The sequence below is a fragment of the Veillonella caviae genome, from assembly GCF_003992125.1.
GTDB lineage: Bacteria > Bacillota > Negativicutes > Veillonellales > Veillonellaceae > Veillonella > Veillonella caviae.
Window position 1 is genome coordinate 57,672 of the sequence record NZ_RQUY01000004.1, and the last position, 57,671, is coordinate 115,342.

52 protein-coding genes and 1 tRNA gene (2 of these 53 cut by a window edge) are annotated in these 57,671 nt (G+C 37.9%); 8 read left to right on the top strand and 45 right to left on the bottom strand.

The annotated features are described in order from the left end of the window. The 8 genes from EO120_RS02490 to EO120_RS02525 form a co-directional block, all read right to left on the bottom strand. Positions 1-472 carry the 5' portion of a hypothetical protein gene (locus EO120_RS02490; RefSeq protein WP_127133932.1) on the bottom strand. It extends 245 nt beyond the left edge of the window, so the window shows 472 of its 717 coding nt (coding positions 1-472); it begins with the start codon at positions 470-472; the stop codon falls past the left edge of the window. 84 nt (positions 473-556) lie between these two features. Then, a tRNA-Ser gene (locus tag EO120_RS02495) sits at positions 557-647 on the bottom strand. 49 nt (positions 648-696) lie between these two features. Beyond that, positions 697-1,131: a Dps family protein gene (locus EO120_RS02500; RefSeq protein WP_127133933.1), complete on the bottom strand. Its 435-nt coding sequence runs from the start codon at positions 1,129-1,131 to the stop codon at positions 697-699. A 342-nt stretch (positions 1,132-1,473) separates the two neighbouring features. Then, positions 1,474-2,082 carry a serine O-acetyltransferase EpsC gene (gene epsC / locus EO120_RS02505; RefSeq protein ID WP_127133934.1) on the bottom strand — a complete coding sequence of 203 codons (609 nt, stop codon included), beginning with the start codon at positions 2,080-2,082 and terminating at the stop codon, positions 1,474-1,476. A 112-nt stretch (positions 2,083-2,194) separates the two neighbouring features. Next, a complete protein-coding gene (locus EO120_RS02510) occupies positions 2,195-3,109 on the bottom strand; it encodes a PLP-dependent cysteine synthase family protein (RefSeq protein ID WP_127133935.1) in 915 nt (304 codons plus the stop codon). Between the two features lie 416 nt (positions 3,110-3,525). Continuing rightward, entirely contained in the window at positions 3,526-4,263 is a 738-nt protein-coding gene (locus EO120_RS02515) for a hypothetical protein (protein ID WP_127133936.1), read from the bottom strand. A gap of 71 nt (positions 4,264-4,334) precedes the next feature. Beyond that, positions 4,335-4,832, bottom strand: coding sequence for a preQ(1) synthase (gene queF, locus EO120_RS02520; protein ID WP_127133937.1), 498 nt, complete (start codon positions 4,830-4,832; stop codon positions 4,335-4,337). Between the two features lie 129 nt (positions 4,833-4,961). After that, positions 4,962-6,584, bottom strand: a complete 1,623-nt coding sequence (locus tag EO120_RS02525; RefSeq protein WP_127133938.1) for a translocation/assembly module TamB domain-containing protein — start codon at positions 6,582-6,584, stop codon at positions 4,962-4,964. A 265-nt stretch (positions 6,585-6,849) separates the two neighbouring features. Here EO120_RS02525 and EO120_RS02530 point away from each other — a divergent pair, with 265 nt between their 5' ends. Then, positions 6,850-7,032: a hypothetical protein gene (locus tag EO120_RS02530; RefSeq protein ID WP_127133939.1), complete on the top strand. Its 183-nt coding sequence runs from the start codon at positions 6,850-6,852 to the stop codon at positions 7,030-7,032. A gap of 247 nt (positions 7,033-7,279) precedes the next feature. Here the strand turns inward: EO120_RS02530 and EO120_RS02535 are convergent, their stop codons facing one another. From EO120_RS02535 to EO120_RS02695, 33 genes are all read right to left on the bottom strand, one after another. Continuing rightward, positions 7,280-7,642 carry a P-II family nitrogen regulator gene (locus EO120_RS02535; RefSeq protein ID WP_127133940.1) on the bottom strand — a complete coding sequence of 121 codons (363 nt, stop codon included), beginning with the start codon at positions 7,640-7,642 and terminating at the stop codon, positions 7,280-7,282. A gap of 166 nt (positions 7,643-7,808) precedes the next feature. Continuing rightward, positions 7,809-9,083 carry an ammonium transporter gene (locus EO120_RS02540; protein WP_127133941.1) on the bottom strand — a complete coding sequence of 425 codons (1,275 nt, stop codon included), beginning with the start codon at positions 9,081-9,083 and terminating at the stop codon, positions 7,809-7,811. Positions 9,084-9,226: 143 nt separating this feature from the next. Further along, on the bottom strand, positions 9,227-9,835 hold the full coding sequence (hisH, locus tag EO120_RS02545) for an imidazole glycerol phosphate synthase subunit HisH (RefSeq protein ID WP_127133987.1): 609 nt from the start codon (positions 9,833-9,835) through the stop codon (positions 9,227-9,229). A gap of 164 nt (positions 9,836-9,999) precedes the next feature. Beyond that, positions 10,000-11,082 (bottom strand): histidinol-phosphate transaminase, encoded by a 1,083-nt coding sequence (hisC, locus tag EO120_RS02550; RefSeq protein ID WP_127133942.1) that lies wholly within the window; start codon positions 11,080-11,082, stop codon positions 10,000-10,002. A gap of 207 nt (positions 11,083-11,289) precedes the next feature. Beyond that, positions 11,290-11,616, bottom strand: coding sequence for a phosphoribosyl-ATP diphosphatase (hisE, locus tag EO120_RS02555; RefSeq protein WP_127133943.1), 327 nt, complete (start codon positions 11,614-11,616; stop codon positions 11,290-11,292). Between the two features lie 183 nt (positions 11,617-11,799). Then, positions 11,800-12,111: a phosphoribosyl-AMP cyclohydrolase gene (gene hisI / locus EO120_RS02560; protein WP_127133944.1), complete on the bottom strand. Its 312-nt coding sequence runs from the start codon at positions 12,109-12,111 to the stop codon at positions 11,800-11,802. Between the two features lie 133 nt (positions 12,112-12,244). After that, on the bottom strand, positions 12,245-13,003 hold the full coding sequence (gene hisF / locus EO120_RS02565) for an imidazole glycerol phosphate synthase subunit HisF (protein ID WP_127133945.1): 759 nt from the start codon (positions 13,001-13,003) through the stop codon (positions 12,245-12,247). Beyond that, positions 12,997-13,725 (bottom strand): 1-(5-phosphoribosyl)-5-[(5-phosphoribosylamino)methylideneamino]imidazole-4-carboxamide isomerase, encoded by a 729-nt coding sequence (gene hisA / locus EO120_RS02570; protein WP_127133946.1) that lies wholly within the window; start codon positions 13,723-13,725, stop codon positions 12,997-12,999. The genes hisF and hisA overlap by 7 nt, the downstream gene beginning before the upstream one ends. A 121-nt stretch (positions 13,726-13,846) precedes the next feature. Further along, positions 13,847-14,446, bottom strand: a complete 600-nt coding sequence (hisB, locus tag EO120_RS02575; RefSeq protein WP_127133988.1) for an imidazoleglycerol-phosphate dehydratase HisB — start codon at positions 14,444-14,446, stop codon at positions 13,847-13,849. Positions 14,447-14,551: 105 nt separating this feature from the next. After that, positions 14,552-15,829, bottom strand: a complete 1,278-nt coding sequence (gene hisD, locus EO120_RS02580) for a histidinol dehydrogenase (RefSeq protein WP_127133947.1) — start codon at positions 15,827-15,829, stop codon at positions 14,552-14,554. A 37-nt stretch (positions 15,830-15,866) separates the two neighbouring features. Next, positions 15,867-17,480 carry an ATP phosphoribosyltransferase gene (hisG, locus tag EO120_RS02585; protein ID WP_127133948.1) on the bottom strand — a complete coding sequence of 538 codons (1,614 nt, stop codon included), beginning with the start codon at positions 17,478-17,480 and terminating at the stop codon, positions 15,867-15,869. A gap of 251 nt (positions 17,481-17,731) precedes the next feature. Continuing rightward, positions 17,732-19,261, bottom strand: a complete 1,530-nt coding sequence (locus EO120_RS02590) for a capsule assembly Wzi family protein (RefSeq protein WP_127133949.1) — start codon at positions 19,259-19,261, stop codon at positions 17,732-17,734. Positions 19,262-19,270: 9 nt separating this feature from the next. Further along, positions 19,271-20,755: a lipopolysaccharide biosynthesis protein gene (locus tag EO120_RS02595; protein ID WP_127133950.1), complete on the bottom strand. Its 1,485-nt coding sequence runs from the start codon at positions 20,753-20,755 to the stop codon at positions 19,271-19,273. 129 nt (positions 20,756-20,884) lie between these two features. Continuing rightward, positions 20,885-21,892: a glycosyltransferase family 2 protein gene (locus EO120_RS02600; protein ID WP_164725714.1), complete on the bottom strand. Its 1,008-nt coding sequence runs from the start codon at positions 21,890-21,892 to the stop codon at positions 20,885-20,887. A gap of 32 nt (positions 21,893-21,924) precedes the next feature. Continuing rightward, a complete protein-coding gene (locus tag EO120_RS02605) occupies positions 21,925-23,310 on the bottom strand; it encodes a bifunctional cytidylyltransferase/SDR family oxidoreductase (protein ID WP_127133952.1) in 1,386 nt (461 codons plus the stop codon). A gap of 184 nt (positions 23,311-23,494) precedes the next feature. Continuing rightward, entirely contained in the window at positions 23,495-24,343 is an 849-nt protein-coding gene (locus EO120_RS02610) for a LicD family protein (RefSeq protein ID WP_127133953.1), read from the bottom strand. Between the two features lie 87 nt (positions 24,344-24,430). Then, the gene (locus EO120_RS02615) at positions 24,431-25,621 is read right to left on the bottom strand and encodes a CDP-glycerol glycerophosphotransferase family protein (protein ID WP_127133954.1); all 1,191 of its coding nucleotides are present in this window, start codon (positions 25,619-25,621) and stop codon (positions 24,431-24,433) included. Positions 25,622-25,628: 7 nt separating this feature from the next. Continuing rightward, on the bottom strand, positions 25,629-26,681 hold the full coding sequence (locus EO120_RS02620) for a pyridoxal phosphate-dependent aminotransferase (RefSeq protein WP_127133955.1): 1,053 nt from the start codon (positions 26,679-26,681) through the stop codon (positions 25,629-25,631). 19 nt (positions 26,682-26,700) lie between these two features. Then, the gene (locus tag EO120_RS02625; RefSeq protein ID WP_127133956.1) at positions 26,701-28,035 is read right to left on the bottom strand and encodes an adenylyltransferase/cytidyltransferase family protein; all 1,335 of its coding nucleotides are present in this window, start codon (positions 28,033-28,035) and stop codon (positions 26,701-26,703) included. Positions 28,036-28,129: 94 nt separating this feature from the next. Further along, positions 28,130-28,891, bottom strand: coding sequence for a DUF4422 domain-containing protein (locus EO120_RS02630; protein ID WP_127133957.1), 762 nt, complete (start codon positions 28,889-28,891; stop codon positions 28,130-28,132). Positions 28,892-29,054: 163 nt separating this feature from the next. Continuing rightward, complete coding sequence (locus EO120_RS02635; RefSeq protein ID WP_127133958.1) at positions 29,055-30,056, bottom strand: acyltransferase family protein; 1,002 nt, start codon at positions 30,054-30,056, stop codon at positions 29,055-29,057. Further along, a complete protein-coding gene (gene glf, locus EO120_RS02640; RefSeq protein ID WP_127133959.1) occupies positions 30,053-31,159 on the bottom strand; it encodes a UDP-galactopyranose mutase in 1,107 nt (368 codons plus the stop codon). The genes EO120_RS02635 and glf overlap by 4 nt, the downstream gene beginning before the upstream one ends. A gap of 70 nt (positions 31,160-31,229) precedes the next feature. Continuing rightward, positions 31,230-31,991, bottom strand: coding sequence for an O-antigen ligase family protein (locus EO120_RS02645; RefSeq protein ID WP_127133960.1), 762 nt, complete (start codon positions 31,989-31,991; stop codon positions 31,230-31,232). A 546-nt stretch (positions 31,992-32,537) separates the two neighbouring features. Next, complete coding sequence (locus EO120_RS02650; RefSeq protein WP_127133961.1) at positions 32,538-33,893, bottom strand: GumC family protein; 1,356 nt, start codon at positions 33,891-33,893, stop codon at positions 32,538-32,540. Between the two features lie 28 nt (positions 33,894-33,921). Continuing rightward, positions 33,922-34,812, bottom strand: a complete 891-nt coding sequence (locus EO120_RS02655; RefSeq protein ID WP_127133962.1) for a polysaccharide biosynthesis/export family protein — start codon at positions 34,810-34,812, stop codon at positions 33,922-33,924. A 72-nt stretch (positions 34,813-34,884) separates the two neighbouring features. Next, a complete protein-coding gene (wbaP, locus tag EO120_RS02660; protein WP_127133963.1) occupies positions 34,885-36,330 on the bottom strand; it encodes an undecaprenyl-phosphate galactose phosphotransferase WbaP in 1,446 nt (481 codons plus the stop codon). Positions 36,331-36,450: 120 nt separating this feature from the next. Then, positions 36,451-37,314 carry a histidinol-phosphatase HisJ gene (gene hisJ / locus EO120_RS02665; RefSeq protein WP_127133964.1) on the bottom strand — a complete coding sequence of 288 codons (864 nt, stop codon included), beginning with the start codon at positions 37,312-37,314 and terminating at the stop codon, positions 36,451-36,453. A gap of 112 nt (positions 37,315-37,426) precedes the next feature. Next, on the bottom strand, positions 37,427-37,924 hold the full coding sequence (locus EO120_RS02670; RefSeq protein WP_127133965.1) for a GNAT family N-acetyltransferase: 498 nt from the start codon (positions 37,922-37,924) through the stop codon (positions 37,427-37,429). Between the two features lie 360 nt (positions 37,925-38,284). Beyond that, positions 38,285-38,953: an energy-coupling factor transporter transmembrane component T family protein gene (locus tag EO120_RS02675; protein WP_127133966.1), complete on the bottom strand. Its 669-nt coding sequence runs from the start codon at positions 38,951-38,953 to the stop codon at positions 38,285-38,287. A 9-nt stretch (positions 38,954-38,962) separates the two neighbouring features. Then, complete coding sequence (locus EO120_RS02680; protein WP_127133967.1) at positions 38,963-39,772, bottom strand: energy-coupling factor ABC transporter ATP-binding protein; 810 nt, start codon at positions 39,770-39,772, stop codon at positions 38,963-38,965. Then, positions 39,765-41,276 carry a tryptophan transporter gene (locus EO120_RS02685; protein ID WP_127133968.1) on the bottom strand — a complete coding sequence of 504 codons (1,512 nt, stop codon included), beginning with the start codon at positions 41,274-41,276 and terminating at the stop codon, positions 39,765-39,767. Before EO120_RS02685 ends, EO120_RS02680 begins: the two co-directional genes overlap by 8 nt. Positions 41,277-41,475: 199 nt before the next feature. After that, entirely contained in the window at positions 41,476-42,366 is an 891-nt protein-coding gene (locus tag EO120_RS02690) for a BRO family protein (protein WP_241234857.1), read from the bottom strand. Positions 42,367-42,620: 254 nt separating this feature from the next. After that, complete coding sequence (locus EO120_RS02695; protein WP_127133969.1) at positions 42,621-43,163, bottom strand: flavin reductase family protein; 543 nt, start codon at positions 43,161-43,163, stop codon at positions 42,621-42,623. A gap of 399 nt (positions 43,164-43,562) precedes the next feature. Between EO120_RS02695 and EO120_RS02700 the strand changes: the two genes are divergently transcribed. The 7 genes from EO120_RS02700 to rbsB all read left to right on the top strand — a co-directional run bounded on the left by EO120_RS02700 (position 43,563) and on the right by rbsB (position 49,023). Then, entirely contained in the window at positions 43,563-43,838 is a 276-nt protein-coding gene (locus EO120_RS02700; RefSeq protein WP_127133970.1) for a type II toxin-antitoxin system Phd/YefM family antitoxin, read from the top strand. 4 nt (positions 43,839-43,842) lie between these two features. Continuing rightward, positions 43,843-44,163 (top strand): type II toxin-antitoxin system RelE/ParE family toxin, encoded by a 321-nt coding sequence (locus EO120_RS02705; protein ID WP_127133971.1) that lies wholly within the window; start codon positions 43,843-43,845, stop codon positions 44,161-44,163. A 112-nt stretch (positions 44,164-44,275) separates the two neighbouring features. Further along, positions 44,276-45,166: a ribokinase gene (rbsK, locus tag EO120_RS02710; RefSeq protein ID WP_127133972.1), complete on the top strand. Its 891-nt coding sequence runs from the start codon at positions 44,276-44,278 to the stop codon at positions 45,164-45,166. A 105-nt stretch (positions 45,167-45,271) separates the two neighbouring features. Continuing rightward, positions 45,272-45,685: a D-ribose pyranase gene (rbsD, locus tag EO120_RS02715; RefSeq protein WP_127133973.1), complete on the top strand. Its 414-nt coding sequence runs from the start codon at positions 45,272-45,274 to the stop codon at positions 45,683-45,685. Between the two features lie 12 nt (positions 45,686-45,697). Then, complete coding sequence (locus EO120_RS02720; RefSeq protein ID WP_127133974.1) at positions 45,698-47,179, top strand: sugar ABC transporter ATP-binding protein; 1,482 nt, start codon at positions 45,698-45,700, stop codon at positions 47,177-47,179. Continuing rightward, the gene (locus tag EO120_RS02725; RefSeq protein WP_127133975.1) at positions 47,179-48,114 is read left to right on the top strand and encodes an ABC transporter permease; all 936 of its coding nucleotides are present in this window, start codon (positions 47,179-47,181) and stop codon (positions 48,112-48,114) included. Before EO120_RS02720 ends, EO120_RS02725 begins: the two co-directional genes overlap by 1 nt. Before the next feature lie 9 nt (positions 48,115-48,123). After that, complete coding sequence (gene rbsB, locus EO120_RS02730) at positions 48,124-49,023, top strand: ribose ABC transporter substrate-binding protein RbsB (protein WP_127133976.1); 900 nt, start codon at positions 48,124-48,126, stop codon at positions 49,021-49,023. A gap of 144 nt (positions 49,024-49,167) precedes the next feature. On the opposite strand, the gene EO120_RS02735 is transcribed toward rbsB, so the two are convergent. From EO120_RS02735 to EO120_RS02750, 4 genes are all read right to left on the bottom strand, one after another. Further along, on the bottom strand, positions 49,168-50,388 hold the full coding sequence (locus EO120_RS02735) for a HipA domain-containing protein (protein ID WP_127133977.1): 1,221 nt from the start codon (positions 50,386-50,388) through the stop codon (positions 49,168-49,170). Positions 50,389-50,633: 245 nt separating this feature from the next. Next, positions 50,634-51,116 (bottom strand): GNAT family N-acetyltransferase, encoded by a 483-nt coding sequence (locus tag EO120_RS02740; protein ID WP_127133978.1) that lies wholly within the window; start codon positions 51,114-51,116, stop codon positions 50,634-50,636. Between the two features lie 232 nt (positions 51,117-51,348). Further along, positions 51,349-53,115, bottom strand: coding sequence for a hypothetical protein (locus tag EO120_RS02745; RefSeq protein WP_127133979.1), 1,767 nt, complete (start codon positions 53,113-53,115; stop codon positions 51,349-51,351). 17 nt (positions 53,116-53,132) lie between these two features. Next, positions 53,133-57,671, bottom strand: partial view of an SAV1803-related protein gene (locus EO120_RS02750; protein ID WP_127133980.1) — the 3' portion only. It continues 177 nt past the right edge of the window; the window shows 4,539 of its 4,716 coding nt (coding positions 178-4,716); its start codon lies beyond the right edge, outside the window — the gene reads right to left on this strand; the stop codon is at positions 53,133-53,135.

The window sequence follows — 57,671 nt, forward strand, 5'->3', positions numbered from 1 at the left end:
GTTTCGATGCCATTTTCTCTTCCTGTTGACGTCGTTTTTCTAATTTTTCTTTCTTCTCTTTCTCTACGCGATAATTCATTACATCACGCATATTTTCTTGATAAATGCGGAGCGCAAACGTTCGATCATTGTCATTCATTTGCTCTCGTTTATCTATGACTTTATCAATGAGCGGCATTAACTCATCCTTTGTGTAGGATGTAGTCCCATCAAAAACAAAACCCGTAGGCGCTTCAATAGCTTCATGTTTAATCAAAGTTTGTAATGCCGTATATGTCCAATCACTAGGTGTAATGAGGTTTGGATTACGAATTGTACCTGTACTACCCATATTCACCTCAGATACTACACCGGCTTCCACAGGAATAGCACTAGGAATCTCTGCGGCATGTGCCGATAACAATCCAATGGCACCTGCTAATAAGGCCCCTCCAATGAATGAAGCCATTAATCTATGTTGTAAACGATTCATCATAACCTCCACGAGTTAATCCCATATGGAATATATACGGGTAATAAAAAAACCACACATCCATCGGATATGCGGTCTTCAGCATGGCGGAGGATTAGGGATTCGAACCCTAGCGACGGTAACCCGCCCTAACGATTTAGCAAACCGTCCTCTTCAGCCTCTTGAGTAATCCTCCATGCTTACTGGGTAATCATATCATACCCAATAAGTCATTGTCAATCACATTATTTCAACATGGATTCAATAAACCAAATTTGTTTTACATAATACTCTACATGGTCTTCCATCATGTTAGAAAGAGCGAAATGATCTTCTTCACTAGCAGCGGAACGAATAGCAAGGGCTTGGTCTTTCATATATTTAAAATCATTCAACAAGATTTCAATAACTTGTGCTTGAGGAATATCTACTTGACCTAGTTCTTCTATTTTAGACAATGCAGCATATTCTTTTGAATTTACCAATGGAAATTGGCCTGCCATTTTCACAGCTTCTGCAACTGCATCAAAGTAATCAAATGCCACATCATAGACGGACTCAAGGTATTCATGAATAGATTTAAACTGTGGGCCTACTACATTAAAATGTAAATTGTGAAGTTTTACATTCCACACGGAAAGGTCTGCTAAATATTGATTAACTTGTGCTACATTTTTCATAATAATTTTCCTCCATCGTTAATTTTCAACTAGATTTATAAGGTCATATGTACCTTAAATAACTTATAAACTCTTAATTATCATCTTAATTTATAATCATTATTGATTATATCGATAGTATATCAATAATAATTATCTGTGTCAATAACTATATTTATATTTTTCGATTAGTTTAATATGCCTAATACATACTATAGTGCTATCATCATGTCCCCTCTATAAAGCTATTTGAAATCATAGAATCACTGTACAATACCGTTTCACAATCATAGAGTTTACGTAATGAACAGTAATAATACAAAAACAGCACACCTATATCGATTAATAGGCATGCTGTTTATCTTATATATAATACTCAATATAATCTTCTGGTAATTTCTTTTCCGCTTTAGTAGGCGCTTTAGAATTACGGCGAGGTTTACGAACGTACATGTTTTCTGGATCGGTTTCAAAAATGACCATATCCTCTGGAATATCGTGTTTAATTACGAGATTACAACCAATTTTTGTACGTGCACCGATAGTAATATCGCCAAGGATTTTTGTGCCCGTACCGATGAGAACTTCATTTTCAATAGTAGGATGGCGTTTCACCTTTTGCGATGACATACCGCCTAATGTAACTTGGTGAAACAAAGTTACATTATCTCCTACAATAGCAGTTTCGCCGATAACAACCCCCATGCCATGATCGATGAATAAACCTTTACCGATAGTAGCACCGGGATGAATTTCAATCCCCGTTACATGACGAGAATGCAAGGCTACACGGCGCGCCAACGTAGGCCACCCCGCTTTGTACAAGCGATGCGCAAAAAAATGCCAAAACAAGGCCGTCATATGTGGATACGTCCAAATGACCATCCATACACTAGTAGCGGCTGGGTCAGAATCCATGACGCGTTGAATATTATATTGAATTTTAGCCCATAACTCGCGTAAACTTCGCATACATGACTCTCCTACTATAGTTCTATCATAAACGAACGCATCTGAAACTGTATATTCCATCACAGTTTTTATTATCCGCTTCTGTATTACAATCTCGCTGTACCGATAGTATCTATTTTACATACTCTGTATTCTTAAAATCCATAAGAGATAGATATTTCTCCACCCCATCTGGTGCGATAACAACAATGGTTTTGTTCGGTTCTTCAGTACTGATGCGTTTTGCCGTACTAATGGCAGCCCCTGCACTAAGTCCGATGGAAATCCCACTTTGTCGCATAAACCTTTGCACTTCTGTAAAAGCAGCTTCATCGCTAACTGTATAGGCTGCATCCATCAAAGATTGATCAAAATTATGAGGAATAAATCCAGCCCCAATACCTTGAATGGTGTGAGGTCCACCCTTACCTTCGGTAATCACCGGAGAACCAGCCGGTTCTACTGCAATAGCGCGTATCTTCGAATTATGTTCACGCAATTTACGCACTACGCCTGTGAAAGTCCCGCCTGTACCGATACCAGCGACGAAAATATCTACCTCAGGTACTTGTTCTATGATTTCCTCGCCTGTAGTGCGATAGTGAATATCTGGATTCGCAGGATTTACAAATTGACCTAAGGTGAAAGCATTCGGATAGGTATCTAAAATTTCATTAGCTCTTGCAAGAGCCCCTTTCATGCCTGTTTCTTTAGGCGTTAAAATGAGCTGAGCCCCATAAGCCTTAATGAGTTCCCGCCGCTCCTTACTCATGCTTTCAGGCATGATAATCACAGTTTTAATGTTAAGCATAGCCCCTACCATGGCAAGAGCAATGCCAGTATTGCCACTAGTGGCTTCGACAATAATGCTGTCATCATGGATGCGACCTTGTTCCTTAGCAGCTGTCAACATTCCCAATACAGCTCGGTCTTTCACAGAACCACCAACATTATACTTTTCCAATTTTACATAAATTTTTGTATTCGGAATTTGATACACCGGTGTTTTGCCAATCAATTCAATAGCATTATTCGTGGTAAGACTCATGGTAAACCTTCTCTCACACATAGTAAAGAAATATAGTACGAATTTGATTATAATTGAAACAATCTAAACAATTATAATCACCCAATAGAGCCTACAGTAACATGTAAATACCTTATTAAAAAGAAAACGCCCTTGGATACTCCCAAGGGCGTAAGTCACGGTTTCAACTATCGTTACCTGACTATACACGGGGTATAATCATTTGTACACTCTATATACATATTCCTACTTTAACACCTAGGAATATATATGTCAACAAAAATAGAAGCCTTTAAAACCCGCAGTTTATAGGAATTATAAGGGTTTATAAGCGATATATAGTCCAACATACTAGGTTCTACCATAACAATTCCAAGTCGGTTTAAATAGCTCGTTCTCTTCTCAGTCGCTAACATATAGGAATACAAACTCTACCTTTAAAAATAGAAGAACAAACTAAATCCAAAGATAAGTCCTATGATGGATAAAATGACAGCAATATTAACCACAATACGACCGATTAGCACACCATCAGTACGGAGTTTGCTTTCATCATAGTGAAAGATAAGATGACCATAGAGATACCCCATAATGAGATAGGTACATATAAAACTACTCATTAATACAGGAACATCTGAATCGGTAGCACCCAAAAGGAGCGTTAATGCACCCCATTTAGGCACCAAGTACACCAATGCTAAATTGAGCAAGATTTCAATACTTTTACAGCTTAGCGCCCATACCACATAGGGCCAAGATGATCGCAAGGGAACCCGCAACATGTAAATAAAGGATACAAAGCAAGCGAGTACGGATTGAGAGTGAGATTGTACATACCGCTCTTCCCAACTAGGCGCTACTAATTCTTGCTTAATCTGTTCATACCGGAATATAAGGTTTCTTTTACCATGGGAAATATCCACTACGCCTGCCAAATCTAAAATACTGAAGGCTAGCACCAAAAGAATACCCGTGGATACGACAGGATTCTGCAATATAGCCAAATACTCAGTAATACTATATGCAGATATGTAAAACAGTTCTAAAAAATGCATCACCGCCATATCACACAATAATACAATGATGGACATAATGACAAAAGCAAACCAACGTTTGCCATTACTGCGTAAAGGGTGACTAATATGGACGCCCGCTATCACAGACCCCGGTTGCAAAGATATGCCTATACCAATGAGAAAGCAAATAAAAAACGAAACACTTTCGCTAATTATATAATTTTCCATTATTATCTATACGCTACGCGTTCTGGCTGCATATCATGGAAATGCAATCGTTCTTTCGCCGTTTGTTCCCAATCGGTACCAGGTTTACCATAATTGGCATACGGGTCGATAGACAAACCGCCACGCGGTGTAAATTTGCCCCACACTTCAATATATTTAGGATTCATCAACTTCACAAGATCCTTCATAATGATGTTAATACAGTCCTCATGAAAGTCCCCATGATTGCGGAAACTAAAGAGATATAATTTTAGAGATTTAGATTCTACCATTTTCTTATCTGGTACATAAGAAATATAAATAGTGGCAAAGTCTGGTTGCCCCGTCATAGGACAAAGGCTAGTAAACTCTGGACAATTAAACTTAACAAAATAATCATTATCAGGATGTTTATTATCAAACGCCTCTAATACTTGTGGCGCATAATCAGTAGGATAATCTGTTGTTTGGCCTAACATCGTTACGCCTTGTAATTCTTGTTCGGATCTGCCGGATGCCATGAGAGACCTTCTTTCTATAGGTAATACATAAAGTAATATATAAGGTAATATATAATAGTTTATTATACCATGAGCATATCATTCAACCTATTCCAATCATAGGCACAGATATTCTCTATTCTACAAACTTCATCGAAGTTTTATATTTTTAAACCGTTCCGATACATTATCTATACGTTGCTTTACTGAATCTAATGATTCTTTCATATCGCTCGGCGGTTTAATATATGCATTTTGTATAGATTTAACATTTCCTTGTATTTCTTTAGAGTTTTCCCCAGCTTGACGGAATCCACTCGTGATACGAGCCATTTGTTCTCCCACCTCATCGTAGGAGCTTTCATCATAGAGAATAAAATTACTACCACCATGTGAAGTAATATTAAGAGGCCCCATGGTGAGTTCCCCATTATCGATATGTAACGCATCAGTACTGATAACAGAAATCGGAGTTTCTACCTTCACATCTGCAAAGGATAAATGACGCCCTTTGTTGTGAAATTGACCAGAAATCCCCTTAATAGGGATGAGCATATAACGACCCTCACCAGACCAAAAATTCCCCCATACCTCCATATCCTTCGGCTGCCCTTGGCTAACAAAGTTGAGGTTTGCCGACACAGGCACGTCAAATTCCGGTGTTTTCAACGCCATACTGCTGTCCAAATCTTTAGCAACACCATACAATTTATAGGCACGAGTATCGATGTTATACATTCCATGAGCCTCTAGTTTCCCCTTGTACACATTGGCAAATACCTCTTTAAAATTGAGAATGCCATCTTGGTATTCCACATCACCTACGATATTTTCAAAGGTAAGTGCAGGGATTTGCAATATAGGCATAGTCACACGACCCGCTGCCAATGGTCGGTTTAAATCGCCAGTAACATACGTAAGCAATGTCATTTTATCATGAATGGAATCGCCAAATCCTAGCGATGACGGGTCTACACCAAAAATGTCCAGCTTCATGTCCACTGTCGGCATTTGACGTTTCTCCAAGGGTTTCATATTGATGCGACCTACCATTTTCACACTATCGCCAATGGCGGTACCACCAAATTTACCGGTGCTAACATCGATTTGTACAGCACTCCGTGTATTAACATCAAATTTAGCATTTACATCATTCATTACATAATGACGGTGCTTTTGAAATAATTCTACTCGACAATTGTGCAATTCAACAGTCATGTCTAACTGTTGACCATTCCAATTGAAGTTACGCACTTGTTTACCTAATTCTTCTTGCCGTTCTTGGGTTGTTTTCTTTGGTTTCTTCGCCCCTTTTTCCGCCTCTTCTAAAGATTTGTTTACATTTGGCGATAGCGGTGCAAAATCAAAACGATTATTATCATCTAAGTCGGCAACGATAACCGCATCATTTAGCTCAATACTACGAATAGCAGAGGCTTTAAAATTCCGCGTTATTACATCCCACATACTAACCCGAATCTTACCACTCGGCACGTGGAGCAATTCGTTCCCTTCCGCATCAGACCATACTAAATCCTCAAAGGATATAGTGCCCCACGGCATCGCATTAAGGCTACTTACCGTAATAGTTCCCCTCATCATAGATTGACTAGCCATAACTTCATTGAAAATGACGCCTATCCCACGACTAGCAATGGTAAAGAGTATAAAAATAATGACCACCCCAATAGAGATGAATGCAGCCAATCCTTTTAACCCCTGCTTATATAATTGTTTATATTTGCTCCAATAAGAGCGCAGTTTCCTCATCATATGTATAGTATAACACTTCCATATAGTTTCAAATAAAATATAACCATACATATTATATATAAGGACTACTTCACTAGCTACTGTACAACCTATATGTATTCCTGTGAAAGCTATATCTTTATGAGTACGTGTCTCAAACATTTAACAATAATAACTTATGAAAGCTATTATTGGGGCAACATCTATTGTATTTTGTACGAAAGAAGAATATAATCTATTTACCAAATTATATTGTATAATCCTTTGATTGCAGGAGGTCTCCATCATGTTACGCAAACTATTGCTTCCCGCTCTTATCGCTACTGTATTTGGCTGTGTTGCTTCTAATGCTTACGTAGTAGAACAAACCCAAACCGACGGCACTATGAAATTGTCCTATCCGCTCGTATATGAAACCAACCCAACCATACGAATTGGGACCATTCGCTGTAGGTGCTACACGCATTGAAATTTCACCAACTGCGGCAGAAGATTTTAACAAGCTCAACAAATAAGAATCCTACCGTCACATGCTCCTATAAACGCTTTACACTACCATATCGAATTCGTGCCATTCAAACTAATTCTATATACATAAAAAGCTGTGCAATACAGGTATGTACTGCCTCCCACCTAATGTTAGACCTAAAAAATCTAATATTAAGGGCGCAGTACAGCATACCCTATGTTGCACAGCTTTTATTATTTAGATGCCATTACGCCTCATCATCTGTAACAGCTTTAGTTCCTCTCGTACCGGTGCGGATACGCATTGCATCTTCCACGTCATATACGAAGATTTTGCCATCCCCTACTTCACCAGTTTGCAAAGTGTCACGAGCGGTATCCATCACCAGATCCACCGGCACATCGCAAACAACCGTTTCTACCTTAACCATAGGCACGAGGTTTACATCGTATTCACGCCCTCTATACACCTCGGTGTGGCCTTTTTGTAATCCACAACCAAAGACTTGAGATACGGTCATACCTTGTACACCAATGCGATTTAAGGCTATCTTTAAGTCTTCTAATTGCTCTGCCCGAGCAATGATATCTACCTTTTTCATTCGTTTCATAATCATTCTCCCTATCGATTGTATTATATTAGGAAACTTTCAGACTCACACGATGGCTATCATGTTAACAATGTACTAGTTAGGAAATTTCCTAACTCACATGATGTTTATCATGTTAACGATGTGCTAATTTCTACAATATTACGTAGCTTTCACCAATCATCATTTATACCAAGGAATTTTGGTCAGATGTAATGAATCGCCCAGAACTCTTAAATTCAGATTGATTGTACGCACCTTCACCATGTTCGCTAATATCAATACCAAGGGATTCAGCGCTGATAGTAACACGCATATCCATAACAATACTAATAACCTTGAAAATGATGAAAGTACCTACTACAGCAAACACAATAGCTACTACGAGAGATATACATTGAGGAGTCAAGAGACCACCACCGTAGAACAGTCCGTCAGCTCCATCGGGATTAACCATTGTTGTAGCCCACAAACCTGTTGCAATGGCACCCCATGTACCACCTACACCGTGAATACCAAAAGCATCGAGAGAATCGTCATAACCGAATTTATTTTTCAAAATAGCGACGGCTACATAACAACTAATAGCACCGATGAGACCAATAGGAATAGATGCTAATGGTGTTACAAAACCTGCTGCTGGTGTAATCGCCACAAGACCAGCAATGGCACCTGATGCAGCGCCTAATACAGTAGGTTTACCACGATGTAATCTTTCTGCAATGACCCAACCAACAATACCGATAGCAGCAGCAATTTGAGTAGTTAACATCGCATTTGCTGCTAAATCGCCCACACCGAGAGCGGAGCCAGCATTAAAACCAAACCAACCAAACCAAAGGATAGAAGCGCCGAGAATCGTCATTGGCAAATGATGAGGAAGCATTGGCATACGACCATAGCCACGACGACGACCGAGTAAAATACAAAGTGTTAAACCAGACACACCAGACAATACATGGATAACAAGACCACCAGCAAAATCTAAAGCTCCTAATTCAGCAAGGAAGCCACCACCCCATACCCAATGAGCCATAGGGTTGTAAATCAAAATAGCCCACAATACAGAAAATACTACAAATGGTGCAAACCGCATCCGCCCCGTTACAGAACCACTAATGATGGCCGGTGTAAGAACCGCAAACATACATTGGAAAGTAACAAAAGCCATTTCAGGAATATTCGTAGCATCCAATACTTCTTGTGCAGTTCCAACTAAGCCAAGCTTATCCAAACCACCAATCATACCACCTATATCATTACCAAAAATCATGGTGTACCCTATGAGAATAAACTCAACAGAAATAATGCCTATGAGAAAGAAGCTCTGCATGATAGTTCCTAATACATTTTTGCTTCGTGCCATACCACCATAAAATAATGCAAGTCCTGGGGTCATAAAAAATACGAGTGTTGCGCACAACAAGACCCACGCTGTGTTACCTGTGTCGATACCTATCATAATAAACTCCTTTCCTACTAAAAGCAAAGACGCCTAGATCCAAAATGGAACTAGGCGCCTTTGCCAAATATTATGTTATGTAAGTATCATACAACTATGTGTACATGTTGTCAATAAATTCTATAGAATATTGTGTTTTAATATTAAGACTTCGTAATCTCCCCAAAAGCACGCAACAAATTAAGCCCTACGGTGCCGCTTTTTTCTGGGTGAAATTGCATGCCATACACGCAGCCTTTTTCCACTATCCCAGGCACAGGAATACCATAATCCGCCGTAGAGGTCACGTATTTAGGGTCTGTATCAGCATAATAAGAGTGAACGAAATATGTATATTGTCCATCTAAGCCACTAAAAATACTGTTTTGACGATGCACTTTATTTTGGTTCCATCCCATATGAGGCACGCGCAAACCAAGGTCCTTAGGGATGGCCTTTACAGTACCTGGAATAATCCCCAATCCAGGAGTAGGACCATACTCTTCAGATTCATCGAACAAGAGTTGCATACCTAAACAAATGCCGAGAAAAGGAATCTCGCGATTCACCACCTCGTGAATGACATCGATGAGCCCCCGCTCACGGAGCACCGCTACTGCCGATGCATACGCACCTACACCAGGCAATATTACACCATCAGCATTCAAAATCGTATCTGCATCGGCAGTGAGCACCGCATCAAGACCGATATACTGCAATGCTTTCTGCACATTAAAAGTATTTCCTGCATCATAATCGATTATGGCAATCATCATTTTATCCTTTCTAGTTATCTATAACATTCCAATCTATCGTACTGTATCTATTAGCTCTCTCTATATCTATAGACTCTGTACATGTATCTATTGACTCTATACATATCTATTAAATCTATACAACAATACAAGCCCTAGTACGATATGCAGACATATAGATTCTATAGGTTTTTCATATACTCGCGCAATAATTCTCGCATAACTACACCGTCCTCTGCGGTCGGTAATGTAACTCGCAGCCAATTAGGCCGTTGTCCACGGCGCACTTGATATCCCTTAGATAGCCAAAGGTCTGCCAGATTATCTGCATTCGGTACAGACATAAATATGAAATTAGCGCCACTTTTATAATACGTTGCACCTAATTCATCTAGCAATTGTTCCCACCGATCCCGCTCTGCCGCATTGTTTTGAATTGTACTTTGTAGAAACTCTTGATCTTTAAAAGCTGCCTCTGCCGCTACTTGTGATAAAGTATTTAAATTGTATGGTAACCGAATCGTTTGGATGTAATTAGCTAATTCAGGGCTGCTCATCATATACCCTACGCGGTAATTAGCTAAGCCATAGGCTTTTGAAAAGGTGCGCATAATGAACACATTAGGGAATTCATCCAACAACTGTCGTGCTGTAGGCACATCACAGGAAGTGACAAAATCAATATATGCTTCATCGATAATGACTAATACGGTAGATGGCAGTGTTTTAATAAAGGCACGTATATCCTCTACGCTTTCATAAGTGCCAGTAGGATTATTAGGGTTACAAATCCATACGAGTCGCGTAGTATCATCTACGGCGCGGCGCATAGCAGCAAAATCGTATTGTCCGGTTTCAGGAATACACTCAACTTCTCGAATCGTCGCCCCTTCGATGAGGCCATTCAACGCATACTCTGAAAAGGTCGGTACACTGATAACGATAGAATTACCAGGCGTAATAAATGTTTTATTAACCATAGAAATTACTTCATCAAGGCCAACGCCGATGACCAGTTGATCTTCTGCTACATTCCAATACTTCGCCAATACGGTGCGCAAGGAAGATGCATTACCATCAGGATAGAGGTTCGCGTCATGATTAGCTACATATTCAATAACTGCTTCGCGCACCTTTGAAGATGTGCCATAAGGATTTTCATTGGCAGACAATCGCACTAATCGCTCAACACCGAGACGTTGTTTGACGGACTCCGCCGGTTCCTCTGGCACATATGGCTTTAATGTACCTATAATTTCTTTCATATTACACTCCTTCTATCCTATTTAACCCTAATCTATATTAGCTCAATATATATCACTATAGTATCTATAGCTAAGATATAAAACTATTATCAGCTCCTATAAACGCATAATAGCCTTACACCTCTATAAGTACATAGTAATTTTACACCCTCTATAAATCCGTAATCATCTGGCAAACGCTATATGCGCATAATAGCTGTGAAAACGTTATAAATCCGTGATAGTCTTACGTTCCTCTGTTTTGCTCACAACACCTTCACGGCTCGCTAATTCTTCTAAAATCGCTTCATAAGGAATGTTTTTTTCTACTAATAATACGAGCAAATGATACAGTACATCTGCTGTTTCATATACTAACTCTTGAGGATCTTCATTTTTAGCGGCAATAACAACTTCGGTTGCTTCTTCACCGACCTTTTTCAAAATTTTATCTAACCCTTTATCAAACAAATAGTTCGTATACGAACCTTCCTTTGGCTGCTCTTTGCGGCCTTTAATAATGGCGTATAATTCATCTAATGTTTGTTGTGCCATCGTTGTTCTCCTCTATGTGTATCCTAATAAAAATGCTCTTCTATATGTATCCTAATAAAAATGCTCTTCTATATGTATCCTAATGAAAACACCATTCTATGTGTATCCTAGCAAAAACGCTGTCAGCAATATAGCACCACACTATCGGTATTCATTATATTGCTATATTGCTTATAATATATATTACTCTACATCGTTAAAAAAGCAGCTCACTGCGCCTGTGTGACATGCAGGGCCATTAGGTTCTACTAACACTAACAAAGTATCGCCGTCGCAGTCTAATTTCAAATCTACCACCCGTTGTACATTGCCACTGGTGCCACCTTTATGCCACAGTTCTTGACGAGAGCGGGACCAGAACCAGGTTTCTTTTGTATCTAATGTCTTATGATAGCTTTCCTCATTCATCCACGCTACCATGAGTACTTCTTTTGTGTTGCTATCTTGTACTACCGTCGGTAGTAAACCGTTGCCTTTTGCAAAATTTGGTTTCATGTAGCCTCCTATATTATAAATAAGTACAATCCACTAGTTTGTTCCTTCTTCTATGCATACGAATACATCATAACTAGCTAGTGTATTACACTAAAAAGACACTGGAAATCCGCCACGACACATTTACATGTATTTAACGTACGGATATGCCTGCATTACGCAATTGTGCTTTCAAATCAGGAATGCTAATTTCTCCAAAATGGAATATAGATGCTGCCAAAGCACCAGTCACACCTGTTTGAGTGAATACATCGATAAAATCTTGTACCCTACCTGCTCCACCAGAAGCGATAATAGGTACATCTACAACGGATTCCAAAGCTTGATACAATTCGATATCAAATCCAGATTTCGTACCGTCCTTATCCATACTGGTTACCAACAATTCTCCAGCACCACGGCGTACTGCCTCAACAGCCCAATCAAGGGCTTCCCAGTCAGTGCGTTTACGCCCACCATGAGTATAAGCATACCATTTACCTGTATCTGGATCGGTTTTTACATCGATAGCCACTACCATGCATTGGTTACCAAATTTTTGAGCCCCTTCGGAAATAAGCTCTGGCCGAGCTAAGGCTGCGGAATTCAAAGATACCTTATCAGCGCCAGCTTTCAGCAAAGCCGTCATATCGTCTACCGTTTTAATACCACCGCCTACAGTGAGAGGCACAAAAACTTGTGCCGAAATATCCCTCACTACGTCGCGCATAGTAGTTCGCGCATCAACGGTAGCGGTAATATCTAGGAACACCAATTCGTCCGCCCCTTGTTGTTCATAGGTAGCCGAAATATCCACCGGACTGCCTACATCTACGAGATTTACGAAGTTGACCCCTTTTTTCACGCGCCCGTCGTCCACATCAAGGCAGGGAATAATTCGTTTTGCTAACATAGGCCCTCCTGATTAAATGCTGCAATTTCTTCTAATGTAATAGTTCCTTCATACAGCGCTTTTCCCACGATTGAATCCATAACGCCTCGTTTAGCCAAGTTCTCGATGTCCTCCATATGGCGCACACCACCAGAGGCAACAATGCGAGCTGCAGGAAATTGAGATTGTAAATTGGCTAACAACTCTTCGTTTGCCCCTTGCATAGTGCCATCTCTATCTACATCGGTAACGATGAAATATTTAGCGCCCCCTTCAACCATAGCAGCGATGAGATCAGTCATAGGCACATCGGATTGGTCTAGCCAACCTTCTGCTGCTACTTTCCCATTTTTGCCATCTACACCGATAACAATGCGCTCTGCACCATATTGTGCCAGTACCTCTTTGGTAAGCTCTGGATTTTTCAGTGCCACAGACCCAAGTATGACACGGTCTACGCCCATATTCAAATACAAATCTATCGCTTCTTTATCGCGAATACCTCCACCAATTTCGAGAATGCCTGTAAAAGCACGGCGTACATTGCGTACAATATCTACATTTACAGGCTTGCCTGCTTTAGCACCATCTAAATCGACAAGGTGTAATGCCCCTACTCCAGCTGTTTCATATTGCTTAGCTTGGTCTACTGGATCAGGATTTATAATCGTTTCTTTTGTAAAATCGCCCTTGTAGAGGCGCACACTGCGGCCATCTTGTAAATCTATAGCTGGAAAAATCATAGGTGCTCCTTTAAAAATACGTGCCTCTATTGCACGAAATGAATCGATAGGTTTGCCCTTCCTATCTAATGTAACATCCTATTCGTCATAGCATTCAACAGGGATGGAAGGGCTTATTCATTTAAATCATTCCCTTTGTAGAATTCACCCCTACAATATCGGGGTTAATAGTTACTGCTTTGCGTAATGCTCGGCCTGTAGCCTTAAACATGCTTTCAATAATGTGATGTGTATTGCGTCCATATTCATTGCGTACATGTAAATTCATGGCGCCACTGACGGATAAAGCTTGGAAAAAATCCTCTACTAATTCCGTTTCAAAATTACCGCCCAATACAGGTGTTGTAAATTCGCCTTTAAACACAATATATGGCCGTCCGCTCAAATCGATAACCACTTGAGTCAACGCTTCATCCATAGGTACCCACGCATCGCCGTAGCGTTCAATGCCTGCTTTGTCACCAAGGGCTTTTGTCAAAGCTTGTCCCAAAGTAATAGCAATATCTTCTACCGTATGATGCGCATCTACGTATGTATCGCCAACGGCTTTCACAATGAGGCCAAATCGACCATGTTTCGCCAATAAATGCAGCATATGGTCAAGAAAGCCAATGCCTGTATCAATTTGAATATCTTGACTGCCCTCCAAGGTCAGTGTAATAGTAATATCCGTTTCTCCCGTTGTGCGGGTCACCGTTGCGGTTCGGTTCTGTGCTGTCATCATAACCTCATGTCCTTAACTATTCCCTACGCTGCCATGCCATTAGAAACCTGTAATGCATGATTTCGCCGAATAGGTACTGCTACTCATATCTGTTAGTATCTATTAATCCTCAAAACGTACTTCGATAGCTCGCGCATGTGCTTCAAGACCTTCGGTACGAGCCAATGTAGTGATGTCCTTCGCCACTTCTAATAAACGTTCTCTCGTGAATTGGGTAAAAGAAATGCGTTTTACAAAATCATATACGCCTAGTGGGGACGAGAATTTAGCTGTGCCACTAGTCGGTAATACGTGGTTCGTGCCACCTACGTAGTCGCCCAATGGTTCGGATGCGTATTTACCAAGGAATACGGAACCTGCGTGCTGTACCATACTCATGTATTGCATTGGATCTGGTAATTGGATTTCCAAATGTTCTGGTGCCACTTCGTTCATCACGGTGAACATGTCCTCTACATTGTCCATAATGGCGATATAACTATTGTTTTCAATGGCCGGTCTTGCCATCTCTTCTCGTGGTAATTGTGAAAGCTGGCGCTCTACTTCATCAGATACAGCGTTAGCAAAACTTTCATCATTAGTAACTAAAATAGCGCGAGCCCGTGGATCATGTTCCGCTTGAGATAAGAGGTCTGCTGCCACATGTACAGGGTTTGCACTACCATCTGCAATAACGCCGATTTCGCTAGGACCTGCAATCATGTCAATGTCCACTTGTCCAAAGACTTGACGTTTCGCAGTAGCCACGTAAATATTGCCAGGACCTACGATTTTATCCACCTTTGGAATTTGAGCCGTGCCATACGCAAGGGCTGCCACCGCTTGAGCACCGCCTACTTGGTACACTGCATCAACACCAGCCAATTTAGCTGCGCCTAACACAGCAGGATTAATGCCATCTTTTTGAGGAGGTGTAACCATAACAATTTCCTTAACGCCAGCAATCTTAGCAGGCAATGCAGTCATCATAATAGTAGATGGATACGCTGCAGTACCACCTGGCACATATAGACCTACTCTATCCAATGGTGTCACCTTTTGACCGCGAATGATGCCCGGCGTATCCATATCTACAAAACCTTGCTCAATTTCACGACTGTGAAACTCGGTAATATTCTTTTTCGCCACCAATAAGGCTTTCTTCAAGTCCTCTGGCAAATTATCGTATGCTTCATCTATAACAGCTTGGTCGATTTTGAAAGTGTCCACTTTCACGCCGTCAAATTTCTCGGAATACTCTTGTAATGCCGCATCACCATTGGCACGTACATGTTCAATAATATCGTATACGCGACGTTCGATCTCCATGTCTGTCGTTTGTTGTGTGTAATTTCTAACAATGCCAAGCATTGTGTTTAATGATTCTTTGTAAATTTTCATCTTATGCCTCATATATGTAATTTATGCCTAAGTCTATTTATTCAGCATCTGCCTTTTCGATGGTTTCTGCCAATTGGTCAATTAAATTAAATATAGTATTTCTCTTTTGTTTCAATGCTAATGGATTCGCCACAAGACGTGTCGATATAGGTCTGAGCCAATCAAAGATTTTCAAATTATTTTCTCGTAATGTAGTGCCCGTTTCCGTAATATCTACAATGGCATCGGCTAAGCCTACGAGAGGCGCTAGCTCCACAGAACCTTCGATTTTAATAATCTCTACATCTTGGGCTCCAAAATATTGTTTCGTAATGGTTGGGTATTTCGTTCCAATTCGTTGGCGCCGACCTTCTTTAGGGTTGTACCCTGCTAAAGAAGCCAAAATAAATTGGCATTTCCCTGTTTGCAAATCGAGCATTTCATAACTAGTGTTGTCTTGTTCATCTAGCACATCACTGCCTACAATGCCAAGGTCTACAACACCATTATTAAGATACGTCGTTACGTCTGGCCCTTTAGCGAGGATAACTTCTAACTGATTTCCCAAAGGGATAATCAACTTGCGCGCTTTATTGCGTAGTGGCTCGCAATCAATACCACAAGCTTCGAGAAGAGGAATAAAATCCTTTTCCACACGCCCTTTGGTAAGGGCGATGCGTAATACATCTACACCCTGTGGGGTGCTTTCACCATTCATAGTCACATCGGTGAGAACGTCCATGTTGAAAGCCATGCCCACTGCTGGCATAGGTACACCATCGAAATTGGATAGCAGATTGTCGTAACGACCACCACTGACAATGTAGGATGACACGCCGTCCACATAACCACGGAACGTGAGTCCTGTGTAATAAGACTGCGGCGGTTCACTAGAAATATCGATACGTACCGTTTGACCTGTAGCCTCAATCTGAGCAGCCACATCGAGGAGATTATCTAACACACGCTGTGCTGGAGCCGGCAAGATAACGGATTGTAGAGCATCTTGAATATCCTGCACCGTACCGAAAAGACGAGGCCATACCAAAAGGAAAGGATAGAGCGCACTATTCTTGTAATCACCGATGAGCTCATTATACCGAGGTAAAAACTTCGTGAACAATGCGTCTAGCAATGTGTCTCGTTCTACTTCGGTAAGGCCCAATGTATCGGTAATAGCACGGGAGAAACGAGCATCGCCAATTTCCAATTGCAAGCGACCGTTGAGTTGCGTATCGTTCACTTCCTTAATGGTAGCAATACACTCCATCTCCGCTTCTAGCCCTTCATAACCAATCATCTCGATACCACCTTGTGTAACTTGGTTAATATCGCCGCGATGCTGCTTATTTTTCATAAGCACATCACCAAGATAATAGAATTTACGAGGCAACTCAATATTCGTAGTGGACAAGAACCGACCTATAGGCATTGTCAAATCAGGGCGTATGACCACAGATGTATCAGAACCATCGAGGAACTCATACATATGTTGACTGCGTCCTAATGCATAACCATTGAACACATCTTTATATTCTACTAGAGGTGTAGAAATTTTTGTATATTGTCGCTCTCGACAAAGACCGAGCCAATATTGACTAATATCATCCTTGCGCTCCGCCACAGACCCTATATCATCGCGGAACCCTGTAGGCAATTGCTTTTGTATCATGGTGAACACCCTTTCCATTATCTATTGATGGTTTACTCAATTTAATATCTATAGCCATTGTAATGACTAGAGTAACTACACACTGTAGAGCACACAACTCATTACATCTGCTTATTATATTATTTGTACAATATCTACACTTTTCTATTTTATCGCTTTAGTGTATTAAAGTATAAAAATATAATAATACGCTTCTATAGAATTGTCAATAGAAGCGTATTAGCAATAATTACATAAAAATTAATATTTGTTTATCTAAAAGACTTCGTCATGCTTACACTCACCAAATAATCATGATTGCGGTTTCCATTATCCTTCAATTGCGCCCAGCCTAGACGACCATTTAAGCGAATATCATCCTTAATTTTATGACTACTATCAAGCCAGAAAGCAAGTGTGCTTGGATTATGAGACTGTAAACGGTTCATATCTATGTACTCCACATTAAATCCAATGCTATTTGCGTGCTTGTCATAATGCCCAATCCTAGCATAAAAACGTTTGGAATCAGTTCCCATCGCATCGCCAATGATATCGCCCTTGTGCGTATAACCATCAGAGTATACCCAGTGATTATACCACGCTGGATTAGTGCGACCTATTTCAAAACGAGCGTCCCAATTCCCTTCGGTATCAAGCTTAGGAACATAAACACCTGCATTCCATGCTAATTCAGATAAAGATGGTATCCCCATAGAACCCGTAGATTGATCTTCACCATAAATACTGCCATACACTTGAAGAGATGGTAATTTCCAGCTAATATCATAGCCTGCTAGACTATTCCATTTATCTGCAGCACGAGTTTCAGCATTTTTACCTGTAAAGAATCGGCCCCAATCACTCCAGCCCATATGTCGACCTTCGCCACCTGTAATAGCCAGTAAACTAACTCCCAAGTTCAAACGCTTAGTCGGCATAATTTCCATACGAGCCCCCACGAGTTCTGGGCCTTTAACATCATTGCGTCCGTCAGATAATTTACTATAAAAGACCGTAGGTTTAATCGCCCCCAACCAATGAAGCTTCCCACCAATATTGATGTTCTCTAAAGAGGATAGCTTAATGCCTACTTGAGCTTTAGCATTATTGGTAATCCCTAGCGCACCACGTGTACTAGGTCCCCACCACATATCATCCTTACCAATCTGAACTTCCATAGACCCAACATAGGTTTTAGCATACCCTTGTGCCAATGATGCTTCATGTGTATCTCCACCCAAGTCAAATCGAGGTGTCACTGCTATAGCCATGTGATTCCCCAACGTTCCTTCGATAGCTAAAGAAGCAGATCCATTGAGGCCATTATCATAATGATAGCCGGCACGATTAGTAGACCACGGTTGATACGTAGATGCCGTTGCCTTAGGTCCCCGATTTTGATTAATAGATCGACCATCGGTTGCTGCCAATTCCAACTGGCCTTCTGTCACCTTAATATCATAAGCATTGCGTCCTGTTTCCAATGCTTCTAACTCTGTAGCAAACTCCTTATGGAGCTCTCCCAACATGGAAAGGACATAATCTGGATTAGAAGATTTTCCTTGTGCTACTTGCTCCATTTGAACTAACCATTTTGCCACTTGTAGACGACTATACGATTTCGTTGTAGGACGAGCTTCTGGCAAATACCCTACTGCATCCAATTTATCTACATAATCGTAAACATAAGATCCTAATGGCACATTAGGAGACACTTGGTGTTGCGCATTAACATCTCCTGTCATACATCCAGTCAGGGCCATAGCTGCCAAAAAAGAGATAATTTTATAAGATTTCATAAATAACTCCTACTTTCTGAAAAATTTTTTCTCATACTCATTAAAACTGAATAAATAATATAAGCCAAACAAAATGATAGTAAATAACATAATTCCTACTATTAACCATTGCCAGCTAACAAGAGAGACAAACTCTACAACAATACAACCTATACCAGTTAATATAAGCGTAGAAATAATTATGCTGGACACAGATTGCCAAAAACGCTTAATATCCAAATGTAGCTGATATGCATAATACCAGTTCATACAAATTGCATTAACAATAAATAAAGCTATACCTGATGCTAAAGCCGCTCCAATCCCTCGTCCATAATATGCCATGGGAATAGCTACACCTATATTAATTAGTGCTAATAATCCATACACACGAGCCCTAAATCCATACACATTTTTAGCTTGCATAATTGATAAGCCTATGTTTTGGATTAAATCAATCGTAAATGGAATTAAAATGATAATAGTAATAATATAGGCATCTAAAAAGGAGTCGCCAGCCCAAAGCCTAATAAATTGACGACCAAAAACAATAAAAGCCCCTAACACTAATCCTAACAAATAGGTCTGTAATCGACCAATCTTAATCATCAAATCTGACAAATCTTTATTAGATGCTCGATTAGTAACCATTTCTGTTACATGTGGCAAAAAAACACCACTAATAGCTAAGGATAGTGCCATGTAATTCATATAAATAAGAGATGCAATAGAGTAAACTGCCACTTCCGCAGTCCCCCACATAGCACCTAGAATGATTTGATTGGTTTTCCAAAAAATTTGATCTGCAATAGCTACACAAAAAACAGCAAATGCCAATACCTTAGCCTGATTAAAAATATCCTTATCAAAATAATGGAACACAATTTTAACCTTTAACCGACTATAGGCATACCAAATTTTTATCATAACCATAATCAAGTTCATTACAGTTAAAACAGCTACCATAGCTAATGCTGTAGGCCACTGTTGCATGACAGCAATAACTGCAAGAGGTTGTACAATGAGTTGAATCGTACTCAAGCCACGCAAAAAAATGAACCGTTCATTAGAATTAATAACTGATTGATATAAAAGTCCAAATAAAGTAACCCCTACATTAACCATTAATAAGAGGAAAATATGTTTTGCCTGTACAAGTTCGGCAGCAGTCAAACCATTGGCAAAAATAACATCTAAAAAATTATATATAGTCGCACCAACTAAGAGCATAAGGCAAATAATCCCAGCATATATGCGTTGCATAAGAGCTAATAAATTCTCCATTTTAATGGTATCTTTTAATGCCTTATATTTAGAATAAAACCTTACCGTTGTCGTACTCAAGCCAAAATCCATAACGGCTAAATAAGCAACAACAGAGCCCATAAGTTGATACAAACCATATTCATGTTTTCCCATATAATGAAGCAGGAGCGGCACATATACAAAGCCTAATACGGCTTGTATAAAAATATTAAGATACGATAGCAAAGCCCCTATTCGACGATTTGACATAATTAACTCTCTCAAAACTACTCATATTCTACTGACCTACTAAACAATCAACACTATTTCGAGCAAAATTTCAAAATATCACGATCAATTTTTATCTGTCCATTTTAGTATAATACCACTTCAATGTGATTAATTTTTAAATTTTATCATAGCATAATAAATATATGCCAATTTATATTTTATTAAAAATAACTTGATTTGGTTTTTAAGTCCCACCACTTTCGGGTATTCATCAGTCCCGCTCCAAACAGGATAAAATTCGATTGCAGTTTTAAAGAGAGTCAAGAAGTCTTTACTTCGATTAAATTCTTTAGCGGCTACACCTAACACTCGCATTAATTCCATAAGTGCTCGTTGAGGGATTTGATTTTTTAAATACCCCTTCGTATCGATTTCTTTAAACAGATTAAATAGTCTTGTATCATTACCTAATAGATCTGGTTTATACGTCTGTGTAGCCTGTCCTTCTCGCACCCTATATCCATATAGAGGATTATCCAATACATACATACTACTTATATCATAAAGTAACTGTAATCCCCCAGCCATATCTTCTGCATACCATAAAGATTGAGCTCTTAAAAGCAGTGTTTCAACAAACTCCTTCTTATACAGTTTCCCCCAAATTTCAAATGGATATCCTGCAATTCCAGTAGTTATATCAAAAATAGCATTTGTTTCCAATAAGGAATCAATATCTTTACGACCATAATATCCTCTATTAGGGCGCTTATAATGAGCTTTAATATCATTGCCACATATTCTGAAAGCTTGACAGACTACCAAGTCCACCTCATGGGAATTCATTGCATCCCACATTACGCGTATTGCATCAGGTGCTAAACAGTCATCACTATCTACAAATGTATAGTACTCTCCAGTAGAATGTTCTAATGCTGTTAGACGAGCACTAGCAACGCCTTGGTTGCTCGTATGGATAACCTTAATTCGCCTATCTAAATCTGCAAACTTATCACAAATAGCACTAGAGTCATCAGTACTGCCATCATCAATAAGTATAACTTCAACATTATGATAAGTCTGCGCAAGAACCGAGCAAAGACAGTCTTCTAAGAAATCACATGTATTATATACGGGAATAATAATAGAAATTAATGGATTCTGTAAACAATTCAAAAAAATATCCTCCTCATACTCCCAAAACAAGATTACATTAATTTAATATCTATAACCTCGCCAGTGATATTAGCATTCAAAGCCTTTAATGACTCTTTAGCTACGATTTCCGATTTTAATAAAGACTCTTCTGGTTCAATACCAAAGTTTTGAACCCGCATCGGAGTTTTAGTTCGTTGTGGATTAATACAGTTCACACGAATACCTTCTGGTTCCCATTCTTCTGCTAGAGCTTGTACAAAATTAACCACAGCCGCTTTAGTAGAAGAATATAAAGCATAGTTAGATCTACCTCTCGTATAAGAACTAGATGTAAAATGTAGCAAGCACCCTTTACTTTCTTGTAAATATGGGTAGGCAGCTATACTAATATTCACCATTCCTCGATAGTTAATCCCAATGATAGTATCAATCGTTGCGTCATCTAAATGCATAAGAGGCTCTTTATTTAAAATAGCTGCAGAATCTACAATGTAATCGATACGTTTATGTTTAGCATAAATATCTTGTAAAAATTTATCAACAGCTGCTCTATCTCGAATATCCACATTATGATTACGTCTAGAGCAAGCATATGCATGAGCACCCGCTTGATTAGCGAAGTTTACCATATCGGCACCAATACCAGAAGTACCACCAAAAACTACCATAACCTTATCTTTTAAAACAGAACCATTAAAAGATTCTGTTAATTGTGTCGTTTTTAATTGGAATAACTTATCGAATAAATATATATCTTCTGGATAAGTTAACTTAGCATTCCGCTCTTCACCAGCCACAACATAAATAGGTGTTTCTGGGAGATACTTCAAAACGATACCACAATCATCCGTAACAGCAAAATGCTTATCTTGCATCGCTTTCTCATAAGCAATTGCAATCGTTTCATACTTAAAACCTTGTGGTGTTTGACCTCGATTCAGTTTAGCTCGTTTAGGAATATCTTCAATTGTATGTTGTTCTTGATTGACTGTAATAATCGTATCTACAGCGGGAACAGCTACATCTACAGCATCATATGTATTCAATGCGTCAATAACATCTGTAATAATTTTAGGACTTACTAAAGGGCGTACAGAATCATGGAATATTAACTGCAAATTGCCAATTTCTTTTTGCATATCTTCATAGGCACGAATAGCAGATAAACTAGATTCATAACGCTCACTGCCGCCATTAAGAATCTTTTTAACCTTTGTCCAGTGATTAGTAGCAACCATTTGTTCTGCAATATCTAAATAATTACCATGCATAACAATGGCAATTTCATCTATTTTTTCATGTTTCTGAAATACATCTACTGTATGTTCTAAGACGGTTTTCCCCGCTACTTTAAGAAATTGTTTGGGCTTATCTAAGCCAAGACGACTACCTATACCACCAGCTAAAATAATTGCTATATTCTTATTTCGTTCCATATACTCACCTAGTTAAACCTACTTATTTATACATTATCTACATTTAGAGGATTACACACAACTGCCTATAATGGTGTTTTATATCGCACCGCACTTTAAACAGCAAATATGCGAATACTAACCGATTAGATAGGATTTATACTTACTATTCATATTTCTAATACACATTAAAGAAATAATAAATTTACTTCCAATATACTTTAAAGTTATGATGACTTACTTGGCTAGCTTTGGGAGGAGGTGTCATATAATCACCATAAGTTGAACTCAAGTATTCATCATAACCAATAGGTGCATAGAATTCACTATCTTCAAAAGGAACTAAAACAAATTTATCTATAGATTCTTTTTTCAAAACCTCAAACTTCCAATTCCATACATAAGTAGTCAACCCTACCATATTAGACTCACTAATGGAGGTTAACTGAGCAATGAAATTCACTAAACGCTGTATTTTTTTTGTACTGAAAGGAAAGCATAAAGTAATTAAAATATACTTAATACATGTTCTTATATTATTTTTTAAGTTAATATTAACTTCTTTAGAATCTGAAAAGTGATTACTTGCTGAATATGAAAAAGATGATGCATTAGCTAATGTACTAAGTAGTTTCTGACAATATAATAATATTTTATGCTTAACAGAATTATTAGGCACCCCATCTACAGGGAAAATATCAATAAATGCATGATAATTCGCATATTTCTCTTTCAAAACATGGTCATATAAAACGGTATTAAGATCTCCTACTCTACCAACAGATAAATGCCAGTCAGGATTATTTTCTAAAGAATCCGCTCTATAACGGCCATTTGTGTTGTCATACAATTCAAAAAAACGTACATAATCTTTTCTAGGCATAGCTATATCTATATCATCATCCCAAGGAATAAAACCCTTATGTCGAATAGCACCTAATAATGTACCACCACATAAAAAATATTTAATACCATTTACATCACAGAATTCAGCTACATGTTTTAAAATATTCAATTGTATCTGTTTCAGTTCTTCAGCTGTTAATTCTTTCATTAACAAACTATTCCCCCTTATATATGTCTAATAAAATGTATACATAACCTGCTAGAATTCAACTATTGGAATACAACATACATTCTGTTATTTACGCTGTAATAAATCGAATATCATCTTACAAGCAACGCCTTTTTCATAGGAACCTAATAATCCTTGATGTTTCTTGACCCTATCCAAATACTGCTGTTTATCAAAGGATACAATATTGTCATATAACGATTCATTTGTAAGCGCAAATGAATAGGGCCATTCTTCTAGAGGTATACAATAATTAGTGACTAGTTCATACTCCTCTTTATCTGGGGTATATAAAAAACAGGGTCTTTTTAGTAAAGCATAATCCCAAACAGAACTAGAATAATCTGTAATCAATACATCTGAAATAAATAGTATTTCTTGCATATCATCATGACTAGATACATCAATAATATAATCTGGCAACCCTTTAATATTATCTAAATAATAATGACCTCTAAATAAAATTTTCCAGTTTCCACCAAATCTTATTTCCAAAGCAGTTTTTAACGCAGAGAAATCTATATTATAAGTACTACTTCCTTTAAACTCTCTATATGTAGGTGCATATAAGGCATATCTAAATTCACTATCTAAATCTAATTTATTTAATATCTCAAACGTTCTGAGCTTTACCTCTTTTTCATCAAAAAACAAATCATTTCTAGGTAATCCAGAATTTATAAATTGACTTATTTCCGCATTAAAAGCTAAAGTAGCGTAGCGTGTAAAGGCTTCACAAGATGATAAATAATAAGTAAATTTATGAGTCAAAAAATACCTAATTTTACCAATCCAACTCCAATCTACAAGAAACCCCCATTTTTTATAAGCACCGCCTCCATGCCAAGTATTAATATAAACCTGATTTCTAGTAGTTGGTAAAACTGTCTCAATCAAATCGTTTCTAATAATAAACTTAGAAGAAAAAAAGTAATAAATATATCGTAAAGATTTACGAGCAATAACAGTAATACCTTGTCCTTGTAAATATGCGTAGTTTTCTGGCTGTTCAAAGGCCCATATAATTTGATAGTCTCCCTTTTTTTCTATATATTGACTAATATATTTAGGGCTACATGTATATCCACGACCTTCATAGGCTGTAAATAATATTCGTTTTTTCTCTATAGGAATAAAAACAGCAACCATGCGTAATAAATATCTGCATATAATTTGTACAACTAAAATTAAAAAATTTATAATTGTAAAGACTATTTTATTTTTCCTCAATACATTCTTAATATTATATAGCCTCATGATAAACCTACTTATCTAGTGATAATAAAGCATTTATAAACTCTTTCATATACCGAATAGAACCGGTAGTAACTCGAATATAGTCTTTTAAAATATCATATCCAGAAGTTTTTATAGCAATATTCCATTCTTTAAGTAATTTATCTGCCAATACTTGAGCACTAATTTTAGGTTTAAATGTAATATAATTGCCACCATCACTAATAGGTTCATAGCCTGCACTTTTTAAAGCATCTATGAGATATAATCTACCCTCTAGTTCTTCTTCAATTAATTTATCTAATAACGATTTATTATTGATGATATGATTAGCAAATAATAAAGCAATAGAATTAGTGTCAAATGTCGGTCTTACGTTGTTAATCATTTTAATTATTGTAGGTGATGAAATAGCATAACCTATCCTACAAGCAGCAATAGAAAATAATTTTGAAAATGTCCTTAATATAACAATATGATTATATTCTTCTAATAATGGCAACTGTGTATGCTTATAAAAATAGTGATACGCTTCATCAATAATAAGTAAAGCCCCTACCTCCCTAGTTTTGTCTGCAATGAGTTTAAATTCTTCATCTGTATAAGGCCGTCCTATAGGATTGTTAGGATTTAATAAAGAAACTATACTTGTTTCATCATCAATAGAATGCAACAAAGCATCTATGTCAATTTGAAACTGAGAATCTATTTTTACAGCTTTGTGTTTTAAACCATACATATTAGCATATACAGCATACATCTCAAAAGTAGGAATTACACTAACAAAGTAGTTACCGGGTTTAGAAAAAGCTTCAAAAATATACTTTAATGCCATTTCAGATCCATCCGTAACAGCTATACAATTCTTCTCAATATTATGAAAGTTAGCTAAAGATGTAATGAGAGGATCTTTATCTGGATATGTAGATAAGAATTCTGATGTGATTTCTTGTTTGATATTTTCCACAAAAGTTTCAGGTAAACCGCCTGGATTTTCATTCATGTCTAACCGTAAAATGGATGTACGATTACCACTAGGGTATTTTCGCTCTAAATTTTCTATCAATGGATTTATATACATATTTCACAACTCCTACCAACTAAAATTTAATTATATTTTTTGATGTATACATATTCAATAGCTTTATAATAGCTTTTATTTCATCGTGAGTTAAAAGAATAGAATGTTTTTGGTTTAATATAGCTTGAATAAATTCGGATATTTCATATCGTAAACCTTCTCCATCAAATTTATAAAAATACTTACGATTCTGATTAATATCTTCAAACCTAACTTCAAAATACTCTGTTTTCCACCATGGTGCTGGTACATATATATAGCCTTTATCTCCAGCAACAACTAACTCACCTTCACTTTTAGCATCAATAGCAATCATGGATGCACCGATACTATTCTCATAAGTAATTAATACTTTAGTAAATATATCAATTTGTTCTTCATTCATACGGCTAAAGAATTGAATACTTTTATAGTCTAGTCCAAGTAATTTAACAAATGCTAAAAAAGAGTAGGATGCTAATGCATTAACACTCCCCCCATTAACTAACTGAATTTGATTTTGAATCTGTTTCCCCAAAATCTGTGTAAAATTGGCCTCTACATTTAATATGTTTCCTATAATGCCACTTTTGGCAGTAGTAACTAATTTATTGAAAGCAGGAGTATAAGCTGTTTTTAAGCCTTCCATAAAAATACATTGATTCTGAATCGCTAACTCTATAATTTCATTAATCTGACTATTTGTAACAAGGATGGGGAATTCAACCAACACATGCTTTTTATGCATAAGTGCTTGCATAATAGCATTGTATTGATTCTGTGGTTTCTCTACAATATATACAGCGTCTACTGATTCATAAAATTCTTCAATATCATCTTTTCTTTCAAGGTCATATTCTGCCAACGTAGAGCTGTCTAAAGTATCGCTACTATCAGAATAAATATATTCAATATCAATGCCGCTAACAAATTTTGATTCATCTATAAATCTTGTTGTTATATCACTAAATCCCCATAAACCCAACTTAATCGATTTCGTATTCCTAATATCTGTACTAGAAATCCCCTTAGTTCTATCTAAATATATAACCTCACAATACTCACTTAAGTAATCAAAATGGCCTTTCCAATCAGACCCGACTGTAAATATATCAATATCATATTTCTTGATGTCATCTATTTTCTGTCCGAAATACTCTTCAATAATAATTTCATCAGCAAAACCTGTTTCTTCCACATGTTTAATACGCGTCATTAAAGAGTCTCGAACATTTAATTTCCCCCTATTCTTATCAAAATCGCTTGATGTTACACCAACAATTAAATAATCTCCTAAGGCTTTAGCATTTCTTAATAAATTATAATGTCCTTTATGAAATAAATCATATGTGCCATATGTAATAACCTTTTTCAATATTATTCGCTCCCTTAGTAACGTTCTCCGAACATCCTCTTATGTCTATTAATAAATTTCTGCTCTTTTCTAATAACTATCCAAAGAACTTAGACTATTTGCCCATTAGTTTCCGCAACAAAAACGATCCGCCCTTTTTAATCCAATTTTGTGGTTCCATAAATGATACATTTTGTTCTTTATATGGAATCTGATTTTTTTCAAGCCATACGTCTAATAAGATTTCACTGACAAAGCCATAGATTCTAGATTCATATACATCGTAACCAGAAATATCTACTCGTTTTTCTAGTTCGCCCAATATGGTAAATAACCACTCACAATATTGAGCATATAAATCTCGACGCATAACAAACATATTAAACATATGAGCCCATGTTCTATTACAAACTTTTGTAAAAGAATCACTATACTCTGGATAGAATTCAGCAATAATCTGTTCGGTTACATCTAACCCTTCACTATGATGAGCATGATTATAATGAGAACGATTCGATTCAATATAATAATTGCGTTTATCTGCCACAATAACAGGTGCAGATAATACTAACTGTGCCCAATCAGCAGAGCTCAAAATCTGATTCTTTTTAGCTTCTATATTACGCACTTCTTTTTTTGTAAAATAACGGCGGTAATGAACTAAACCTATATAATCAGCATCAAGATTTTTCCATGCCCAATATAAGGCAGTTAATTCACAGTAATTAGGATTTTTCATAGATATATGGTCACCTGTATTATCACCAATATATCCTAAATCTTGCTTACCCTCTTTACCTACATGGATAGGTATATAAACATTATCTGTCGGCATCCAATATTGTTTATGCGTGGCTACTAATACTTTAATATTCACTAATCTAACCTCGTATTATTTTAAATATTCCTCTTTTAAGTAATATATTTCCATAACTAAACCGCTTCATCTCAAAGATATAAAATTACAGGAAACCACATCAAAATAAAAGTTAACCAAGTCAAATAAAACACGTCCTTATCAATCATATCTGCTTAGCGTATTATTCTAATTTTATTAATTTAGTTTCTCCAAAAATCCAAGAGGTTGCCTTATATCGAGCCAAAAGTTTTACTATAAAAATAGGTGCTAACGTACCAATAATGGAAGCGAGAATTGAAACTATAATAATATTATCTATTGATAAATATTTGAAAATAGTTCTTAATGGACCTGTAAAATATAAATGTAATATATATATACCTAAAGAATAATATCCACAAGGCTTCCACAGACTAATGAATTTATAATTTTGTAATCTAAAAAATATAATTGACAAAAAGACTGATACCGATATTGCACATATAAACTTAAAAATATTATAAACATTAATAAATGGAAAACTACAATAAGCTATAGTAATACTTATAAAAGAAAGTATTATTAACTTATTACCTATATTATTTTTAATATACTCACTATAAATAAATAATATAGACCCTAGAGAAAAATATACCCCGCCATAAATTATTGAATTTACAACTTTAAATATCCCTTCAATATGGGGCGCCAAAACATATAGCAGAAAGAACACTAAAAACACCAAGACTGGTTTTATAAAGGATTCTAACAAAGGGATAATTATAAACAAACATATTAATGCATATAAAAACCATAAATAAGAAAGAGGTGCTATATAAATATGTATTAGATCTATAAAGTTAAAATAATCACTCATCTGAATATTACTATATAGAGTTGCATAATACTTAAAGACCCAAAAAGTTAATGAAAATACAAGATACATAGGTACCATATTAAGAAATTTATTCCCTATTTTCTTGAAAACCCCTGTATTTTTTTTTGACCAAGTTAATTTATACAAAAAACCACTAATCAAAAAAAATAATGGCATATGAAAACTATAAATTATATTATAAATATATTGTAATTCATTATAATACTGAGGAAAAATATCGGCTCTAATATAACCAAGAACAACATGTCCCACAACGACCAAAAATATAGCAAAACCTTTTAATGAATCCAACCACTCTATTCTCATATAATAAACACCCTTTTCACTAACTCCAACGAACTCGCAATGACCTTATCCATATCGTAATATTTGTATTCCCCCAAACGACCACCAAATATTACATTATCCTCCTGTTTTGCCAGTTCTACATATTTAGCATAAAGATCAAGATTTTTTACATCATTCACTGGGTAATACGCCTCTTCGCCAACCGTCCAATCACGAGGATATTCTTTTGTTACATAGGTTACAGGTTGTGTTCCGAATTCAAAGTGCTTATGTTCAATGATGCGTGTATAAGGAATATTCCCTTCCGTATAATTAACCACAGCCACACCTTGATGATTTTCTTCCTCTAAACATTCTGTTTCAAAATGCAAACCACGGTACTCCAAGCTACCTTCCGAATAACCAAAATATTCATCAATAGGACCAGTATAAATAATTTTTTTAGCTATAGATTGATATTCATCACGATGTACTAAGAAATCAACACCTAGCCGCACTTCAATGCCTTCTAGCATCCGTTCAATCATCTTTGTATAACCGCCTTCAGGAATTCCTTGATAGCGATCATTGAAATAATTGTTATCATAAGTATAACGTACAGGTAAGCGTTTAATGATGAAAGCAGGCAATTCCGTACATTTACGCCCCCATTGTTTTTCTGTATATCCTTTTATGAGTTTTTCATAAATATCTGTCCCCACTAAGCTAATGGCTTGTTCCTCTAAATTTTTAGGATTTCCTGTAATCGCCTTGCGTTGTTCCGTAATAATTGCTTCTGCCTCTTTTGGTGTTCTAATATTCCACATTTTAGAAAATGTGTTCATATTAAACGGTAAATTATACATTTCACCTTTGTAATTCGCTACAGGACTGTTCACATAGTGATTAAACTCGGCAAATTGATTTACATAATCCCATACATGTTTCAAAGATGTATGAAAAATATGTGCCCCATATACATGGATATTAATACCATCTTTACTTTCACAATACAAATTACCTGCCACATGGTTACGACGATCAATAACTAAAACAGATTTGCCACGTTTATAAGCCTCATGAGCAAATACAGCACCAAATGGACCAGCACCGACTATTAAATAATCATACTGATAATTCATAACCATTCTCCTATACTAAAATATACATCTTTTAATAATGCAAACAACATACTAATAACTAAAATAACGCTTAAATGTGGTGTAAAGCTCTACTAGGTTCATGCTTGCTATAATTCTTACCTTCCATGGTATCTTGTGATGCATACATCAAAAATAGTATCCATCCGATGGAAAGAATATTCATCATAAAATCAGCCTCAAAGAAAGAATGTGCCAATATGCTTAGGACAAAGGCCCAATACGTATGTTTAGAAAAGATAGTTGTATTTCTATATCGCCAAAACAAAAAGACTATAGTCAACACAACCATGACAGTCCCTATAATCCCCAATTCTAACAATAATTTAAAATAACTATTATCTACGGGTATCATAAAGCTGTATTGTTGTTCTAAATATAGCGCTCCCTGCCCTAAACCTACACCTAACGCTTGTGTAATAGGCAATCCATTCATTATTGCATCTGAAACCATATCCATAATACCAGCGCGACCAGATGTAATATCGCCAGTATTCTCATTAACTCGCATAAATGCTACAATGACGATAGTAACAGTAACACTAGCCATAATAGCTATATTTTTTACAACTCGTTTAATACTAGACCAAGATTGCAACATATTATTAGCTACAATAAACACTAGTAAACTTAATAATGAGGCTCTTGATTCAGTAAAGATAAAACTAATAATAAAGATTAGCCACCAGATAATTTGACTTACACCACTTGCCTTATCCTTGTTCATGTAGAGACCAAGCATCCCCATAGTAGCCACAACGCCAAACGTATTAGCATGTCCAAAAATGCCACCAATACGAACCTTCTCATCCATTAAGGAACTCCACATGATGGGAAAGTGGAAATTTTTCCAATCCATAAACAACCCTGAATCATAGGCAGTGCGAATCGTGAAATCAAACGATATCGTACCTAACAATATAACTATAGTAATTAATACTATATTAATGGGAATCGACCATCTAAGTGCTTTAGTATATAAATTCCATGAAAAAAACTTAGCAAGCGCAAGAGCTGATCCCAAATTAAGTACAACCTTAAATAGGCTTTTAAGTCCTGCTGCTTCATGAATAACAAAAAATTGTATAATTCCAATGCACATAAAAGGAGCCAGCAAACAGAGGCATATTGCTATATCTCGTAGAGTAATAGTTATATATCCCACTAATAACCCTATTCCTAACAAACACACTAAGCCTATACAAACAAGCGTATGCATAGCAATGGGAAGGAATATTCCTACTGTTCCAGAAGTTAAATAGAAAAGAATAACAATTAATCCTCCAAAGATTCGCCAAAGGCGAGATTTGTCCTCTAAGTCATAAGACATGAATGCTCATCACCATCCTTTAAGAATACCTTAATCTTGCAATCTCTTATTTCGTTTTATATACTCCACAAAGGCATATAACATAGCAACAAGCACACCAATAAGTCCACCTACAGCAGTCATTAGTTTAGGACGTGGCCAAATAGGTTTTTCCTCAAATGGAAGATTCGCCTTATCCACAACTTGAATATCCATAGATTCCATGGCTTGTTCAATACGACTTTGTTCATATTGTTTTACCAAATTAGTATAGACTTCATTCTTAATGCGTGCTTCTCGTTCAAGATTGAGATAATCAATGGCTTCACTTGGCAGTTTACTGATTTCTTCTTCTTTTTCAGTCCGCTGCTCTTCGAGAGCCGCCTTTTTAGCCTTTGCTACTGCCATAGAAGCTTCTGCTAAGGCTTGTTCTCTTACCAAGGATTCTTGCGCTGGATTCATAGTCGCCGCATTAGATTGTACAATAGCATTCACCTCATTCCGAAGGCTATCTTCTAATTGTTTTAATTGGGCTTTAGCTTGAATTACAGATGGATGCTCATCAGTGTACTTGTACTCAAGCCCCACTAATTCTACTTCTTTTTTTACAATATTATTACGAATATCTTGTACAACCGTATTATCATTGATTTTAAAATGTTCACTGTCCGCTTTCATAGCATCTAGCTGACCAGATACACTTTGTAATTTAGCACTATTCGCCGATTCTTCTACAATAGATTGACTAATGGCAGAATCATATTTCGCAAGATTATCTAACTGAGCTTCTGCCTGCAACTTAGGCTGATACATCTTATGTTCCTTTTGGTAGTCAGCAAACTTCCTACCAGCTTCTTCTGCTTCTTTTTTGGCTGTACTTACTCGTTCGTTAAGGAACTTAAGCATAGTATTTTGCGTATCTTTATTCATGTCAGTCATAAGGTGCATAAAATTATTGACTACATCATTGGCAATCATTTGTGCCTCTTCTGGAGTTTTCCCCTTGGCAGATACACTGATAATATTAGTTTGTTTAATAGATTCAATGGTCAAGTTCTTTTTAGCAAATTTTTCCGGTGTGAGAAACTCTTTCTCATCCTCATCCCAATCTAATTCATCGATAATAGGTTGTAATACAACACCACTTTTCATGAGCTCTACATAAGTCATAGTCGGCGTACCAGCCCCACTAAGACCTGCTAAAGCAGCTAATGCACCTCCACTAGTAATGCTATTAGGCGTCACCCTTGTCCGTACCGTCGTAGTAGACTCATATGTAGCAGGCCAAACTAGGCCTGCCACCAAAGATGCCGTAGCAAAGCCCACTACAATCTTTACTAGTACTTTCTTTTTATTTTTGCAAATAGCAACATACTCTTGTATGTTAAATGCTTTCTGTTGATTCATTATCAAGACCTCTATTGATTACTTATTCTTAGAAATTACGGATACTATATGCCAAAGACGCTACTGGCGCAATATCAGAAATCAATATTTTCCGTGATTTAGGTACATAAATCATATCGCCATCTTGTAGCGCAATATTTTGTTTAATGTCTTGTTTCTTTATAAAATGTTCTATATTAACTTCCCGCACATACACTTTGTCATCTATCACTCTAACTACCTGAACATGCTTAATACGAGCTTTTCTGCTGGTACCATGTGCACTAGAAAGCGCTGCAAATACATTCATATAATCTGCATTGAGTCTGTAAATACCAGGATTAGCTACTTCCCCCATAACATACACCTGCCGTTCCCCATAGGCAGACACACTTACATTAACATCAGGTCGTTGAATATATTTACTAAGTCGTTGGCTCAAAACTTCCGAGGCCTCTTCCAAAGTAAGGCCCCCTAACTTAACCACACCTGTATAAGGACTACTAATTCGACCATCTGGACCAATAGTCAAGGTAACACCAGAGTTGCTAGTCGAATCCCCAGAGGTCCCTGTAAAGCCTAATTCACCACGAGAATAACCTACCACTTGTAAGTTTAGCTTATCGTATTTGGATAGACGATATTCATCAATCTCTGGTCGTGCTAGTTCAAATACACTATCTGCAGGATCTATATATTCACCATTTTCGTAAACCATATTAAATTTTTCTTCTTTACTGAGTTTTCCCTTTCTAGTAACAGTGGCTTTCGTTACCCCCTCATTATTAGATTGAACTTGATTAATCGTTACAGGTTGTACCTGCATATTTATAGGCTTTATCAACTCTACAGATTCGGCGGAACTAATATTATAAATTCCCCCTAAACACGCCGTCAGTAAACAACTAACTATGATTTTACTAACTTCTTTTCTTTTCATTCTATGAACCCTCACAATGCTCTAGTTTCAAAACTTTTATCTATAACAACATTTTATTCGGAACAGACCACACTAATAAGCGCCTTCCTTTTTCAAGACTACTTTCACAGTTTTAATCAAATATACAACATCCATCCAAACAGACCAGTTATGAACATACCAAGAGTCCATACTTACTCGTTCTTCGTAAGTTGTGTCAGATCGTCCCGATACCTGCCAAAGGCCTGTAATACCAGGTGTTACCATACAAAAATCATGAAAATATTCGCCATATTTTTCCACTTCTGCTTGAATAATAGGCCGTGGTCCAACAAAGCTCATCTCGCCCTTGATAACATTAAAAATTTGAGGAAGTTCGTCCAAACTAGTCCTACGAAGGAAAGCTCCAATTTTAGTAACCCTTGGGTCATTCTTAAGTTTAAAATCAGATTCCCATTCCTCACGGGCTTCTGGATTCTCTTCTAAATACTTCTCTAACATTTCTTGCGAATTAACTACCATGGAACGGAATTTATAGCATGGGAATTCCTTACCATTTTTACCAATTCGTTTATGAGCAAAGAAAATCGGTCCTGGATCCGTCTTATATATAATAGCTCCGATAACAATGCAAACAGGAATTATAATGACTAAACTCAACAAAGCCACGACTAAATCAAAAATTCGTTTAGCCCATCGATTGTACCACCGCGCCAAATTATTCTTAGACTGTACCACCATCATACGAGCTTCCAGCAAACCTTGAATTTGCAGATTGCCTACAGGAGCACCCATAAAATCTGGTACAAAACTCACATTTTTAACTAACGGCTCAATTCGATTAATTAGATTTGTCAGAGCTTTAGGGCCTAATCCTGGTGCACTAATAAGTACAGTTTTAACCCCTGTCTTTTTAATCACCTGTTGAGCATCCTTAAAACCACCCAGAATAGGATACTTAGCTAACGAAGGGGCTACCTCTTTAGTATCTTCTAAAAAACCTATAATTTTATAGCGATAGCCAGAATCCCCTTCTATCACTTTTATCAAGGCTTCTGATGTTTTACCAGCCCCTAAAATAAGAACAGGTTCATATAGCCAGTTATATGCACTTAAAATGGACTCTGTAACAAATCGAAAAGATACAATACAAATATAAGACAACACCCATGCTAGTACAACAAAGAGTCGAGATACATCTTCTGCCACGTGGGTAAAATACATTAGAAAAACAGCCATGATTAAGCTGTAAAGCGTAGCTATAAACACACGTTTTCCTATCACCCAATAAGGCGCATTACGTTCATAGGAGAAATTAATATGTAAAAATAGAAGAAATACTAGTGGCAATACCACAACGATATATAAACTATTAATATGAAAAGAATCCAAAGCACCTGGCAAAATATATTTGCGCAATCCATAGGCCATGCCTACACCACATACCACAGCTAAGTAATCTACCACTGATAAAATTAAGGGAAACAATAAAGAGTTCCATCGTTCAACAGTAGATATAGATTCATATTCTCCTCGCATAGGCCCCTCCCAAAATCTTCATCTAATTTATAAATAACATTATAGCATGAAATAGATGCATAGTCTTTATTATTACGTAAAACTGCAGGCCTTCAATTAAATCACAATATAAACATATAGCTATTCCCAAACTCGTGCAATATCCGCCACGCTATGCGCATCAGACCCCAATACAAAAGGTACCCCAATAACAGCAGCCATACCTTGGATAAATCGACTTGGATACATTTCCTGACAATCTTGTTTAAAAAAGCCGCTCATGTTGTAATCTAATTCACGCCCTTGGACGCGCATGATATGGAGGATATCACTTACTACTTGTGCATTACGTCTGTCTAGATAGCGATCGTAACCAAAGTGGCGTTGGTATTTTTTTATTAAATCAAAATGACCGATGCGCTTTGGCGTATAGGAACCTAAATCTGCACGCACTGCTTGTCGTAAGATGCTAAAGTATTTATAGTATAATTCACTTTGATTATCAATCCACGGAGCAAAACCTTTTGCAAATTCATCAGCACTATAATCGACGCAATAATATTGCCCTGCTACACCATTCATGAAATGTACAGACAAAATATTATCATCCGTCAATGGACCATATCGATCTAGGAAATCTTGAATATCCGTTTCAAACCCAGGAATATAATCTATCTCAAAGCCCAAAGAAATATCGATATGCGTGCCATAAGCGCGTTGCAATTCTCGCCCCAATTCGAGATACGAATCCACTTGATTCATTTTTAATGAAGCCGTATCATAGGCAACTTTATCGCCACCATATTCAACTTCAAATCCTGCTGGCAATGGTGCATGTTCAGTTAAACATATTTTCTCAATGCGTAACTCAATGGCCTTTTCAATCATCAATGCCGTTCTATCCCCGCTACCATGCGGACATAACTCAGTATGTACATGGCCGTCCACCAATCGGCTGCGATACGTACTGTAGCCGACAAACTGTCTTTCTGCTTTCATATTCATAATAAGATATATTCCCCCAACTATTGATATATTACAAATTACACATAACCACTAAGGACTCTACGCATGTATCGTATGCTCCATATCCATCACAAAGCCCCTATTTCACGGGCTACACCAACAAAGCATACGTTTCAGTATCTCGATATGTTCCGTGCTTAAATCCTACCTCTGGTGTGAGACCGCAATAAGTAAATCCGAAACGCTCGTGTAATTTTGTGCTTCCCTCATTACCAGCAGTGATAACAGATACAACATTGTGTAATATATCGTCCTCTCTCGCCATTTCGAGAATGCGCGCCATCAACTGCGTAGCCACCCCTTTACCACGGTGTTCTTGATGAATATAAATCGATAATTCCACCGTACTTTTAAAAGCATCTTTCAATCGATATGGTGAAAGCGACGCATACCCTATCACCGCATCATCTACAGTTCCTACAATAATAGGATGATGTTCATCACTGTGCGAATCATACCATTCGTGCCACTCTTCTAATGTGCGCGGTTCTAAATCCAACGTGGCCACACCATGTACCACCTCATAATTGTATATATCTAAACAAGCCTCAATATCTGTTTCTCTAATTAACCGAATCTCTAATTCCATGTTTTATAATCCCTAGCCCCTATTTACTTCGCTACACCTCTTACGTAAGCAATCATACCCAAGCGAACGTACTCCTCGCCTATGTAGCGAATTAAATTACACCATCTATCCTGTCTATATCTTCTATAATGTATTTACCTATCAGTATACAACAAAAGGCGTAATACATACAGAATTACCTCTGTATTGACATTGCCATATGAATTAAAAAATGTATCATCTATCCCAAAAATATAAACGCTTTTAAAATCTATATTCTAAATAAAACAAAACACCCTATACTGAAAATTTCTGTAATAATGATCGATACAATCAATACAACCAATGTATTTCCAGTATAGGGTGTTATATATTAATATATTATAAGATAATGATAAGTGCTATAGTAATAACTACTAATCCCGTTATCACAGCATAATCCACAGCTTTCAGTCCTACTGAAGCAGCAAAGCTATGGTTTTTCCCACCAAAGCCACGCAGTTCCAAAGACAAAGCCATCGTTTCAGAGCGACCTAAGGATTTCAAAAGCAATGGTTGAATAACAGATGCATATGATTTCATGCGTTTTACCATATTGCCTTCTAGTGAAAGTCCTCGGCACGCTTGTGCTTCTTGGACGGCCTTGCTTTCACCAATGAAATCAGGGACGAAACGGAGTGCTGCAGTGAACATGAATGCATATTCATAAGGAATTTTGCATTGTGTCACGAGGGCCGCTGTTAAATCCTGCAATTTTGTCGTTCCTAATAACGCGATAAATACGGTGGTCATAGATAACATACGAAGACCCGCCACAATAGCAGATACCATATCATGACTACCTAGGAATTGGACGATACCTAAAAATACAGCAAAGGTGAATAACGCAAAAATCGCCTTATATTGTTTTACCAAAATACCGAATACGGCGAGGCCAATGAGTTCCACAATCACCAATACTAATAAGGATTGCCAATCTCTCAACAATATAGCCCACGCAGAAATAGCGAGGGTCATCAAAATTTTTGTTAACGGTACTAATCGTTCCATCATACCCTCCTACGCTTCTAACTGCGCCAACAATCGAATGCGCAATTCATCCATAGATTTACAATACCCTAAACCTGGTACAGCCAGCGACAGTTCCACACTAGGTGGTCGCGTAAGACCTAAGTCATGTAGTTCGTCCGCAGATTTAATAAATAATGTATCCGGTGTACCATCAAAAGCCACTGTTTGATGCCCCATAATGATAGCCCGCGTACATTCTGCAGCCATGATCTCCATATCATGGGTAATGAGTAATATGGTAAGCCCTTCTTCATGCAGTTGGCGAAGCAAAAGCAATAAATCTTTCGTTTCTTTCCCATCTTGACCACTAGTAGGCTCGTCGAGGATAAGAATCTTAGATTGCATCGCCAATGCCGATGCAATAGCAACACGTTGTTTTTCACCGCGGCGCAATGTTGGCGGGTACGCATCCCGCAAATGACTAATACCGACTTTTTCTAACACTTCGTTAACGATACAATCTACTTCGGCCTTAGAACGACCTAGCGATTCAGGACCAAATGCCACCTCAGTAGCCACCGTAGGTCTAAACATTTGACGGTCTGGTTGTTGAAACACATAACCAATAAATTGGCCCCGTTTCGATGGCGGCATATCCGTAATATCTGTACCATTATAGTACATGCGACCTTCTGTAGGTGTTTCTAGTCCCACTAGCAATCGAGTAATAGTCGTTTTACCGCAACCGTTTTTACCACCGATGGCAATAAATTCACCACCATTAATGGTGAAAGTAACATGTCTAAAAATATCTACCGATGGCACATAGCCAAAACGTAAATTTTCAACTTTAAGCATGGGTGCCACCTCCATGAACAGAATTTTCTATAGCCTTTGCCATTTCAATATGGTGCAAACCCTTGATAGCAGATTCGATACTAAGCCACGGTTCGTCACTGCCATAACCAGCCTGTTCTAATTGCATATATGTAGTAAATACAGAAGGCAATGCATCAACGTAAATATCGTGTTCGTACATATACCGCAATGTTGTAGCCACATCACTGTCGCACACAACTCGTCCTTGTACCATGAGAGCCATGCGGTTTGCATAAGGGAGCACAGCGTGTAAATCGTGGTCAATAACTACTACCGTAATACCATATTCCTTATTAAGAGAGCCTACAAGGCGATAGAGTTCTGCAGTCCCCTCTGGATCGAGAGAGCTAGTTGGCTCGTCCAGAACAAGAACGGATGGATTCGTAGCCAATACAGAAGCAATAGCAAGGCGTTGTCGTTGACCACCGGATAAGCTCGTGATTTTGCGTTCTTCTAAACCTTCTAAGCCTACTTGTTTAAACACTTCACGGCTACGAGCTTCAATAACATCACGAGTATAACCGCGGTTTTCCATGGCAAATGCCACTTCTTCACGAACGGTCATAGTCACCAATTGTGTATCATAATCAGCTAATACGACGCCAATATGGTTAGCTAAATCAGGAATATCCATTTGTGTTGTCGCTTTGCCCTCCACAAATACCATGCCTTCCAATCGCCCGCCGTAGAATTTTGGCACCGCCCCTACCATGGCCATGCAAAGGGTACTTTTACCACAACCGGCAGGACCTGTAATAACGAGGAAGTCACCGTCATGCACATCGAGATTAATATTCTCTAACGTTGGTGATGATGCCTTAGGATGATAATAGGTCATGTGTTCAATAGAAATTTTCGCATTTCGTTCTGGTAAAATCGTTAAATGACTATGATTACTAGTTTTCTCATCACCAGTAGGCAACATTCCGCGTTTAGCGAATAACTTCTGCGCTGGAATATATAAAATCGGCGTTATAGCCGCATTGAGGGCGGCTACCATAAGCACCATAGGCCAAATAACGAAGAAATACACATTATTCGGCAATCCCATGACTTGCCACAACAAGGTCACAAAAATACCGCCAGATACAACAGTAGCAAGAAATCCAGACACAATAGATGTAATATCGATACCACCAATGCGTTTCCATTTCATATTGACCATAGCACGCGTAACAAGAGCCGCCGTCAAAGCACCGCCAGGCTCGGACAATAAATTGCCGTATGGAAATGCCGATTTAGACGTCAAAATAGTGAGGAACGCCGCTACTAAACCAATGCCTAATGTCTGCCCATAACTAGGACGGGTCAATAAAATAGCTACACAATAAGTAGCAATCATCCAATTCGGCGTCACCCCTGCAATACTAGGGCTTACTAAATGCAAAATAGCACCTAACGCCAATAACAATGTACTCACCGTGACCCAACGAAACTGGCCCCCTTGCTGGTGAGTATACACAAGATCCTCAATCCGTTCCATAATCCGCCTCTTTTCCATACATATAGAATATATAATGTTAATTGTATCATCTATATAGGAGTTGTGAAAGTAGATTATAGATGAGTGCTATTGTAGTTTTGCTAATAAATGATTATGTATAATCGTTAAATACAACTATATCTAAAGAGGCGAAGAGATTTAGTTAAAATTACTTTGAGGGATTCTGAAAATGACCAGCTTAGATTGTACTTTTAGCATCCTCCTCACCAATTGGAATTTCTTTCACTACATCACTAATCAAACGTCCTAAATCAATGGCATTTTTAGATGTAATCACAGGTTGCCCGGTTTCTTGTTCCAATGTTTCTTTTGCCACTTTTGCTACATTGCCGCCACGTTGAGCTATTTTTTTATTTTCTTCTAATCCTTGAGGATGCGCTACATTAGTAATGTCTTTAGTAGCAGCTTCTGCTAACATATTAAGAATCAACTCAGTAGTCGACATGTTATCTCGTAAATTTTCTTTTTTAAGCCCTTTGTAGTCTTTATATTGTCTTGTTGTCATGCCACTCCAGGCTTTTGATATTTCATTGGTTAAAATAGCGTATTCTTGTCCAGCTTTCACACCATGGTCTTGCCACGCATCAGTTAACTCTTTTCTAACTTGAATCGCTTGTAATCGCTGATTAATCCACTCTCGTGAATATCCTTTCTTGACATAATTTTCTAAGGCCCTATCAATAGTTAGTTCTGGATCAACAATTTCATCTAGTCGTTCTTTACCAACTTCTGCTAACCACATTTTAAAGGGCTCTGCTTTAGGTGATGGGACAGATTGAATGATTCGAAACATACCTTGTATATCAGCAACATCCGATTTATACATCTTCCCATCTTTAGGCGACTTTAATTTCAGTTGGCTACAAATTGTAGCCAACTGATTTCCTTCCTTTTTCAACCGTGTTTTGAGTACACTCCAATACTTCCTCGGATTGTCACTTTCAGTAAGAACTCCTAAAACATCAATAACCGAAAAATACCATTCTTCTTTTTCATTATCCCAAGCTGAACGAATTTGTTGCCCTTCAAACAATTTAATATCATTATCCAAGTTAATTCCTCCCTTCATGGATATATTACAGACTATTTACTTTATTATATCAATGAAAAGGTTACTTGTAATATACCTAAAGCCTGATAAGGGATAATCCTTGCCATTGTACAACTGCCCTTTAAAGTCCAACATCGTTAACGCAGATAATCATAGAGTTTTATAGCGCAAAATTTAAACGCCCCCTGTACAGGCGCCTAATATTCGATATTCATTAACTCTAATCTTTAGGAACGCCTACAGAGGTCGCTTTCTTATTCGCACATATTCTATTATTTCACTTCCACCACTTCACCAATATACATAAAATGAGGTTCCCATTGATTTTTACCGTCTTGGGTATATACAGCCGGCATGGACGCATAGTAATCTTGGATATCTTGTGCTAACGCTTGTTGATCTAATTGAGCACCATACAACTTGCGACATATAAATGTTTTAGATGCTTCTTTAAACGTCACACCTTCACCAGCAGCTACAGGGGTAAGACCAGAATTCGCTACTTTATCTTCATTGCGGCCAGAATGAGATCCCAAATACCCCAAGGCTTTGCGTTGCTCCATTTGGAAGAAGCTCACTGTAAAGGTATCGTGTTTTTCCATGAATTTTTGAGTGTATCGTGCGGGATGAATAAATACGGTCACAATAGGTCTGTCACCAGCTTTACCAGCAGTCCCCCAAATGTTCCCCATAGTCCCCCAGCTGACCGTACATATATTGTAATCATCCATGTTGCCTGCTGTTACGAGAGCCCAGTCCTTGGAAAACGTATCGAATGCTTTGTAATCTTCTTGTCTAAAATTTGTATTGAACATAGTAATTCTCCTTTTAAACTCTTATTTTGATTTACACTTTTATTTAGTTGCGTCGACAACTATTTTAAATTTTCTATTTTTCATACATAATGAGCCCATTTTCATCGATATTAGAGTAACTCCCAATAAAAATACATGTATTAATCATATCTTACAATACGAATATGAGTAATCTTTTCACCATCATGTGTAAAATACAACCCCCTTATAACATCACTATGAGCCTGTTGATACAATGGTTTTATACATAACAACCCAAAAAGTTAACACCGTCGAAAAGCTCATTTAATACTGTAATTATATCCTTTAAATGATATAATTACAGTATTAAATGAGCTTTTACTTTTAATAAAGAAAGCCTTATAAAATACATTCTAAATCTATAGTTAGGAGGATATTATGCTACGTGAAACAATTCGTCCATCTTCTGATTTACGCAATAAGTACCCAGAAATTTCTAAATCCTTACAATTACGCGATGAAGCTGCCATTATAACAGTTAATGGTCGCGGAGATACAGTAAGCTTAGGCTACAATACTTATAATTCATTAAAAGCTAAAATTACCGTATTATCATCTATAGTGAATGGCCAAGCAGATATTATCGAAGGTCGTACAAAACCTGTAGAAGAAACATTCAAAGACATTCGTACTATGTTAGATAGTATGGAGTAATACCATGGACACTTATAAAATAGAACGCTCAGATGGATTCAACAATGAGTTACAACGACATATGTGCTATATAGCCACTCAATTTTCTCGGGATACGGCCTATAAAGTACTGGAGAAAATTGAACACTCTATCATGAATCTACAATACTACCCATTTATGGGAGCAGAGTTAAAAGCAAAAGAAATACATACACAAAATTTACGAGTGCTAATCCTAGAAAAACTTATCATATTCTATTTAGTTTCTGAAGTGACAAAAACTGTTCATCTCATCTCAATCCTAGATCAACGCCAAGACTATGAAAATACGCTTAATGGCTTGTAACAGTAGGAGTAATATTCATACAGTTAATAAAGAAATTGTCTATGCAGATTTAGAAGAAATAGTATATACTAATAACTGAAAAATTGCACTAATAAGATTATAAGGAGTAGCTATGAATCGCATTGTAGTCATAGGTAGTTGCAATATGGATATTACCGTGTTGGCAGATAAACGACCAACAGCTGGTGAAACCATATTAGGCAATGAATTACATATTGCCCATGGTGGCAAAGGGGCTAACCAAGCAGTAGCGGCGGCGCGTCTCGGCGCAGAGGTAACCATGGTTGGGTGCGTAGGCAATGATGTATACGGCGAAATGATACGCACTAATTTAATAAACAATCACATTAATGTAGATTATCTTGTTACCCTCCATGATGTGACGACGGGAACGGCGCACATTACGTTGGCAGAAGGTGATAATAGCATCATCGTTATTCCTGGTGCCAATGCGCGAGTTGATGAAAATATCGTAGACAATGCATGGCCTGCCATTGAATCTGCAGATTTAGTAATGGTGCAAAATGAAATTCCCGTTCCTACTATTGAATATATTGTAAAACGATGTCATGCAGCACGCATCAAAGTACTATTAAACCCTGCACCTGCAGCAGACCTCAATCCAGATTGGCTCGAATTAGCTACCTATATTACGCCAAATGAACACGAATTATCCGCCCTCTACCCTAGTCAGGACACGACGGAAACAGTGATTGCCCATAACGGTCAAATCATCGTCACTCTTGGCAGCAAAGGTGTCGGCTATGGAGCAGATGGCGAACTACGCATCATTCCTGGTTTTTCTGTGAAACCAGTGGATACAACTGGCGCTGGCGACACCTTTAACGGCGCCTTTGCAACGGCTATTGTCAATGGTGAAAGCCTAGACAGCGCATTGCGCTACGGCAATGCAGCAGCCGCCCTCTCCATCCAAGCTTTGGGAGCCCAAGAAGGCATGCCTACAGCAGAACAAGTATCTGCTTTTCTAGCAGATGCTACCTAACAAGTACCTGCTACTTAATAGCTAAACCAAGAATTGTATGCATATAGCGGCGCTTTCACCAAGCGTCATAGTAGTAACAATCGCGCTGAGCGCAGGAGGTATAATATGCAACGACACGGTATTTTGAACAGCCATATTGCCAAAGTCCTCGCCGACTTAGGTCATACAGATACAATATGTATTGCCGACTGCGGTCTACCCGTACCAGAGGGCGTAGAAAAAATCGATTTAGCCCTCACCTTTGGAACACCTAGTTTCCAACAAGTGATGGACGTCATTTGGATGCATATGAAAGTAGAAGCTATCCATGTAGCAGAAGAAATGAAAGAACACAATCCTCATCTCTATCGCTATATGGAAAGCACCTATCCTAAAGATGCGTTTCAGTGGACTGAAACGCACCACGATGCTTTCAAAGAAGCCACGAAACATTGCAAGTGCATCATTCGCACCGGCGAAGCGAGTCCGTACGCGAATGTTATATTACGGGCCGATTGCATTTTTAGCGATCGTCCATAGTCAGGAGTTAGTATGAAAATTGTTATGTCTGGCATCGCCAAAGCATTTGGTACGAACCAAGTGTTACGGGATGTAAACATTACTCTCAAAGAAGGAGAAGTACATGCCCTCATGGGGGAAAACGGGGCTGGCAAATCAACGTTGATGAATATCCTCACCGGCATTCATAAGGCCGATGCAGGAACTATAAGCATCGACGGTGTGGAGCGAACATTCCCAAACCCTCGTGAAGCGGAATTAAATGGTATCGCCTTTATTCACCAAGAACTGAATATTTGGCCGAACCTTACCTTATTAGAAAATCTCTATTTGATGAGACCTAAGAAAAACCGCTTTGGTCTTATCGATAACAAAGCGATGCTCCAAGAGGCTACCGCTTTTTGTGAAGAATTAGGCATCGAATTGCCACTCACCGCTGAGGCGGGCAGTTGCTCTGTAGGGCAACAACAGATGACGGAAATTCTCCGCATCCTCATGTTAGATGCGAAGGTGGTCATCATGGACGAACCATCAGCAGCCCTTACAGAACGAGAAACAGCGACCTTGTTCAAGATGATGAACAAAATGAAAGCTCGTGGTGTGGCTATCGTATATATTTCCCACCGCATGGAAGAAGTATTCAGTGAATGTGATACTGTAACGGTCATGCGCGATGGTCATACCATCGTTACGAAACCAATTAGCGAAATTTCTATGGACGAAGTAGTGCGTCACATGGTAGGTCGTTCTATTGATGAATTCTATCCAGAACGGACAACGGTTCCTAGTGATGTAGTACTTGATGTACAAGGATTGCAACCAAAAGGCTTTAAGCACGATATTTCTTTCCAACTTCGGAAAGGAGAAATTCTTGGTGTTGCTGGCCTCATGGGAGCAGGTCGTACGGAAATCATGCGCGCTATATTTGGTGTCGATAATCACAATGGTGGATCCATTACGGTGAATGGCAAACCATTAAAATGCAAAAAGCCAGAAGATGCCATCAAGGCAGGCATTGCTTTCATCACAGAAAACAGAAAAAGCGAAGGTCTCATCCTCGATTTTTCCATTGGATCCAATATTACATTGCCGAATTTGGGCGACATTTGCCCATCCCATGTATTGCAAAAAAATAAACTTGAATCCTTTGCTGAAACATTATCTAAAAAATTAGGCGTTAAAACCCAATCCATCCACGAACCAGCGTCTTCCCTATCCGGCGGTAACCAACAAAAGGTGGTTATTGCAAAATGGGTAGGCAAAAAGCCGTCCATCATCATCATGGACGAACCAACCCGTGGCATCGATATTGGCGCAAAACGCGATATTTATGATTTAATGAATGAATTAACTGACGATGGCGTGTCCATCATCATGGTGTCATCAGAATTACCGGAAGTGCTCGGCATGAGTGACCGCGTTATGGTCATCCAAGAAGGTCGCGTAGCAGGAATCCTAAACCGCGACGAAGCAACACCGGAATCGATTATGACATTAGCAACAGGAGGACAGTAATGGACAGCAAAGCCATGCAATATGTAAAAAAATTAGGCCCTCTCATCGGCCTCATCGCTTTATTTATTATTATTTCTGTCATGAATGACAGTTTCCTTGAATTATCTAACTTGCGCAATCTATTACGGCAAGTATCTATCAATGCTATTATCGCCTTTGGTATGACTTTCGTCATCCTTACAGGGGGCATCGATTTATCTGTAGGATCCATCCTCGCCCTATCTAGTGCGATAATGGCCCAACTCATCATAACAGGCACTAATCCTGAATTAGCTATACTCCTCGCTGCTGGTGCAGGTCTCTTACTGGGTGGTATCAACGGTCTAGTTATAACCTACGGCCGTGTAGCACCATTCATTGCTACTTTGGCGACGATGACCATCTATCGCGGTGCAACCCTTGTATTCACTGATGGCAATCCTATTTCCGGACTCACCCAAGACCCTATATTCCACGCCTTTGGTCAAGGGGATATCGGCGGTTTACCAATTCCAGCCATTACCATGTTTCTCGCATTCATCATCCTTTGGTTCGTCTTGAGCCGTACCTCTTTAGGCCGCAAAACTTACGCCGTAGGGGGCAGTGAAAAAGTGAGTTACATTGCAGGTATTAAAATTGACCGTGTGAAAGTATTCGTATATGCTCTCACCGGTATGCTCTGTGGTATTGCAGGGGCCATCATCACTTCTCGTCTTAACTCAGCACAACCAACGGCAGGCACTGGTTATGAACTAGATGCTATCGCAGCCGTTGTTCTCGGCGGCACCAGTCTCGCTGGTGGCCGTGGCCATATTGTAGGCACCCTAATCGGCGCCCTTATCATCGGTACCCTCAACAATGGGTTAAATATCCTCGACGTATCCAGTTTCTATCAACAAGTCGTAAAAGGGATTGTTATTTTATTAGCTGTTCTTGCAGACCGTAAGAAAGCTTAGGAGGTTTTCATGAAAAAAATATTCTTACTATTAGCGATGGCCCTCATGGTCATTGGCCTTGTGGCTGGTTGTGGTAAAAGCTCCGATAGCGGTGACAAAAAATCTGGCACTATCGGCTTCTCCGTATCTACCCAAAATAATCCATTCTTCGTATCCTTGAAAAACGGTATCGAAGAAGAAGCGAAAGCATTGGGATTAAAAGTTAAAATCGTTGATGCTCAAAATGATCCAGCAAAACAAGCAAATGATATTTCTGACTTACTTGAAAGCGGCGTATCCCTATTGATTATCAACCCTGTTGATTCCGCAGCTATCTCCACATCTGTAGAAATGGCAAACAACAAAAACATTCCTGTTATCACTGTTGACCGCTCTGCAGATAAAGGCAAAGTCGTAGCTCACATCGCTTCTGACAACGTAAAAGGCGGCGAAATGGCAGCACAACTCATCATTGATAAAGTAGGCAATGGTGCTAAAGTAGGCGAATTAGAAGGTATCCCTGGCGCTTCCGCTACTCGTGAACGCGGTCAAGGTTTCCACAATGTAGCTGACAAAGCGTTAACAGTAGCATCTAAACAAAGTGCTGATTTCGACCGTACAAAAGGTCTTAATGTAGCATCCAATATGTTACAAGCTAACCCTGACATCCAAGCAATCTTCGCTCATAATGACGAAATGGCTTTAGGTGCTATTCAAGCAGCTAAATCAGCTGGCAAAAACGTATTCATCGTAGGCTTCGATGGCACAGCAGATGCTGAAAAAGCAGTACAAGACGGCACCCTCGCAGCTACCATCGCACAACAACCTGAATTAATGGGCAAAATCGCTGTTGATACAGCGGCTAAAGTTGTGAAAGGTGAAACTGTAGAAGCAAAAATTCCAGTAGAACTAAAAGTAGTAACAAAATAATTTCATAGAAACTGGGTAAAGTTTGGTCCCCACTATGAGAGGCAATTCCACAATATGCGCATTCGCGCTCCATGAAAGGAATTGCCTCCTCACAGTGGGGACCTTTCGCTTCTGCATTTGTTCCAATTGAAATTATTTTGTTACTTATATAGCAAAGTTGATGTGTTTTTCGTTCAATAGTTCAATGAAATATAGCGCTCTTTGTTGAATATGTTGCTCTAATGCATCGAGTTTTGTATCTGTTATGAGTTCTGATGAAATGCGATGGAATGTAAAATGTAACAGTCTTTGTAACATAGCTCTATGTGAATCGTGTAAATAGAGTTTCGCTTGTGTATCAAAATCTAATCCCCAAAAGCTACGACCGATTAAAGGATGAATTTCTCTATATCGATTTTGACTATTTTTCGTATTTATAGAAACAACTTCAAAAAATTCTTCATCTGTCAGATTATATAGTAATGAATTCCCATGATCAAATAATGGTGCAGCACCGAGAATGGTATTACTTTCATTATGAACAAGAACGCCAAAATTATTGAGATGACGGTCGGTGTTGTAAATGAGTGCATCAAAGACCATCATATTAGCAAATTCACGAATCCCATACAAACTAGCAATATCATATTGCTTTTCATATAGTATCAACTCATCGCGGGTCATATCAGAATCGATTAACCCCGATAAAGGCAAATAGCCGATACTTTCAGAAGTAAAGAGAGGACACGCGCAAACCTGCTGACCATGAAATTCAGCCATTTTATAAGGCACACGCGGAATTCCCATAACATCTGCAATTTGACTAGCGTACACCTCGATGAGCGACTCAAGACCTCCATTAGCATAACGCGGGGTTGCACCTTTATATAGGAAAATCTCACTTCCCTCCCGATGCCAACATTTCTTAAGCATCCCATTCGTCGTAAACTCTGGCGTCGTCACAATACCTTTGATATGACTTTGCTCACCAGTGAAAGCAATACTTGCCACTACATCGCTGAAAGGATTATCATATAAATTAATATTTGCCCAACTAATACACTCCGTCGCAGGACGAACCCAGTACGTATCATTCAAAGATAATCCATACGTAATATCTAAATAACGAAACGGATTATCCGTATCTGCAATGGCATCTAACAATGTATTTACATATGCACGATTATTAGGAATTTTTCGTTCTAGCAACCAAGACCGAAGCCCTTTCTCTGTAGGAATCAATGTAAGTGGTAACAACTCATCATCTAAAATTGTAATATCAGACAAAACAATACGAACCAATTTTGCTAAATTTACGACCTCCTCGAACCGATTCATCCGAAACCGCAACACATCTATATCCCGCGACATCAATACATACTCCATGGCAAACCTCCTTTCCCCTCACACGAACACCTAACATATATCCTCATTATACCACCACACCTCAAAATTTAGAGAACGAACTTGCCATACGTTTACACACCACTATCACTACATCAAAAGTATTATAAAAAGACCCAAAGAGGAAAATGTATTATAAGAATCCCCCTATCTGGGCATTTAGATTTCTTTCATGGAGCGCGAATGCGCGTATTGTGAAATATAAATGCCCAGATAGGGGGTTCATACTACAATGCTTTTTTAAAGAAGATAGTGGTGTGTAATTTACCGGCAAAACGTTCCCGATCGAATTCCTCAAACCCAAAGCTTTCATACATCTTAGGCAACCATGGATGTTCCGCTGCGGTTCCCAATGTTACATACGGTGTTTTGTACACATTGCGAAGTAAATCTTCTATAAGGCCTAGCATTTCTCGAGCATAGCCTTTTCCTTTATGTTCTGGAGCCGTTACGAAATGAGCAATATGTGGATACACATCTGGTGTAGAGTGGCGCACCCACGGCATGCGGAGAGTAATAGAGCTAACCAAGGCGCCATCTACAAACAATCCATATACAGGATATGTTTCTACCCACTCCTCTGATTCTTGTAAAGTAAAATTCGTCGCATCAAAGGAAATGGGATAATCCTTATTGGCTGCATAGCCTGCAATCAATACATCATGATATTCGCTTACATCCGCACTTGTTAATTGTCTAAATTCTTTCATTCACTCCAGCCTTTCTTTATATCGAAAATTTTCGCCAAACATATTGAGTATTTATTATACTATAAAGGACTGCCCGTAGAGAAGTTCGCTTGGGGATTAAATGAAAATTACAATTTTTGAGCGACGCCTTCAAATGGGAACAAACTGAAAACAACCCTACTTGAGTAAAAATACTCTGGTAGAGTTGCCTTTTTTTATTTCTCACTCTCAAGTACCGAAATGGTATGTGAGATTATTTTATAGAATGTTTCCAATAAGCATCATAGCCGACTATTTTAATTTCATCAGATGCATACTCAAGTGAGAATTTATCCAATTTTTCAATAAGACAATTTTTACCGAAAGCAGGATTTTTATCTCTGTTTTTTGCCTCTAAGAAAATAACTTGATTTGTTTTTCTCATTGGGTGAATAATCATGCCATCGAATTCACTTAGTTTCCTTCCTACCGCATCCTTTTGATATACAAGAATACTTGCTGGAATTGTGACTGTCGTATCATTTACTAAATCATTAATAATTTGACTCAACAAAAATTCAACCTCGTGATTCTCATCCTCGTTACCAATTGAAGATTTCAACAATGACTGTAATTCTTTTATTCTTATATTTTTTCCTCGTGTGCAAACAACACATATATCTCTATTTATGGTTGGTTTAATCACAACCGGATTCTCATCAAATAAATAAAACAAGAAAAATTTGACTGCCAAAAGAAACCTTGAATCGTAAGGCAAAATATTAGAAATTCTACGAAGATAATTAACAGTACACTTTAATGTTTTATAAGCAGCATATCTCTTTGTATTAGCATTACAAGTTCTCTTTATAGAGACAAGAATGGTTTGCTCTCCAGAATGTCTATCATAATAGCCAACACGAGTATTATTGATGCTTTCTAACTCTGATAATAAGGCTTCTGATATCCTCCTTTGCTCTGCAGAAAATGTCAATTTCAAAATCTGTGACTGAACATAATCCCTTTTATGAGAGTGTGCTTGATTTAATACACTGGCTTTATTTATAAACAGGTCATTATAATAGCTTACATCAACATAGTCCGGGGTTTTTGTTATCATCGAAACCATTTTTCTTGATATTTTATAATAGCAAATTGCACTTGAATTCTCATTATATACAGTATCATCCAAAAGTTTTCTAATCGAAGCCATTAAATGATTTGAGGACTGATTGTTGTTGTATTCTGATAATAACTCTTTTAACAGTAACAACATTGCTTTTTCATTGCATAAATCGATAGTTAAAGGTGTTTCAGCTATCTGCAAATCATATGCCATATACGAAACCGTTCTTATGTTTCTAAATATAGCAAAAGCGTATTTGAGTTTGCTTTCTTCTGATAACGATTGCTCATTTATATATGAATACAAGATTTCTAATGCAACTGAAATAGCCTGTTTTGATTTGTCGCATTGTTCCAATATCAAAATTGAATTTAGCAAATGAAGTCTTTGATAATTCTTGCTTTCTAAAATTACTTTAGCTGCACATTGATATCGTTCATCTTTACAAGCATTAATGACCACATCACGAAAAGCAATATCTTCTTCAGCTAACATAGTTATTGCACGAGAAGCAGTAAACGTGTTATAAAAATGACCAACATTATATACAATAGTCAATAGCTGAAGAATATCACCCATTGAAGGTTTATTTTTCTTATCAGGGTAAACATAATCATTTCTGAACTCTCTAGAATTGATGTAGTTATTATAGGTGAATCGTAAATCTCCTTGCAGGTGAGTTTTGATTAATTTATGTAGATATAACTGCAACATGACATAATCGAACCTTGTTTTTGCAAGTTTCTTTTTCACCTTTATAACACCTAATTGGGGAATCTCTTTGACACGCTCAATTATTCCAATGTTATCAAGTTCTTCATATAATTCGGTTACATAAGGGTAGAGGTCAATCTCTACCCTTAAATTGTGTTTTCTTGTTTTCAGTTTCGGAAGGAGATCATACTTGATTTCCATAGAAAATCACCCTCCCTTTACTCACCATCGTTAAGAGCGTTCATAACTTCCTTAACAACTTTACCGTCCCAACCGACACAAAGCATATCCTTTGTGATAATGGCTTTATAGATTGGATTACTTTCAATTACATTCCAAAGGTAACGGAGTATGGCAATATAATCATCAAAGTTATCCTTAACCTTTTTAGCTACTGTCTTACGCCAGTCATCTGTAAATTCCTTACCTGCGTAGATATCATTCAAATCCTTGCAAATAAAGTTGATAGCACCACCGATTCCCGGTAATTGATTTTCATTAGCCTGTGTATTAGGATTTTCAGCAATCTTAACATGAAGGAGCAAGTGCTCTAGTAGGTTGCAGTATACAAGTCTGTTTGCTTTCTGATAATCAAACGGATTTGCGGCAGCAAATTTATCGTTTGAAAGCATAATAGCTTTATCCTCGTCAATGTGGTGACAGTATAAACCTTCACTTGTACGAGTAACCTGTGGGTTCTTGGTTGTGCAGTTAGTATCTTTGAAGTAGTTGTGTTTTGCTACACCATACTTCTTCAAGAAATATTTAACTGTGTCTGTATAAGAGGTCTTTAATAAACTTTCATATATAGAAGGCGTATCCTTTGCTTTTACAACTGATTCAATATAGGCAATTTCACTGTCTGACAAACCTACAAGCTTATATAACTGTTTATTAAGGTCTTTGCTGAAATCAAGTATGCCGTTATCGTCAGTATAATCAAGAATATCTGGTACCTTCTTTCCAAGAGAGGTAAGGGATTCATCTGTCATAAGGAACATGAAGCGAATCAACACAGTTCTACAATAGTTAAAGAAGTTTTGTGCTTCTTTCTCTGTTTTAAATGAACCAAGAGCAACTCTTGAACGTCCGAAAGAAGAATGATTATCAATTATCTCAATCTGATTATCTCGCTTCTGACCTCCGGCGTTGGCACTGGATACAACTACCTGCCATTCATCAATGTATTGCTGATTTGTTTCAATAACATCCCTATCAGCAATATACCAGGTAGAACGACCTGCTTTGCCAGCCTTATCATTTGTAAACAACTTTATTTCTCTGGTAAGGTCTATTTCCGACTCTGGTGTAAGCAATTTAACTTTAGTCGGATTGTTTTCAACGTAATTACTTTCTATACTGAATAGATCTCTTGGAAAGACTCTATCATGAATGAAATCAATTTCTTTTTTCATAACAAAGTCTACTACCTTTTTAACTACTGAACCGTCTTGTGGATTTAATGAAATCAATTCCTCGCCCGGAGATTCCATTGTGATTGTTATAGTTTCACCGTTTTTGTGATAAACATAATCAAACTGTGGTGTCGTTTTCTTTTTGTTTTTATAAACAATCGTAATTCCATCAGCAATTGCAACATCTTTGAAAATATCATTTGCATCTGCATAGAAATCAAGTTTTTCAAGATGAACATCATTAATTTGATTTAATCCAAACTGACTCATACCAACACCTTTTCCAAAACGATGAATCCATCTAGCACCCGGGTATATTAATGAGGTTGCACCCGATGACAACTCATCAGCTCCAATTTGAAAGAAATGGAATATATTCTTTCTTGGTGCCTGTCCATTAGTTGAAGATTGTTGTGTAGCAGTTTCTTCTTGATATGGTGGATTTCCGACTACCGCATCAAATTTCATTTCTTTCACATCCTTTTTCCAGTAGGAACCTTTCAAAACTCGTTTCTTGAACTGTTCCGGTTTGTTTTTAAGCATATTAACTAAATCATCAAAATAGTGTGCATTAACAATAGCATCACTGTAACCACAAAGCGTTCTTCTTGTGATTGATTTAGCCATTGGTGTTTTACAGATTACAAATACATTATTCTGAATGGTTTCATTCCAGAACAACTGGCATTCTTCAGGCTCCCAGTCATCATCACTCATACCTTTCATTTTCTGCTTGTATGAACTGTAGGCAACATATAACGGATAAAGACCTGTCTTTGAATTGATTTCAAGAATGTGGGCATCTTCACCGAAAACAGTGTATGTCACTTCACCTCTGTCAACGAAACGAGGCTCTTCAAGACGATGCTTTTCTTCCTGTGTGTCATCTTCAAATTTTTCATTGAAGAAGCACCAACCACCGATAGTATCGGACATATGCATATTTACTACACGCCAAGGAGTAAGAACGGTTTCCTTGTCAGGATTCTTGAAATGACGGAAGATTTCAGCAATCTGAATTACACGTCTTGTAGGTGTTTCTCTGTCTGCTGACGCAGCAAGCTTTCTGATTCGCTTTCCGGCAGCAATGAATACATCACGATCATAGTACTTTGTAAACTCTGTGAATATCTGTTTTGTTACACCTGCAGGCATGAACTCCTTCCAAGATTCTTCATCGACAATGTCAACAAAACGGTCAATGTCGATATCTTCTTCAATAGGAACATCAGCACCATAAATCATAAGTGGCATACGGATAGAAATACCACGAAGAATATCGATAGCCTTTTTACGTGCTTCTTTAGCCTGTTTCTTTTTCTGACGCTCTGCGATTTCTTCAGATGTCAGTGTGTCAGGGGTTGCAGGTGGTTCAGGGTCATCAATATGCTCAACCTGTTCGTCAGTTAAGCCCTGACCATTAACCACAACTTCTTTCTTTTTCTTTGATGCCTTTGAAGCACCGATAATATCTTTAAGTTCATTGAATTTTGATGCATCAATTTCATCAAGCTTCAGCAAATCGTCATTGTAAAGTGATTCATCCTCAAAACCACTGTTTACTGCTCGTTCTGCATAAATCTGCTTAATCTGTTCCATCATTGATTCAACGCTATATTTTCTAGTCTTTGAACCTGAGATAGAAATAACAGGACAGTAATTTAAGAATTCGGTCATAGCCTCACGGCGTTTCTTTTGACTCTTTCCCGGCTTGCGTGATAAATGAACCGTTTCAGTAAGAACCTTTAATGTTCTGTCCGGGGCAAAATCAAATACATAGCAGTCAGTTTTCTGCTTTCCTTCGATTGTCCCTGCTGATTGTACACGGAAAATAGTCTGCATATACTGTGCAGCAGCAGTAGAATAAGACCCTGAAAGCATTAAAACTGCAGTCCATTCCTTCACTGTTACACCTGTTGTTAACTTACCACATGATAGGGTAATGGAATATTTGTTATTTTTTATAGTATTACGAACAAGGTCAAGTGCGTCCTTGGAATGCTCTTCTTCGTATTTATCACCTTCACCTGCTACATTGGCAATTCCGAAATTCTTGAATACAGGATGATTGCGTAATAGTTCACTAAGTGCCTTCGCTTCTTTTACGCCCGGAACCATCCAAAGAGTATGACGAAACATATCTCTGTATTCCTGTGTTGAAAATGGATAACCACTTTCTGAATCTTCCTTTACCATCATATCCAAGAAAGCAATAACATCATTCTCATGAACAAACTTACCTTCAACAGCACCTTTAGGTAAATCACGTTTGCTATTTGGACCCTTGTACCATACACGGAAGAATTCACGGAAATTGAAGGCCTTTGTATCATATTCATCGGAAAGATACTTCTTAAGCTTTTCACCTAAGTCATAAGTGAAAATATGCATCTTAGGAAGGTCAGCGTATGGATTGTGGTCACCATGATGAGTTAAATCCCATTCTGTTTTTTTCTTCTGCTCCATAACGTAATCCCATGTATATACGTTATCTTTGCTGAACTGATTCAAAAGATTAAATGGTGTACCTGATAATGCAAGAACCTTTGTATGGTCTTTACGTAATGTCTTGATAACGTTGTCACCAAGTTCAGTCTGTGTACCTTCATGAGCCTCATCAATTACAATTAAATCCCAGTCAAGGGCAAATACTGCATTATTCTTATTAAAGTTTCCACCGACAATCTGTGAACCTCTCAAGTCCTGAATAGAAGCGAAATACACAAAGAAAGTCCCATCCTTATCAAGCTTGCAAATCTTTAAATCGTTTTCAGAATCTGTCTTTTCATCAAATGTATAAGTAGAATCCTTTGATTTTCTTTCATAATGATAGTCATGTTCAGAATGTCCCGGATAGAAAATCTTCCTAAAATCTTCACTCCAGCCATCATCTACTACTGGACGATGGGTAACGATAATAACTCTGCGATACTGACTACGGCGTATTACTTCTAAAGCAGTTAATGTTTTACCAAAACGCATTTTAGCGTACCAAAGCATCTCGTTATCCTTTTTGAAAGCTTTGAGCGTCTTTTCAACTGCGTCCTTTTGCTCCTCACGAAAATCAATAGGAGTATATGGTGTTTCCTTGACCACAGAACCGGAAGAAATTGAAGATTTGCCTTCCTTCACACACTTGATAGCAGCCTTAACCATATCAAGGTTAGTAGCAAACCATTCTTCACCTGTAGAGCCATTAGGCTGAACCTTGTGAACGCCTGAGTTCATCAATACACTATGTACATCCTTATCTTTGAAAGGAAATGTATAGCCTGAATCCTGCTTGATAGCAAGTTCAGTATATTCAAGTTTATAACTCATACTGGCAGTTTTTGTGTAACT

Excerpts from the sequence above, each read along its gene's own strand:
- EO120_RS02500 (WP_127133933.1), bottom strand. The coding sequence starts at position 1,131 with ATGAAAAATGTAGCACAAGTTAATCAATATTTAGCAGACCTTTCCGTG.
- epsC (WP_127133934.1), bottom strand. The coding sequence starts at position 2,082 with ATGCGAAGTTTACGCGAGTTATGGGCTAAAATTCAATATAATATTCAA.
- EO120_RS02510 (WP_127133935.1), bottom strand. The coding sequence starts at position 3,109 with ATGAGTCTTACCACGAATAATGCTATTGAATTGATTGGCAAAACACCG.
- queF (WP_127133937.1), bottom strand. The coding sequence starts at position 4,832 with ATGGCATCCGGCAGATCCGAACAAGAATTACAAGGCGTAACGATGTTA.
- EO120_RS02525 (WP_127133938.1), bottom strand. The coding sequence starts at position 6,584 with ATGATGAGGAAACTGCGCTCTTATTGGAGCAAATATAAACAATTATAT.
- EO120_RS02530 (WP_127133939.1), top strand. The coding sequence starts at position 6,850 with ATGTTACGCAAACTATTGCTTCCCGCTCTTATCGCTACTGTATTTGGC.
- EO120_RS02535 (WP_127133940.1), bottom strand. The coding sequence starts at position 7,642 with ATGAAACGAATGAAAAAGGTAGATATCATTGCTCGGGCAGAGCAATTA.
- EO120_RS02540 (WP_127133941.1), bottom strand. The coding sequence starts at position 9,083 with ATGATAGGTATCGACACAGGTAACACAGCGTGGGTCTTGTTGTGCGCA.
- hisH (WP_127133987.1), bottom strand. The coding sequence starts at position 9,835 with ATGATTGCCATAATCGATTATGATGCAGGAAATACTTTTAATGTGCAG.
- hisC (WP_127133942.1), bottom strand. The coding sequence starts at position 11,082 with ATGAAAGAAATTATAGGTACATTAAAGCCATATGTGCCAGAGGAACCG.
- hisE (WP_127133943.1), bottom strand. The coding sequence starts at position 11,616 with ATGGCACAACAAACATTAGATGAATTATACGCCATTATTAAAGGCCGC.
- hisI (WP_127133944.1), bottom strand. The coding sequence starts at position 12,111 with ATGAAACCAAATTTTGCAAAAGGCAACGGTTTACTACCGACGGTAGTA.
- hisF (WP_127133945.1), bottom strand. The coding sequence starts at position 13,003 with ATGTTAGCAAAACGAATTATTCCCTGCCTTGATGTGGACGACGGGCGC.
- hisA (WP_127133946.1), bottom strand. The coding sequence starts at position 13,725 with ATGATTTTTCCAGCTATAGATTTACAAGATGGCCGCAGTGTGCGCCTC.
- hisB (WP_127133988.1), bottom strand. The coding sequence starts at position 14,446 with ATGACAGCACAGAACCGAACCGCAACGGTGACCCGCACAACGGGAGAA.
- hisD (WP_127133947.1), bottom strand. The coding sequence starts at position 15,829 with ATGAAAATTTACAAAGAATCATTAAACACAATGCTTGGCATTGTTAGA.
- hisG (WP_127133948.1), bottom strand. The coding sequence starts at position 17,480 with ATGATACAAAAGCAATTGCCTACAGGGTTCCGCGATGATATAGGGTCT.
- EO120_RS02590 (WP_127133949.1), bottom strand. The coding sequence starts at position 19,261 with ATGAAATCTTATAAAATTATCTCTTTTTTGGCAGCTATGGCCCTGACT.
- EO120_RS02595 (WP_127133950.1), bottom strand. The coding sequence starts at position 20,755 with ATGTCAAATCGTCGAATAGGGGCTTTGCTATCGTATCTTAATATTTTT.
- EO120_RS02605 (WP_127133952.1), bottom strand. The coding sequence starts at position 23,310 with ATGGAACGAAATAAGAATATAGCAATTATTTTAGCTGGTGGTATAGGT.
- EO120_RS02610 (WP_127133953.1), bottom strand. The coding sequence starts at position 24,343 with ATGAAAGAATTAACAGCTGAAGAACTGAAACAGATACAATTGAATATT.
- EO120_RS02615 (WP_127133954.1), bottom strand. The coding sequence starts at position 25,621 with ATGAGGCTATATAATATTAAGAATGTATTGAGGAAAAATAAAATAGTC.
- EO120_RS02620 (WP_127133955.1), bottom strand. The coding sequence starts at position 26,681 with ATGTATATAAATCCATTGATAGAAAATTTAGAGCGAAAATACCCTAGT.
- EO120_RS02635 (WP_127133958.1), bottom strand. The coding sequence starts at position 30,056 with ATGAGAATAGAGTGGTTGGATTCATTAAAAGGTTTTGCTATATTTTTG.
- glf (WP_127133959.1), bottom strand. The coding sequence starts at position 31,159 with ATGAATTATCAGTATGATTATTTAATAGTCGGTGCTGGTCCATTTGGT.
- EO120_RS02645 (WP_127133960.1), bottom strand. The coding sequence starts at position 31,991 with ATGGATGAGAAGGTTCGTATTGGTGGCATTTTTGGACATGCTAATACG.
- EO120_RS02650 (WP_127133961.1), bottom strand. The coding sequence starts at position 33,893 with ATGAATCAACAGAAAGCATTTAACATACAAGAGTATGTTGCTATTTGC.
- EO120_RS02655 (WP_127133962.1), bottom strand. The coding sequence starts at position 34,812 with ATGAAAAGAAAAGAAGTTAGTAAAATCATAGTTAGTTGTTTACTGACG.
- wbaP (WP_127133963.1), bottom strand. The coding sequence starts at position 36,330 with ATGCGAGGAGAATATGAATCTATATCTACTGTTGAACGATGGAACTCT.
- hisJ (WP_127133964.1), bottom strand. The coding sequence starts at position 37,314 with ATGAATATGAAAGCAGAAAGACAGTTTGTCGGCTACAGTACGTATCGC.
- EO120_RS02670 (WP_127133965.1), bottom strand. The coding sequence starts at position 37,924 with ATGGAATTAGAGATTCGGTTAATTAGAGAAACAGATATTGAGGCTTGT.
- EO120_RS02675 (WP_127133966.1), bottom strand. The coding sequence starts at position 38,953 with ATGGAACGATTAGTACCGTTAACAAAAATTTTGATGACCCTCGCTATT.
- EO120_RS02680 (WP_127133967.1), bottom strand. The coding sequence starts at position 39,772 with ATGCTTAAAGTTGAAAATTTACGTTTTGGCTATGTGCCATCGGTAGAT.
- EO120_RS02685 (WP_127133968.1), bottom strand. The coding sequence starts at position 41,276 with ATGGAACGGATTGAGGATCTTGTGTATACTCACCAGCAAGGGGGCCAG.
- EO120_RS02690 (WP_241234857.1), bottom strand. The coding sequence starts at position 42,366 with ATGAAGGGAGGAATTAACTTGGATAATGATATTAAATTGTTTGAAGGG.
- EO120_RS02695 (WP_127133969.1), bottom strand. The coding sequence starts at position 43,163 with ATGTTCAATACAAATTTTAGACAAGAAGATTACAAAGCATTCGATACG.
- EO120_RS02700 (WP_127133970.1), top strand. The coding sequence starts at position 43,563 with ATGCTACGTGAAACAATTCGTCCATCTTCTGATTTACGCAATAAGTAC.
- EO120_RS02705 (WP_127133971.1), top strand. The coding sequence starts at position 43,843 with ATGGACACTTATAAAATAGAACGCTCAGATGGATTCAACAATGAGTTA.
- rbsK (WP_127133972.1), top strand. The coding sequence starts at position 44,276 with ATGAATCGCATTGTAGTCATAGGTAGTTGCAATATGGATATTACCGTG.
- rbsD (WP_127133973.1), top strand. The coding sequence starts at position 45,272 with ATGCAACGACACGGTATTTTGAACAGCCATATTGCCAAAGTCCTCGCC.
- EO120_RS02720 (WP_127133974.1), top strand. The coding sequence starts at position 45,698 with ATGAAAATTGTTATGTCTGGCATCGCCAAAGCATTTGGTACGAACCAA.
- EO120_RS02725 (WP_127133975.1), top strand. The coding sequence starts at position 47,179 with ATGGACAGCAAAGCCATGCAATATGTAAAAAAATTAGGCCCTCTCATC.
- rbsB (WP_127133976.1), top strand. The coding sequence starts at position 48,124 with ATGAAAAAAATATTCTTACTATTAGCGATGGCCCTCATGGTCATTGGC.
- EO120_RS02735 (WP_127133977.1), bottom strand. The coding sequence starts at position 50,388 with ATGGAGTATGTATTGATGTCGCGGGATATAGATGTGTTGCGGTTTCGG.
- EO120_RS02740 (WP_127133978.1), bottom strand. The coding sequence starts at position 51,116 with ATGAAAGAATTTAGACAATTAACAAGTGCGGATGTAAGCGAATATCAT.
- EO120_RS02745 (WP_127133979.1), bottom strand. The coding sequence starts at position 53,115 with ATGGAAATCAAGTATGATCTCCTTCCGAAACTGAAAACAAGAAAACAC.